Source organism: Flavobacterium sp. UM26, from assembly GCF_057922445.1.
In genome coordinates this window covers 57,672-115,342 of record NZ_JBVHCY010000003.1, presented here as the reverse complement: position 1 = coordinate 115,342, position 57,671 = coordinate 57,672, and the positions used below count along the sequence as shown (strand labels likewise).

Genomic DNA, 57,671 nt, shown 5'->3' with positions numbered 1-57,671 from the left:
ACAAAAGCAGCCAATTCTTGCTCCAATTGCTCGTGATATTTCGTGTGCCCACTCATCATACGCGCACCCATTGGGTAAGCAGCACCAAACTGAATGGCCGCATCCGTATCTGCCTGACGCACTTCTGGATGATTGGCCAAACCTAAATAGTCGTTCAAACTCCAGTTCAATATATTTTTTCCTTGAAATTGCATTCTTGGTCCCAATTCTCCTTCTAGTTTTGGAAAAACAAAATAACCTTCTGCCTGAGAAGCCCATTTTCCTAAAGGACCTTTATTGTTTTGGATTCTTTCGAATAAATCTTTTACCATAATATAATGACTAAATACTACATTTTTATTAAGGCGCAAAATTAAATATTTAAAATTTATAATTACTCCCAAAATCCTTTTATTTTACTTAAAAAAATAGCCTTCTCAAGACCATTATTTTTAGTAGCAAAATCCTGCTCTTCATTACAAGCTCTTATGGCTCAACCGTATTTTACTAAAGCACTAGCAGGAGCTTCTTTTAGTCGCTCTGCTAGTACAAGTAAAACATTCGGTTGAGCCACAAGAGGCTTTTCATTTCGATCAGGGCTAGGTAAAGTGCTAACCATAAAGTTTGTATCTTTGAACACCAAAGCATCAAAAATGTCAAACAACACCAAAGAATTAAAACTAGCCGTCCTTATTGACGCCGACAACGTGCCGTATAGCAACATCAAAGGTATGATGGAAGAAATCACCAAATACGGCACACCTACCACCAAACGCATCTATGCCGATTGGACAAAACCCAATGCTAATGGTTGGAAATCAGTTTTATTAGAACACGCCATTACACCTATTCAACAATACAGTTACACTACGGGAAAAAATTCTTCCGATTCCGCTTTGATTATTGACGCAATGGATTTGTTATACTCAGACAAAGTCGATGGTTTTTGTATCGTTTCTAGCGATAGCGATTTCACCCGACTCGCCATTCGGTTACGAGAATCAGGAATGAAAGTCATTGGCATTGGCGAAAAGAAAACCCCAAACGCCTTTATTGTGGCCTGTGACCGTTTCGTGTTCATAGAAGTCTTAGAAGGTGCTACCAAAAAGAAAAAACCAAAAGCCACTGCCACTCCATCTGACAACAAAAAAGTAGTAGAAAAAGAAACGGCAATCAAGATAGACAACCCAACTATTGACCTTATTGAAGATGCTATTGATGCCATAAGCGACGATGATGGCTGGGCATTTTTGGGCGATGTTGGAAATCTAATCGTTAAAAACAAACCCGAATTCGATCCTAGAAGTTATGGCTTTAGCAAGCTCACCCCTATGCTCAAATCCCTGACCGACATTCTTGAAATCGACGAAAGAGATTCGGATAAAAAAGGCATCAAGCACGTCTATGTAAGACTTCGATATTAAAAGCAAAAAACTGCATCTCTATTGAAATGCAGTTTTTTTATTCAAAACAAATTGTTTAAAAATTAACTCTTCAAGGTACTTAAATAATTTTCAGGAAGAAATTCAACTTTACCCGTTTTTAAATCATATACAGCACCAACAACCATAGTAGTATTATCCTTAGTAGACTTGGTCAAAACGGGTTCTAAATTTTTTAATTGCTCTACTTGCATCGCAACGTTAATCTTTACCGCGTTTTCAATCTCGTCACCATGCTGATGTTTGGCCATTTTTGCTGCTGGTTTTATAGCATTGATTAAGGTTACAATATGTCCTGGAACTTCAGGCAACTTGCAAGCCGCTGCTACGGCACCACATTGAGTGTGTCCCAAAACCACAATTAATTTAGCTCCCAAAACAGCATTAGCAAACTCAATACTACCAAATGAAGCATAAGAGGAAACTTGACCAGCGGTTCTTACAATAAACAAATCTCCCAATCCTTGGTCAAAAATAATTTCGCTAGGCACCCTAGAATCGGAACACCCAACAATAACCGCAAAAGGTTTTTGTCCAGTAGCCAATTCTTTAATTCTATTGACATCTTGGTGAGGCTTTATACTCTTTCCTGCAACAAACCTACTATTCCCTTCCTTCAAGGCAATCAATGCAGTTTCGGGAGAAACTTGTGCACGAATAGAAGAAAAAGAAAGCAAAAAAAATAATCCTAAATAAACATTAAATTGTTTCATCTCTTTTGGTTTTAAAATTTGATGTAAAACTAGAAGATATAAAAACATAAACATAGTTAATGTTTTTGATTTAAATCATAAAAATATTTAATGTAAAAGATTTCAGCAATGAAGAAGTTCATTAATTACCTCAAGAAAATAATATCTTTGAAACTAAAAAAATAAAGAGATGAAAATAGTATTCGCTACCAATAACGAAAACAAGATAAAAGAAATCCAAAGTATGCTTCCCAATAACATTACCATTGTAAGTCTAAAAAGCATAGGTTGTTTTGAGGAAATTCCAGAAACTGCAGCTACTATCGAAGGAAATGCCATTATGAAAGCGAATTACATAACCGAAAAATATGGATATGATTGCTTTGCCGACGACACTGGACTTGAAATTGAAGCCTTAAACAACGAACCTGGCGTTTATTCTGCCCGTTATGCTGGAGAACAACGTTCAGCAGAAGACAATATGAACAAAGTATTACACCTTTTAAGTGATAAGAATAACAGAAACGCTCAATTCAAAACGGTGATTTGTTTGAATCTTAAAGGCGAACAATACTTATTCACTGGCATAGCCAAAGGAACTATTACATCAGAAAAAAAAGGCGAGGGTGGTTTTGGATACGACCCTATTTTTCAACCTGAAAATTACAAAGAGACTTTTGCAGAACTTTCACTTGAAACCAAAAACAAAATCAGTCACCGTGGTATCGCCACAAAATCATTACTTGCATTTTTGAATACAACTCATTAACAATCAAAATTGTATCATTTTTTATAACATTTTTTACAATTTTCCGACATAATTTCACATCTAAAAAGACTATTAAAACACAAAAACCGAAAAACAAAAAGCTAACTTTCTGACAATCAAATCACAATAATTCAATAAAACTTAAAATAGCATTAGTTAATCTGAGAAATTAACAGTAATTTTGCACCCTATTTTAAAAATACATAATGAACAAATTTGAACAATTAGGATTGAATGAATCGTTACTGAAGGCGATTTTAGATCTAGGATTTGAAAATCCGTCAGAGGTACAGGAAAAGGCGATTCCCCTATTATTGGAAAAAGACACAGATATGGTTGCGTTGGCTCAAACAGGGACAGGGAAAACAGCAGCTTTCGGTTTTCCGCTAATCCAAAAAATTGATGCCGACAACAGAAATACACAAGCATTAGTTTTATCGCCAACACGCGAACTTTGCCTACAAATCACCAACGAATTAAAAAACTACGCAAAATACGAAAAAGGTATTCACGTAGTAGCTATTTATGGTGGAGCTAGTATTACAGAGCAAGCTAGAGAAATTAAAAGAGGAGCACAAATTATAGTAGCTACTCCAGGAAGAATGCAAGACATGATCAATAGAGGTCTTGTAAACATCAAAAACATTGATTATTGTGTACTTGATGAAGCAGACGAAATGTTAAACATGGGATTCTATGACGACATTTGCTCTATCTTATCAGACACTCCAGACGAAAAAAGCACTTGGTTGTTCTCTGCAACTATGCCAGCAGAGGTAGCAAGAATTGCAAAACAATTCATGAGCAGCCCCGTTGAAATCACAGTGGGAACTAAAAACTCAGGATCTGCAACAGTATCGCACGAATTTTATTTGGTAAACGCTAGAGATCGTTACGAAGCTTTGAAACGTTTAGCTGATGCTAATCCAGACATTTTCTCGGTAGTATTTTGTCGCACCAAAAGAGATACACAACAAGTAGCAGAAAAATTAATCGAAGACGGATACAGCGCTGCTGCCTTACACGGAGATTTATCGCAAGCACAACGTGATGGGGTAATGAAATCGTTTAGAGGAAGACAAATACAAATGCTAGTTGCTACGGACGTAGCCGCTCGTGGAATTGACGTAGACAACGTAACTCACGTTGTAAACTACCAACTTCCTGACGAAATCGAAACTTACAACCACCGTTCTGGCCGTACTGGTCGTGCTGGTAAATTAGGTACATCGATTGTAATCGTTACCAAAAGTGAATTGCGTAAAATTTCTTCTATCGAAAGAATCATCAAGCAAAAATTTGAAGAAAAAACAATCCCATCTGGAATTGAAATCTGCGAAATTCAATTATTGCACTTAGCCAACAAAATCAAAGAAACAGAAGTAGATCACGAAATTGACAACTATCTTCCAGCAATCAACGATGTATTAGAAGGCTTGAGCAAAGAAGAGTTAATCAAGAAAATGGTATCGGTAGAATTCAACCGTTTCATCAACTACTACAAGAAAAACAGAGACCTATCTCCGCAATCAGCTAGTAGTGACAGACGTGAACGAGGTGATAGAGAAACAGGACGTGGTAATGCTGGAGGAGGTGCAACTCGTTACTTTGTAAACATCGGTTCAAGAGATAATTTTGATTGGATGACGTTAAAGGATTTCTTAAAAGAAACCCTAGACTTAGGTCGTGATGACGTATTCAAAGTAGATGTAAAAGAAGGATTCTCTTTCTTTAATACAGATGCTGAACATACTGATAAAGTAATGGACATCTTAAACAACGTACAATTAGAAGGACGTCGTATCAATGTTGAGATTTCTAAAAATGATGGTGGCGGAAGACGCGATCATAACGGAAGAAACTCAGGAGGTTTTGGTGGTAGAAGCTCTGCTCCAAGAAGAGAAGGCAACTTTGCACCAAGAAGAGAAGGCGGATTCCGCAGTGATAGAAACTCAACTTCAAGAGAAGGAGGATTCAGAAGCGAAAGAGGAAGTGCTCCAAGAAGAGAAGGTGGCTCTACAGAAAGAGCTCCAAGACGTTCTGAAAGTTTTGGCGACAGCCCAAGACCAAGAAGACCAAGAAGAGACTAACATTCCTTTGTTAATTTTCTTATAATTATACCAAGAAACTACAAAATATTTAATTGCGATTTACTACTTTTAAAGCTTTAAATTCGTATATGAGATATTTTGTAGTTTTCTTTTTTATGCTACTTTCAGTTAGCAATTATGCACAAGAAACCAACCCAACTTTAAAAGTTTCTGGAACCATCGTTAATGACAGTAATGACCAACCATTATCTTACGCTAACATCATTAACGTCAACAAAGTAAAAGGAACCACTACAGACACTAAAGGAAATTTTGAAATTGAAGTTTCACAAAGTGATACTTTACACGTCTCATTATTAGGTTTTCAATCCATCAAAGTTAGAGTTACAAACGACTGGTTGAAAAATAAAACTACTGTAATTAAACTTACAGAAAAAGCAATCGCCCTCGAAGAAGTTATTATTCGACCATTTCACCTCACAGGATATTTAGAAGTAGATTCAAAATTAATTCCTGTAAAAGAAAACTTCAGATATAGTATTTCAGGATTAACTGCTGGTTATGAAGGCGGACAATATTCTCCTGATGCTTTTGGAAAAGTGTTGGGTTCTATTTTCAATCCTGCCGATATGCTGTACAACTTTTTTGGAAAAAAACCCAAAGAGTTAAGACGTTTAAAGGATTTAAAGAAAGACGATACCGTTCGCAAAGCCTTAGAATCTAAATATGACAGAGAAATGATTGCTACCTTATTAGGAATCGATAAAAATGAGATCCCAGACATCCTAAAACGATGCAATTATTCTGATGCGTTTATACAAACAGCCAACGATTTACAGATTATGGACGCGATAAGTGGTTGCTATGAAGAATATAAAATCTTGAAGAAAAAATAACTATTCTTCTTTACTTTTTCGAAGCTTCTTAATGCGTTTGGTTGCCTTTTTAACGGCGTCTTTTACGGCAATTTCACTAAATGGTTTAATTACAAAATCAGTTGGATTATAATCTGTAGCTTTAAAGAAATAGCCCGGAAAAGCAGTAGCAAAAATAATTTGAAAATCAATAGTCTCAAATTGATCCAAAACTTCAAAAATTTGTTTTTCACGCATATTAATATCCAAAAAAACAATATCAGGTTTCTTAGCAATTATTTCTGAATAGGCCGTTTCCATAGTTCTAGCAACACCTACAATCTCAAGTTTTAAGCAATGCGTGGAAATAATTTTCTTTAAAATCTCAATGTTGATTGTTTCATCATCAACAAGTACAACAGAATATACGTTCATAAAATAGTTAGGAATAAATGGTGGTATTTTTATTCTAAATAGTTTTTAAATATAAATAAAAACTGCATCGAAAAAACAAGACCGTATTACATTTATCAAGAACTTATTGTTAATAGTACACAATGACAATAAAAACCAAGAATTTGAATTTTATGAAAGGATAATTTTGTAATCTAAAATCTTGTGCTACTTTTGCTCCTCGAAAAACAATACAATTGTTGTGAAAAAAATTGGCGTATATCTTTTAACTCTTACCTTGCTCTTCCCTATTTTTGGGAATCTAGTGATATACACCCAATTTAAAGCTAACCAAGAGCAAATCATCAAAACCATTTGTGTACAACGAAAATTAGTTAATAATACTTGTAACGGACGTTGTGAACTACAAAAAAGCCTAAAACAATTTGATGAGAATGAGAAAAAAATGGAAAATATCCTGAAAGAAAAAGCAGATTTTGTTTACCTCATTCATTCAACACCTACAGCATTCGAAAGTAACACTCCGATAACTTCAACAACCAAGTTGAACGTTTTTCATACGTCTGGAAAAACCATTTCCAAAACAAATTCAACGTTCAGACCTCCCTCCTTTTTAGTATAAATTACTTTTATTTTCAACCTTTTTGAATGTAAATTCAATGACTACCTCATTGAAAAACACTTGTTGTTTAATTTATACTAACAAAAAGTCAATGCTATCTTATGTCTATTCAAAATTCTTAAACAAATAAGAATTGGAAGATGCTATTTGCTTTGACTTTTAGCTAAAAACCAAATGAAAAAATACATTACAGCCTTATTACTAATAGGGCAAATCGCTATTGCGCAAAATAAAACCGAAAAAGACAGCACCAAAACCCAAGATTTAGAAACCGTTTTTGTTACCGCCAACCGTACCGCTACCCAACGTAAACAAACCCCAACGGCCATAAGCAAACTAACCGCCAAAACGATAGACGAGGCTAAAGCCGTTGCTGTATTTGAAGTAATCAACAAAATACCTGGTGTATTGATGGTCAATTTAGGGAACGAGCAACATTCTATGGCGATTCGTCAACCTATGACCACAAATGCCTATTACTTATACCTAGAAGACGGATTACCTATTCGCCCCATGGGAATTTTTAATCACAATGCATTACTAGAAATCAACCAATTCAACCTTCAAAATATTGAGGTAGTCAAAGGACCTGTTTCTTCATTATATGGACCTGAAGCTGTGGGCGGTGCCATCAATTTAATTTCAAAAAAACCAACAGTAGACCCAGAGTTCAAATTCGGAATCCAAGCCGACCAATGGGGCTACCACCGTATTCAGGCTATGGCGAGTGCAACGGTTGGCAAAGTTGGTTTTCAAATAGCTGGAATTTCAAGTTTACAAAAAAATGGCTGGATGGCTTTCTCTGATTACAACAAAGACAACCTGAATGCCCGTATCGACTTCAACATCAGTCCAAAGACTCGATTAATCGGTACAATGATGTGGGGTAAATATTATTCGGATATGAGTGGTAGTGTAAACGAAGATGCATTTTACAACAGAACCTACAAAAGCACCACCGATTTCACTTACAGAAAATCCGATGCCTTACGAACTAAATTGGCGCTTGAACACGATTGGAATGCCAACTCAAGTAGTGCCTTGACGGTTTACTTTAGAGACAACAAATTAGGACAAAATCCTTCCTACTCTATTCGTTGGACCGCTGGAAAAACTACAGCAACAGGTGAAATCAACTCTAACAATTTCAAAAGTTATGGCGCCATTGCACAACACACCCAAAAACTATCCTTTTGGGATACCAAAATTGTAGCGGGTGTACTTTATGACTACTCTCCAGTAACCTATTGGGCGTATAGAACCGACTTAAAAGCCAACTTAAACCCTGGTGGATTAACAGTAAACAATTACGAACAAATCGCAGAAAGACCAGACATCAAATTAGTGGACTACACAGCAGATATTTACAATTCTGCCGAATATGCGCAAATTTCAGTAAGTCCTATTGAACAATTGGTGCTTACCGGAGGCTTACGATATGACAATATGAAAGTTGATTATGACAATGCTCTCGATAAATCCATCGGAACCAAAATATACGACAAAGTAACCTTCAAAGCTGGAGCCAACTTCAATCCATCTACCTACTTTGGATTTTATGCTAATTATGCACAAGGATTTGCACCTCCAGGAATCACATCTATTTTTAGAGCAAAACCCGGAACAGGTGGAACCACTGGTAAACCCGCTGAGTTTTACTATAATCTTGAGCCAGCTACTTTCGATAACTACGAAGCTGGTGGTTGGATAAACGTTCTAAAAAACAAATTGTATTTTGATTATGCTATCTACTATATGGATGGCAAAAATGAATTGTTAAGCATCCGTCAACCAGACAATTCAACCGATTTTCAATCTGCGGGTGAAACAAGACACAAAGGAGTTGAATTTGGTTTTAGCTACAAACCTTCGGAGCAATGGCACATTCGATTTGGAGGAACTGTTGCTGAGCACACCTTTATCAACTTCAAAGTATCGGATAGACCAACCGATCCAGTAAAAAACTTAGATGGCAAAGAAATGCCTCAAGCTCCAAGATGGTCAGGAAACGCCGAAATCAGTTATTATCCAAATTGGTTACCTAATTTTAGAACAGCTCTAGAATGGCAATCAGTAGGAAGCTACTACCAAGACCAAATCAACACGGTAAAATATGCAGGTTACGATATTTTCAATTTTAGATTGGGCTATCACTATAAATCCCTTGAATTCTATGGAAACATAATGAATTTGACCGATAAATTATACGCCTTCAATGTGTCGCGCGCCAATTTAAGCACCTCACAACCGTCGTATACTGCCGCCGCACCTAGAACCTTCTTAATAGGATTACAATATAATTTTTCATTAAAAAAATAATTAGGAGCTAATCCCGTCATCCGCTGTATCTTTTGGGGCGAACCCCGCCCCAAAAGGATGCCGCTACTACCGGGGCTAAAAAAAACAAACAATGAGCACAACCTTCAACAACGAGAAAACAGCCAAGAAAAAGGATTCGAAATTCATCAAAAAAGTAAAGCAAAAAATATACGCTTGGCACAAAACCATTGGGATTATTACGATTGTGCCCGTTATTTTTTGGACACTGTCAGGGATAATGCATCCTTTTATGGCGCATTTTTTCAAACCCACAATTGCTAATGAGCAAATCGAAAAAGCAACCATCGACTCCTCAAAAATCAACTATTCCCTTCAAGAAGTATTGCTAAAAAACCAAATCAGCACCTTCAAAAATTTCAGAATAGTATCTTTTGACAAGGCTACTTATTATCAAGTAAAAACCGAAAAAGATTCACTGTTATACTTTGATACTTCAACCGCCAAAAAACTAGAAAACGGAGACCAACGCTACGCACACTGGCTTTCGCGTTATTTTTTAGAAGACCAAGAAAGTACTATCGCCAAAACAGAAGTAGTAACCGAGTTCAATTCGCAGTACAAATACATCAATCGCTATTTACCGGTTTACAAAATCACGTACAATCGTCCAGATGCTATGGAGATTTATGTAGAAACCGCTTCGAGCAAACTGGCCACCTATAACCCAAAATCCAGACAAGCCTTCATTTGGTTTTTTGACACGTTTCACAACTGGGCTTTTATGGATTGGATTAGCAACAACAGCATCCGAATAGTCGTGATGTTCATCTTCCTTGGCATTATCTTCTTCTCGGCCATAAGCGGGATTGTAATTTATGGCTTATTTTGGAAACAATTCAAAAAAACAGACAGTCTAGCGCCCAAAAAAGGAATCAGAGCGTATCACCGTCAAATCGGGATTTGGTTTTCGTTTTTTACCTTAACTTTTGCTTTTAGTGGCGCTTATCACGCTACAACCAAATGGGAACCTTATGTTTTAGACAAAATGGTGTACGAACCCCTTTTTAAAACCAATGAGTTACTAACCGCTAATACAGCCTTAGCTTTAGATTGGAAAAAATTGGAAAACACCAGTTTGATTCGTTATAATGACAGCATTTATTACCGTTGCGAATTACAATCCAATAACAAAACCGCTACCGAAAAACCAAAATGGGGCAACAAAAAAGCACAACCCGTTAGCGAAATTGTGTACATCAACAGTGTCACCAACAAAGTACGCCCCAATTTAGATGTAGATTACGCTACTTTTTTGGCTAATTATTTTGATGACAACACTCAGAAAGCCACTTGCTGTGAAATGGACAACAGCACAACAGAACCTAACTGCGCCATTAAAGAAGCTAAGCTTTTAGAAACCAAACAGCTTACAGCATTCAACAGTAGAGAATACGGTTTTGTCAACAAACGTTTGCCAGTAATCAAATTAGCGTATGACACGCCAAATAAAAAAACCTATTTCATAGAAACCTCCACCTCAAGAGTAGCAGCTTTAGTTGAAACATCGGACAAAATAGAAGGCTATTCGTTTGCTATTTTTCATAAATTCTTATTTATGGATTGGGCAGGAAAAAGTATTAGGGACTTGTCTACCGTTCTAGTTGCCTTAATTATATTAGTTGTTAGCATTTTAGGTTTAATCCTATTTTTGAAGAAAAACTAAAAAAAAACCGCTTTTGAATTCAAAAGCGGTTTTTTTGTTATTTCACAGGAATACTTGCTAAAATTTCTAAGAAGAATTTCCAGAATTTTTGAGAAGAACTGATGCTTGCTCTTTCGTCTGGAGAATGGGCTCCGTGAATCGTTGGTCCAAAAGAAATCATATCCATATCTGGATAATTGGTTCCTAAAATTCCACACTCTAATCCTGCGTGGCAAGCCACTACATTAGGTTTAGCATTATTTTGTTTTTCATAAATACCAACCAACACATCCAAAATTTCAGATTTTGGATTAGGCGTCCATCCTGGATATGCTCCAGAAAACTCCACTTCGCACCCCATCAATTCAAAGGCAGAACGCAACGCATTGGCCAAATCCATTTTGGAAGACTCTACCGAAGAACGGGTCAAGCATTGTACGGTCAACTGTCCCTCGCCTACCATTACTTTGGCAATATTGTTAGACGTTTCTACCAGATTGTCAAAATCGGCACTCATACGATACACGCCGTTGTGAGCGGTATACATTGAACGCACAAAATAAAACTGTGCTATAGAAGGCATTACTTTTTTAGGAGTAGTTTTTAATTTTTCAAAAACAATTTCAAGGTTTGGCTCAGTCGTTTTAAACTCCGCTTTAATCTCGTTTACGATTTGTTGCATATCAAATACAAAAGCTTCATCGTAAACTGCAGCAATAATCACTTTGGCCACACTCTCTCTTGGAATCGCATTACGCAAACTTCCTCCAGCAATCGAAGCAATTTGTAAACCGAAGTTATCAAAACCATCAAACAGCAAACGGTTCATTATTTTGTTGGCATTCCCCAACCCTTTGTGAATATCCATACCCGAATGTCCGCCTTGCAACCCTTTTACCGTAATACTGTAACCCACAGAACCTTCTGGTGTATCTTCTTCATCGTACTCGGCTGTTGCGGTTACATCGATACCACCTGCGCATCCAATGTCGATTTCATCATCTTCCTCGGTATCTAGATTCAATAATATTTGACCTTGCAAAATACCGCCTTGAAGGTTTAGTGCCCCTGTCATTCCTGTTTCTTCATCAATAGTAAACAAGGCTTCAATGGCAGGATGTGGAATATCAGTACTTTCTAAAACAGCCATAATTGCCGCTACACCCAAGCCGTTGTCAGCTCCTAATGTCGTTCCCTTAGCACGTACCCAGTCACCATCGACATACATTTCAATACCTTGAGTTTCGAAATCAAAAACGGTATCGTTGTTTTTTTGGTGAACCATATCCAAGTGGCCTTGCAACACGATGGGTTTGCGGTTTTCCATTCCTGGAGTAGCCGGTTTGCGTATGATTACATTTCGGATATCGTCTTCAAAGGTTACTAAACCCAAACGATTCCCGAAATCTTTCATAAATTGGATTACTTGCTCTTCTTTTTTAGAAGGACGTGGTACGGCATTCAAATCAGCAAATTGATTCCAAAGTGCTTTAGGCTCTAAATTTCTTATTTCTTGACTCATTGTTTTGTCTTATTTTTAAAAATAACAGTGTAAAATAATAATTCTTCAAAGTTACAAAGTTTACCAACTACTTATTTAGGTAATGCAATAGTATTTATATTTACACTAAAAAAAAATTGAAAAGAAAATACCTTTTACCGCTATTCCTCGTATTTCAAATTGTAGCATTGAAAATCATTCGATTTTTTCCAGCATTCATCGAAAGTTGGTACAGTAATGGCCTCTATGTCTTTATCTCGAATAGTTTGAGAATCAGTTTAGGGAAAGTTCCTTTTTCGTTGGGCGATGTGTTGTATGCTTTGCTAATTATTTGGGTGATTCGTTGGTTTTGGATTTTCAAAAAAAATAAAAGCTCGCAAAACTTATCATCAAAGCAAAAATTGAAAGCCATATCGCTTTCTATATTAAGTTTTTTATCTGTAGTTTATTTTCTTTTTCATTTGCTTTGGGGACTCAATTACTACCGAGAACCGCTGTATGAAAAAATGAAAATTGAAAGAGAGTATTCAGATGCAGATTTAGCAATTTTTACTCAAAAACTAATTGCCAAAACCAATGCGATTCAGTTGGAACTAATGAAAGACAAAAATCGTAAAGTAGTTGTTCCTTATTCCAAATCGCAATTGTTTGAGATGAATAGGAATGGATACCAAAACTTGGCTCTTGAACATTCGATGTTTCGATACACTCACTTAAGCATCAAGAAATCTCTTTTTAGTATTCCGCTGACGTATATGGGATTTGGTGGCTATTTGAATCCGTTTACCAACGAAGCGCAAGTGAATAGTTTGGTACCTTTGTACAGTTTTCCGATGACTGCTAATCACGAAATGGCGCATCAGATAGGTTTTGCTAGTGAAAGTGAGTGCAATTTCATTGGTTTTTTGGCTTCGATAAAAAATAAAGATGCATACATTCAATATTCAGGATACAGTTTGGCCTTGCGCTATTGTTTGCGAAATTGGCAAGCACGAGATGAAAAAAAAGTGGCACTCTTTTTAAAAACAATTCATCCTGGAGTACTAGCTAACTTCAAGGAAAGTGAAACCTTTTGGGAACAATACGACACTTTTATCGACAAAGGATTTCATGTTTTTTACGACAACTTCCTAAAAATGAACCAACAAAAAGATGGAATGGAAGGCTATAGTAAATACGTAGATTTGATGGTGAATTATTTTAAGCAGCATACGTTGTAACTCGTATTTCTTATGAAAACAGAACGTGTAAAATAGCCCCGATAGTAGTGAAAATCCTTTGTGAGCTGGGGTTCAGCTCACAAAGATTGTAACGGATAGCGGGACGACTCGTTATTGTATCCCCAAAAGTTGTGCTCCTTAAAAAAAACAATTTTATTTGTAACAAAAATCAGTTTTGAACCACTAATGACTATATGTCCGATACTTTAGAACAATCCTTTGTCTCGCAATTGCAAGCGAACCAGAATATCATCCACAAGATTTGTAGGCTGTATACTTCTGGTGAGGACGCGCATAAGGATTTGTTTCAAGAAATCACCATTCAGTTATGGAAAGCTTTTCCCAAGTTTAGAGGCGACAGTAAGTTCTCTACGTGGGCCTATCGAGTCGCGCTAAATACGGCTATAACCTTGTATCGCAAAGACAAACGCTCAGTGGCCACAACTGAATTTGAAGGCAGACAACATTATACTCCTGAGGTCGAATATGATTATGAAGAGGAAGAACAATTAAAATTAATGTACCAAGCAGTTTACCAATTGAACGATATCGAAAAGGCTTTAATCTTTATGTATCTAGAAGACAAAGATTACACTGAAATATCCGAAACATTGGGAATTAGCGAGGTCAACGCAAGAGTTAAAATGAACAGAATTAAGGGGAAATTAAAAAAAATACTAAATCCACTAGCCTAATGAAAGAACTGGATTTGTTAAAAAAAGATTGGCAAAAGAATGAAGCTTCTTTTGAACAAGTGACTGAAAATGAGATTTACAAGATGATTCATAAAAGATCCTCTTCTATAGTGAAGTGGATTTTGATATTGAGTGTTTTGGAATTGATTTTGTGGTCTGTTTTATCTATTGGTGTTAATATAGATGATTATTTCAAAAAAATGAAACATGAAGAATTTTCAATATATTTTGACACCTATAATTATGCTAGTTACCTTATAATATTTACATTCATTTATCTTTTTTACAAAAATTATAAGATAATTTCTACCACGGCCTCGACCAAACAACTGATGCGTGACATTCTAAAGACGAGAAAAACAGTCAACTATTATGTATATTACAACCTTGGACAATTGGTACTATCGCTATTTATTGGTTTTTATATTGCCTTCAAATACAATCCAGAAACAGTTGTACTTACAGATAAAATAGGTAGCAATTTTACAGTAATGTTTATTACTTTCTCGATTCTAATTGTTTTTATCGTATTGATATTGGGGCTTTTTTGGTTATTCTATCGTTTGATTTATGGTAGATTACTCAAACGTTTATTAGATAATTACAAAGAATTAAAGAAAATAGATTTATAAAAAAAGCGGTCAAAATTTTGACCGCTTTTTTATATTAATATTCCCATTTTCGCATTTTATTCAATTCTTTTTGAACTTCCAATTCTTCGGCAGGAATTACTTTTAAAAAGGAAGGATGTTGCTCGATGGCGTATTCTACTTTTTCTACAATCTCTTCAATTGTTTCGTTTTCATAGTCAATCTCTAAAGGTTCTTTAATGATAAACGATTGCAAGATTCCTTTCTTTTTTAACCGTAAGCCTTTTTTATCAAAAGAACGTCTAAAGCCATCAATTACAATCGGTACCACAATAGGTTTGTGTTCTTTGATGATATGCGCGGTTCCTTTACGAACGGGTTTAAATGATTTTGTAGTTCCTTGAGGAAAGGTAATCACCCAACCATCTGCCAAAGCAATTTTAATATTCTCAGTATCATTAGGATTGACTTCTCTTTTTTCGATAACATCTTTTCCTTTAGATCGCCAAGTTCTTTCTACTGTTATCGCACCTACATAGGCCAAGATTCTTGGAAGTAATCCCGCATGCATGGTTTCTTTGGCGGCGACATAATAAATATTCATTTTGGGTTGCCACAAATAACCTACATTTTTAATACTGTCATCTCTACCACTTAAACTCGCATTAAACACATGAAACATGGCAACAACATCGGCAAAATAGGTTTGATGATTAGAAATAAACAACACATTTGTATCTGGTAAATTTCGAATAATTTCTGAACCTTCTATTTGTAATTCATTAAAACCACGATACCTTCTGTGGGTAATAACACCAAAAATTCGGATTAACCATTTCTTTATAAAAAGGATATGACCAAAAGGATTCCTTTTAAATAATCCCATAATAATTCTTTTTTGAAATTGGAGTGCAAAGATACGACATATTTTCTTAACGTTTAGAAAACGCTAAACTTGCAATAATTTTACAATAAATCAAGGAAAAAATCACTTATTTATGATTTTTTAAATACAAAACACAAAACCTCTTTTAACTCACTCAACATCATAGCTGTAGCACCCCAAACGATATGCTGGTTGATTTTGAATGCTGGAATTGCAATATTAGTAGCATAAGAAGTCGTCAGTTTAGTCTCATGTAAAAGCGCATCGCTCAAAAAATCAGACAATGGTAATTCGATGATACTCGCCACCTCTTTCGGATCTAAAACAAAATGAAGCGTCTCTTTTGCAACCCCTAAAAAAGGATGTACCAAAAAATTACTAGGCGGAATGTACAAAGGAGAAAAAGGTCGAATAACTTCAATTTGCTTCCGCGAAATTCCAATCTCCTCCTCGGATTCTCTCAAAGCTGTAGTTTCATATTCCACATCTTCTTTTTCAAACTTACCACCAGGAAAAGCAATTTGAGCCGAATGCACGCCTTCATAAGAATTTCTTTCAATCAATACCAAATGAGTTTCCTCTTGTTTTGGGTACAACAACATCAAAACCGCAGCTTTTCGAGGATTTTTATCGGCATAACTAAACGCTTTCAAGGATTCGATTCGTTCTTTTGGTGCCATTTTTACATGTGAAGCAAAAGCAGGAAGCGGAGCCTCAAGTATTTGAGGGATATATTGCTGAAAATCTTGAAAATTCATAGGTAAAACTTATTTTTGCAAGCATTCCAATAAATATACTATAGTTTTGTTTGGAATACAAACCAAACTTTCTAAATTCAATTCAAATGTACAGCAAAGCAGAAAATCAAAGGTTAAAACACGATTTTTGGGTGGCCTTCGCCGAGAAATACCCAAGAAAATGGGTATTGTATGATACAAAAATTAAAGATTTCTCTTTTAAATTTTTTGCAGATAATAAAAAAGCCCAAGTACTTATTGATATCGAGCACCGAAATGATGACTTACGTTTTCAATATTTTGAAAAACTCGAAGCCTTGAAAGCTATTTTGGAAGACGAATTCATCAAAGATTTGGTCTTTGAAAAAAACTATACTTTAGAAAATGGCAAAACCATCAGCCGCATTTGGGTTGAAAAAAATGGGTATAGCATGAGCAATCGCAATCACTGGGAGTACATTTTTGACTTTTTCTTCGAAAAAATGAATGCTTTAGAACTTTTCTATCTCGAATATGATGAGTTTATAAAAGATATTGAGAAAGGGTAAAGGTTTTTGGTTTATAGTTTTTGGTTTATAGTTTTTGGTTTGTGGTTTCTAAGCTAATTACTTTTCACTAAGGACTAATCACTGAAAACTAATCACTAAATATTATACAAATAAATTCTATTCTCGTAACTGATATACAACTGCTTGCGATTCCCTTGTTGTTTTCGAGTAATAATCATCAAAGTACAAGCATCGCCATTTTCATCTTTGCATTCAAAAGAGTAAATAATATCGGTTTTGTTTTCTTCAATTTCTGCATACGAAAGAATATTGTACAACTGAAGCATTGGAGTGTAAACTACGATTCGATGTTTAGAAGTGTCTAACGTAATTGGGATATTGATTAAATCCAATTCGGACCAATCTCCCCATTTTCCTTTTTCGTTTTTCTCTAACACACTGTAACCCGAAGTTTGAAACTTATAAGTTTGAGCATTGGATAGTTGAAAACAAAAAAACAGTACAAAGGACAAGCATAAAATAGTAGGTTTTGACATGGGGCGGTGTTTAGGTTTGAGGTTAAAATTGGAGTTGTCCTAGTTCAGTTTGGGCTTGCTGAAACTCGGCTATCATAGTATCTATAATTTCTTTTACAGGTTGAATCTCATTGATTAATCCAGCTATCTGACCAATTTCTAATTCGCCCTCGACCAAATCACCTTCAAACATCCCGCGTTTGGCTCTAGCTCTACCAAGCAAAGCCACTAATTCTTCTTTGGTAGGACATTTTGCATACAATTCTTGGATATCATTGTAAAACTTATTTTTCACCAAGCGAACAGGAGCTAATTCTTTTAATGTTAATTGCGTATCCCCTTCTCTTACATTGACGATTACTTCTTTAAAATTAGCGTGAGCTGAAGATTCTACTGAAGCAGCAAAACGACTTCCCACCTGAACACCATCAGCTCCCAAAGCCATTGCCGCAAGCATTCCTCTTCCTGTGGCAATTCCGCCCGCAGCAATCAAAGGAATGTTTATCTTTTGCTTCACCATTGGAATCAAAGTTAGTGTAGTCGTTTCCTCTCGCCCATTGTGCCCTCCAGCTTCAAAACCTTCGGCAACAACAGCATCTACTCCTGCTTCTTGTGCTTTCAAAGCAAAGACCGAACTACTGACCACATGCACCACTGTAATTCCTTTTTCTTTCAAAAATGCGGTCCAAGTTTTGGGATTTCCAGCTGAAGTAAAAACAATTTTAACGCCTTCTTCCACTATGATATTCATTATTTCTTCCACATTCGGATACAACATCGGAACATTGACACCAAAAGGCTTATCGGTCGCCTTCTTGCATTTTTGTATGTGTTCTCTAAGCACATCAGGATACATAGAACCAGCACCAATGATACCTAATCCTCCAGCATTGCTCACAGCACTTGCCAATTTATAACCACTGTTCCATATCATTCCTCCTTGAATAATTGGATATTGAATACCAAAAAGCTTTATTATTGAATTCATTTAATAGTAAATTAATATTTGATGATTTTTCCTTGAGCAGAAAAATTATTCCCTTGAATAGTGTATAAATATACGCCATTCCATAAGGTTTCTACAGAAAAAGAAGGAGTTGATTTTGTAAAAGGAACCTCCATTATTTTTTGTCCCAGTAACGAATAAATTGTAAGCTGCACCTCGTCTACTGCTGAAGGTAAAGTCATATAAACCGTTCCCTTGCTAGGATTGGGATACAACGAAAATGAAGCATGCTGATTGTCTATAGTCGCTAAAAGGCCTTTATTTACAGCCGCACTAAAATCAGGAATTCCATAGCCTAGTTGTGGCGTTGGAGACAAATATTTATCGGCAGATTGAACAATCAAATCTCTAATTTCTTTATTGGTTTTATCTGGTAAAGCTTGCCATAAACACGCCACCATTCCTGCTAGAATCGGGCTAGAAAAAGAGGTTCCGTTGGCCGTTCCAATGTTACCCAATTCATCCGAAACTACAGATGCTTGACCTTGCGCCATCACATCAGGTTTTACTCTACCGTCAGAAGAGGGACCAATTGAGCTAAAGGAAGCTTTTGTCTTGCTAGCTGTTACCGCACCAACCGTAAGCACAGAAACGGCATCTGCTGGAGCAGCAATATTGGGATTAGTTGTGTTTCCTGAATTTCCGGCAGAAGCCACCACAAGCATCCCTCTACTAAAAGCAATTTCAGCACCACGACTGATAAAGGTAGTTGTCCCATTCATATCAGCATAAGTATAATTATAATTTGGATTGTCAAAATCAAAGTAACCCAAGGAGCTATTGATGATATCTACACCCAAACTATCTGCTTTCTCTGCGGCTTCTACCCAAAATGTTTCCTCCACAGGATTTTCTGACGCATCATTTTCGGTAACAAAAAGATAATATGACGCATCGGGAGCCGTTCCTACCAAGGCTTGGTCTTGATTCCCGCCCATAGTCGAAAGCACCAAAGTGCCATGATTATCTCCAGTGTAGTAATTTGCACTTCTGTTCACATAATTATAACCACCTAAAATCTGATTATTATCTCTCAATTTTTTAAATGGCGATTGGGTGTCTACACCAGGAAATCCAGCATCCAAAACTGCTATAATTTTACCACTCCCTGTATAATTTTGCTGATGCAATAAATGACCATTCAACATCTGAATTTGATTAGCTGAAGTGCCATAATTATAGTTGATTGCGGTGTTGTATTTTTTTTGTACTTGCTGATTTTTAGCAGAAATAGTTGTTTTGCCTGTCGTGTTTAAAGACTTGTCTGCGAAACTAATTTTAGTAACAAAAGCTAAATTTTTAAGAGAAGTAATATCAGCTTGAGTCCCGCGAACATGCAACGCATTCAACCATTTTGATTGCCCCATGACTGTGATTCCAGTGGACTCTTTTACAGCTTTTATATACGAAGCCGGAATCGGAACATCCTTGCTGTCCAAGGCAATTTTTTGTCGCGTTCTTCTATCAATAGCGCGCTGCGAGAGCATCAATTGAGGATTGTCTAAATAGTTTTGAACATTGGTTTTGTCACCAAAATACACCCAAGCATCTTGTTGAGAAAAAACCAAAAAAGATTGGAATAAGAAAAATAAAAAAACTATTTTTTTCATGCCGAAATGTACTCAAAAAATCATTATAAATTAAAATTTTAAGTGTTTTTAAAAGTACAAAATTTGGGATTTCATCAGGTTTGGTCCCGCTGTCCTTCTTATCTTTATGTATACCTCACCGCCTATAAAGTCGGACGAGTACACAAAAAGAATATTCCATCCTAGGGTTATAAACATTAAGTGAAAAAGTTTCAAATCTAAAATTATTATTATCAGCTTGACTACTTCCGAAAAAGGGTTAGGGTGTGCTTTTTTCTAAATCCTGAATTATGATTAAAAACATAAAAAATAGTTTGCTTAAAAATTAAACTTTTTAAAATAAAAAAGTGGGCCAAAAAGCCCACTTATCTTTATAGAACAAGATGATTTTACGCTAAGTCAAAACGGTCAGCGTTCATCAGTTTGGTCCAAACGTTAATAAAATCTGTAACAAATTTTTCTTTGTTATCGTCTTGTGCGTATACCTCAGCATAAGCTCTTAAAACCGAATTAGAACCAAATACCAAATCAACTCTAGTAGCTGTCCATTTAGTTATACCAGACTTTTTGTCTACAATGTGATACAAATTATCACCTTCGGGTTTCCAACTGTAGTTCATATCAGTTAGGTTAACAAAGAAATCATTAGTTAGCACTCCTTCATTATCCGTAAAAACACCATGTTTGGTTCCTTTATAATTTGTACCTAAAACACGCATACCACCCAATAAAACCGTCATTTCAGCCGCTGTTAATCCTAAAAGTTGGGCTTTATCAAGCATCAGTTCTTCAGGTTGTACTGCGTATTTTGCCTTCATGAAATTTCTAAAAGCATCGTTTGTAGGCTCTAGAACTTCAAACGATTCTACATCAGTCATTTCTTGTGTAGCATCTCCTCTACCTGCATGGAAAGGTACTTTTACATTGAAACCACCTTCTTGCGCTGCTTTTTCTATAGCTGCACTTCCTCCCAAAACAATCAAGTCGGCAATACTAACTTTTTTAGGCAAACTAGCCTGGATTTCGGTAAGTTTAGCAATTACTTTTTGTAATCGTTCTGGTTCATTGGCTTGCCAATCTTTTTGTGGCGCTAATCGGATTCGTGCTCCATTAGCTCCACCTCTAAAGTCAGAACCTCTAAATGTTCTTGCACTATCCCAAGCCGTATTGATTAATTCTGTCCTTGTCAATCCGCTGTTTAAAAGTATACCTTTTAGTTCATCAATTTCTGCTTCCGACAAAGTGTAGTCTACATTTGGAATAGGATCTTGCCAAATCAAATCTTCCTGTGGTACATTGGCACCCAAATAACGTGACTTAGGTCCCAAATCACGATGTGTTAACTTGAACCAAGCTCTAGCAAATACTTCTGAAAAATACGCTGGATCTTTATAAAAACGCTCAGAAATTGCTCGGTAAGCGGGATCCATCTTCATAGCCATATCAGCATCTGTCATGATTGGATTTCTTCGAATTGATGGATTGTGTGCGTCAAAAGGCTTGTCTTCTTCTTTGATGTTCGTAGGTTCCCATTGCCAAGCTCCCGCTGGACTTTTGGTTAACGCCCAATCATGATTCAATAACAAGTCAAAATATTCGTTATCCCAACGAGTAGGGTGAGTCGTCCAAGATCCTTCTAAACCACTAGTTACGGTATCTCCCGCATTTCCGTTACCTTTGGGATTTAACCATCCTAAACCTTGATTTTCAATAGCACCTCCCTCTGGTTCTGGTCCTAATTTGGAAGCATCGCCATTCCCATGAGCTTTTCCTACTGTGTGACCACCAGCAGTTAATGCTACCGTTTCTTCATCATTCATTGCCATTCGTTGGAAAGTAACACGAACATCATGAGCTGTTTTTAAAGGATCAGGTTGTCCGTCTACACCCTCTGGGTTTACATAAATCAAACCCATCATAACAGCAGCTAGCGGATTTTCTAAATCTCTTTCACCTGAGTATCTGCTACCTTCACTACCGCTTTTGGCTAACCATTCTTTTTCTGCTCCCCAATATACATCTTTCTCAGGATGCCAAATATCTTCACGACCTCCTGAAAAACCGAATGTTTTGAGTCCCATTGATTCATAGGCCATATTACCGGCTAAAATCATCAAATCGGCCCATGAAATTTTATTACCATATTTCTTTTTGATTGGCCATAATAACCTTCTGGCTTTGTCCAAATTGCCATTATCAGGCCAACTGTTTAAGGGAGCAAAGCGTATATTTCCTGTTCCTGCACCTCCACGTCCATCAGCAATTCTATACGTTCCAGCAGAATGCCACGCCATTCTAATCATCAAACCACCATAATGTCCCCAATCAGCAGGCCACCACTCTTGGCTTTCGGTCATGAAAGTTTTTAAATCATTTTTTAATGCTTCTAAATCTAATTTTTTAAATTCTTCGGCATAATTAAAAGATGCTCCTAAAGGATTGGTTTTGTTATCGTGCTGATGAAGAATATCCAAATTGAGGGATTTAGGCCACCAATCTTGATTACTTGTACCTTTGCTTGCGCTTTGGGTTAGCGCACCGCTAGAAAACGGACATTTTCCACTTCCACTAGAAGAATTACTGTTACTTTCCATAGTATGATTATTTAAATTGATATCTTAATGATTGCTAATTTACCATAGTTTTATCTGTTGATATTTTATTTTTAATAGATAAAAACTATTTTATAAATGTAAAACATTATGTATAAAGATATTAAATAAAATACAAACAATAGAAAACCAATAAAGTAGATCAAGTATAGTAACAAAAAAACCTCTTAGTTTGCACTAAGAGGTTAGTTGTTGATGTTAAGTTTTTATATTGCTTCTGAATTTAGTTTACTATTTTTTCGGCTAAAGCTAAAATAAATGACTAAACCGATTAACAACCATACGCCAAAATAAATCCAATTCCATACACTTAATTCTGCCATCATGTACAAGCAACAAATTAAACCAAGGAGCGGGATCAAAGATAAATTTTGTTTGTAAGCCCACACACTCAATCCAATTAATGAGAATAAGAAAATCCACATGGGTATTTTATGTTTAAACAATTTGAAACCACTCTCATATTTAATCGCATCTGAAATAGGTAGTCCAGCTACAACTTCTGCATATTTAGCATCGTCTTCGGCATGTTTACTCAAAACACTCTCTAAATCTGAAGAAGCCTCTGAAGCAGCTACTCCTTCTAGTGCCACCAAATATTCAGAAACCTTCTGAGTTTCTTCTTTATTCAATGAAGTTACAATGGAAGAAGGATCATTCACTTGAGTTTTGTTGGTAATAAAATCCATAGTTGCTTTTTCATTGAAACCAAAAGCTATGACTAATCCAGCAACTAATAATAAAGGCATGATATATTTCGAATTGATATAAGGTGTTTTGAATCTACCTCTTGGAATATCAGTTTTGTTTTGTAAGGATAAAACACCAGCACATACCAAAACAAAAGCAAATAAAGTTCCAATACTACATAAATCTGTAACCATAGTTAAATTTAAGAACAAAGCGGGTACGGCAACTACAAAACCAGTAACAATTGTAGCAAAAGAAGGAGTTTTGAATCTAGGATGCACTCTAGAAAATTTCTTTGGCAACAAACCATCGCGACTCATACTCATCCAAATACGAGGTTGTCCCATTTGAAAAACCAACAATACACTAGCCATGGCAATTACAGCAGAAACAGCAATGATACCTGACATCCATTTCAAATCTAATTTATCAAAAACAAAAGCTAATGGATCACCAACGTTCAATTCGTTGTAACTCACCATACCTGTTAATACCAAGGCAATAGCTATATACAAAAGTGTGCATAGGACAATAGCCCACATCATTCCCTTTGGCAAATCGCGTTGTGGATCTTTACATTCTTCGGCAGTTGTAGAGATAGCATCAAAACCAATATAAGCAAAAAACACAGCTGACACACCTTTTAAAACCCCAGTAATTCCATTCGGTGCGAAAGGAGACCAATTCTCTGTATCGACATAAAAGATACCAACTGCTATAACTAGCAATACAATGCATATTTTTATAGCAACCATCAAATTACTAGCATTACGAGACTCTTTCATCCCTCGATAAACCAAAGCAGTAATCAATACGATAATCAATAAAGCAGGCAAATCAGCCACCAAATGAAATGAACCAATAGTAGGAGAAGTTGTCCAAGCTGTATATGCTGCTTGGGTAGCTGCTGATAAGTTTTCGAAAGATTTACCTCCTTGCATTAAGGCTGTTGCATCTTTGAATCCATTAGATGCTGTTAAATAATCCATTTGTACCCATTGCGGCAAAGTAATACCACCACTCTGTAGTAAACCCGTAAAATAATCACTCCATGATATTGCCACAGTAATATTTCCTACAGCATATTCCATAATTAAAGCCCAACCGATAATCCAAGCGATAATCTCTCCAAAAGCCACATAAGAATAGGTATAAGCACTTCCTGATACCGGAACCATAGAGGCAAATTCTGCATAAGCAAATGCTGCAAAACTACAAGCAACGGCGGTAAACAGAAACAAGAAAATAACTGCAGGACCTCCATCAGCACTAGCTTTTCCTATGGTACTAAAAATTCCTGCTCCAACAATGGCGGCTATACCAAAAGCGGTTAAATCACGTGCGGTCAAATGCTTACCTAAAGCTTCATGCCCGTCTGAATTATTTTTCTCAACTTGCTTTAAAATGTCTTGAACAGTCTTTTTTCTAAATAAACCTTTTAATGCCATTTTTTAAATTTTATCGGTAATGGTTAATTAATGTATGCTTTGCAAATAAATGCTTTTAAAACTAAAAATTAAATTATTGTATCATAAAAATTAAAAAGAACTCACTTCGAAATTAGTTTTATCTTTAAAAATCACTATTAAAATAAATAATTCTTTTTTATCGTATTAAAAAAGTCAAATATATACATAAAATGGACATGCAAGAAAAAATTAATAATTTTATGATTATAATTTACTAACATTTAATTCACATGGGGCATAAAATTAGTAATATCCTTAGTATCAAGCTTACAATTCAATATTTTTTTAGGAAAAAGAATAAGGATAACATAATTTTTGTGGAATGCTTCCAAAAACGAAGCTTTTCTTATTCAAAAAAAACGTATTAAAATCAAAAACAGCCATAAACAGAACGCTAAGCAAAGCATAATTTTCATTAAAAAAGCTATATTGTTCATTCGAAAACTGCTACTACTTTGGCAAGATTCAATTTTATAGTACATTTGAGACTGAACAATTAGTCAATACAATATCATGAATCCAAATCTTCAATCACTATTTACAATCGCACAAAAAAGGGAAAGAAATATTATTGGATTAATGTCTGGAACCTCACTCGACGGATTGGATGTAGCTTATTGCAAAATTGCAGATTCAGGAATAAATACTAAAGTAACTTTAGTACATTTTGTAACTATCCCCTATGATGATGATACCAAAGAAGCTATAAGAAAAGTATTTGCTCAAAAAAATATTGACTTTCAACATTTAGCCATACTTAATGAATGGATTGGGCTATTACACGGAAAAATAGTCTTGGATTGTTTGCACCAATGGCAACTGACTTCTGCAGATGTAGATTTGATTGCTTCCCATGGACAAACGGTTATGCACGCACCGAAAAGTTTACATCAACAAAAAAACTTACCTAATGCAACGCTACAAATTGGAGACGGAGATCATTTGGCCGTAACCACACAATGCATCACGGTTTCTGATTTTCGACAAAAACATTTGGCAGCAGGTGGAGAAGGCGCTCCATTAGCCGTATATGGCGATTATTTTTTATTTCATTCTACCACTGAGAATAGAATCTTGCTCAACATTGGAGGTATTGCAAATTTTACGGTAATACCCAAATCTAGTTCATTTGATTCTATTTTTGTTACTGACACTGGCACTGGTAATACTTTAATGGATGCCTACACCCGACAACATTTTCCAAACTTAGGATACGATATTGATGCAGCCATTGCAAAAAAAGGATCGATAAACCACAACTTACTTAAAGCATTAAAAAATAATCCTTTTTTTACCACCTCTTTTCCAAAAAGTACAGGCCCCGAATTGTTTAGTAAAACATATTTGGAAAATGCTCTCAAAGAATCCAATAACTTAGATCTTGAAGTTGAAGATGTCCTAGCAACACTAACCCGATTTAGTGCCGAAACAATAGCAGAAGCCATAATTGAAGTTAGCCAATCTACTATAAATACAAACGAAGCCACTACCATTTATATCTCTGGCGGTGGTATTCACAATCCATTATTGCTTCAATATTTAAAAGAGTTACTTCCATTTCCCATTACATCAACAGCATCATTAGGAATTGATGGAGACGCTAAAGAAGCTATATTATTCGCAATTCTTGCAAATGAAACTATTTCAGGAAGTTTAAACAATTCAAAAAAAAATAATAACATTCCAGAAATAAGTATGGGAAAAATCTCATTTCCTCGATAAAAAGCACTATTCAACCGATAAAATACAATACTATTACTATTAAACACATTTTTATTCACAAAAAAAAATACTGTTTAATCCCACAAAGTACTAGTACGCAAGAATTTAACTATAAATAATTTATAAAAAAAAGACCTTAAAATTATATTTTAAACAATTTTTACTACAAAAAAAGGTTAAATTTTAACATTCGAGGCAAATCTTAATTATGTCTTACAAGAGAAACCACAAGAATTTCGTAAATTTAATATAGCAAAATACCACAATAAAATAGGATTATATATTGAGTTAAAAGCTCAAACATCTCGAACCAAGAAAATAGTGACGACTATTTTTTTACAACTAACTTCTTAATTTTTAAGCTATAAAATATTAAAAAAAGTTAGTTTGTTATTCTTTCCATCTTGTCCAGAAATTATTTGTTTTAATTAATTAAAAATCTGCGAAATGAATAATCCAAAAGAAAGCAATAGTTTCAAGTGTTACCTCTCAAATCCAAAAAACAGTACTCAATATCCAGAAGTACTTGAAAACGACTACAACTCTATAAACACTAAGAAAAAACTTATATCTGAAATCAATGAATTAAGAAAATCGCTGGTAGACTTGCAAATTGAAAAAGAAGATTTGAGTTTACAGTTATTGCAACAATTCAAAGAATTGAAAAGATCCGAGAGAACATTAAAAAAAGACATCCACAAAGGACTGGAAGAAATCATGTTTATCATTTCGCACAAAGTTCGATTGCCTCTTACCAATATATTGGGATTAGCCAATTTGTTGACCAACATAACCAATACAAACGAAGAAAATTTAGAATTTATTGAACTTATCAAAGAATCTGCAAAAGATTTAGATAAAATCACAAAGGAATTGGGCGCATTTATTTATGAACTCGATCAAAATAAAAACAATCATTCTCATAAGTGATAATCAAAACAAAAAAAACAGTAACGATGACCTAAAACTCCAACTTAAAACCACAGACCATGAAAACTTTATTCCTTTTACTCGTTAGCGCTATCGCATTTGCTCAAAGCGACAAAGAAAACTATCTTTCTTTCTCTGGTGCCTTAGATGCAAGAAATTTAGTCTCTGGAAGCGAACCTACAGACAACAAAAGTGGTCTGAATTATCTTTTACAATTCGCAATGGTTTCAAGAAATTTCGAAATTAATGTAGGATACGAACGTTTTTCTATGATTCAATTTAGTAAAAACACCATTGGTTTTGGGTATCACATTCCGCTTCATGCGAGAATTGGTAGCATGAACATAAAAACAACTATTATTCCCTCTATCGAACCAACTTTAATCAATAGATGGGGAAATTGGGGCGGTGGCATCTCATCGGAACAAAAAAGTTCACATTTAAGTGTTGGCGCTAATCTTGCTTATCGTATTCATATCTCTGATTCAATTGCGGTAGAATACATGTTCAATGCTTTACCAAGAGTAGACATTAATGCCATGTACGGAAATGCAAATTGGAAAGAAAGAAAAAGCTTGAACGGCATACCAGTTGTAGGAAGCAATTATATAAAATTAGTTTATAAAATCGGTAGATAAATAATCATTGTAAATAATAAATAACCAAATTATTTACTGCCTTTTTTGCCCAAAATAAAACCACATTCTAACAGTTTGGAATGTGGTTTTATTTTTAAGTAAAAACCATCTATTGCATTACTAAAAAACAAAAAAACTCGAAAAGCGCATGAATATTCTACAAGCATGAGGTTGATGGGAATTTATTGAATTATAATTCGTTTTTCATAAGTAAAAAAAAACTATTTTTGGATGCATTATAAACGATTACATAATGACCAAAATTAAAGCAGCACTTCTCCTATTCATCTTATTCATTGCTATCATAACCGAAGCGAAAGCACAAAGAAAAGAACATTTTCCTAAAAATGAATTCAGAGGCGTATGGATTGCTACTGTCGTAAATATTGACTGGCCTAAAAAAAGTAATGACTCAGTTGCTAAACAAAAAGCAGACTATCTTGAGATTCTTGACACCTATCAAAAACTTAACTACAATGCTGTAATCGTTCAAATCAGAAGCGTTGGAGATGCTTTTTACCCTAGTGAATTAGCACCTTGGTCTAGATTTTTAACAAATAAAGAAGGAAAAGCTCCTACTCCATATTACGATACTTTGGAATGGATGATACAAGAAGCCCACAAAAGAGGATTCGAATTCCACGCTTGGCTTAATCCATATCGAGCAACTTTTGATTTGAATAAGGCACAACTCAGCCTCAATCATGATATTTTCAAACATCCAGAATGGATGATTACATATGGAGGAAAAATGTATTACAACCCTGCACTTCCCGAAGTTCAAAATCATTTAGCCAAAGTAGTTGAAGAAGTGGTGGTAAAATATGATATTGATGCCATTCATTTTGATGACTATTTTTATCCTTATAAAATTAAAGGAGAAGAGTTTAACGATACTGAATCCTTCAAAAAGTATGGTAATGGGATGAATCTCGCAGATTGGCGAAGAAACAATGTAACTACATTTGTAAAAAGCATACATTCAGTTATCAAAAATCACAAACCTTGGGTTCAATTTGGCATTAGCCCTTTTGGTGTTTGGAGAAACAAATCAATGGACCCTAAAGGTTCTGATACCCAATCTGGACAAACCAATTATGATGATTTATATGCCGATCCTATTCTTTGGATGCAGAACAAATGGATAGATTATCTTTTACCCCAACTGTATTGGAGCATAGACCACAAAACGGCTTCTTATGCCAAACTACTAAAATGGTGGTCGGAAAACACTAATGGCGTTAATCTCTATATGGGTAACAGCACCTACAAAATCAAAGGTGACTCAGACAAAAAATGGAATAACATTCACGAAATTCCAAATCAAATTGATTTGACCAGGAGCTATGCTAATGTACAAGGAAATGCTTTTTATAGTGCCAAATGGTTTGTCAATACTCATCAAGATGTGACACAATTGATACAAAACCATCAGTATAAATATCCTGCAATTCCGTTGCCTGTTCCCAATTCAAAACACATTGTAATAGATACACCTGTGGTAAATAAAATTGAAATTGATTCAACCAATTGCACTTTTACATTACCAATGCCTTTGAATACAAAAATTCGTTATGTAGTGGTGTATGGTGCCAAACGAGACTCCAAAATCGACCTTCAAGAAGCTAGTCAAATTATGACGAAATATTTTGTTGACCCAAAAGCAACGATAATCAATTTTAGTATTCCGCTAAGCGACATAGACAAAAACAAAGCTTTTGCCCTTACTTTTATTGACTTTTATGGCAATGAAAGCAAAGAAACTATCATTGATTTACCCCAAAAAGACTAACCCAAACTTTTCTACCATTCTATGAAATCAGAAAAAAATCCTTGGTATTGGATACCACTTTTAAATTTTGCATCAGGTTTTCCGTATGCCATTATCATATCTGTGTCTGTTTTGATGTACAAAAATTTAGGTATCAGTAATGAAGATATTGGAATGTATACTAGTTTACTTTACTTGCCTTGGGTAATTAAACCACTTTGGAGCCCTTTTATCGATTTACACGCGACCAAAAGAAAATGGTTTTTGGCGATGCAGTTAGTCATTTCGATAGCTTTTTTAATCGTTGGATTAACCATTCCTATGCAACATTTTTTTATGGTAAGCTTGGCTCTATTTTGGGTGGGAGCTTTTGCTTCTGCTTCTAATGATGTAGCTATTGATGGGTTTTATTTGTTGGCGCTAACCAAAGACAAACAATCCTTTTTCCTTGGTATTCGCAGTACTTTTTACCGATTATCAATGCTTACTGCCAATGGTGTAATTGTACTTTTGGCTGGATTTTTAGAAGAAAAATACGGAGACAAAAGCAAAGCTTGGTCATACACCATGCTTGTTGTAGCTTTGATTATGATTTTCATCACGGTTTACAACTTTTTTACGACACCAAACCCAGAAATTGAACAGGAATACATAAAAAGTAATGCCAATCATAAAGGAAGTTTTACCGAAGTATTCGCTACTTTTTTCCAAAAGAAACAAATTGGATTAATTCTTACGTTTATATTAGTATATCGATTGGGAGAATCTCAATTGATGAAGATGCTTTCCCCTTTTTTGGTTGATGATGTAGCCAAAGGCGGAATGGGGTTAAGTACCGAAGATGTTGGAATTATTTACGGAACCTTTGGGGTCGCCGCTCTAGTTATTGGCGGAATCATTGGTGGAATCGTCATCTCGAGAGATGGTCTAGGCAAATGGATGCTCCCAATGATTTTAACGATGCATTTGCCAATTATTGGATTTGTTCTCCTATCTCATTTTCATCCAAGCTCTGTACTTTTCATTTACATCACTGTAGTTTTGGAGCAGTTTGGTTATGGCTTTGGTTTTGCGGCTTTCTTAATGTATTTAATTTACGTAGCCGAAGGAGAATCCAAAACCTCCCACTACTCTATTGCCACAGGATTTATGGCCTTGGGAATGATGCTTCCTGGAATGGCAAGTGGTTATATTCAAGAATATTTAGGCTATGGTAACTTCTTTATTTGGGTGTTTTTAGCAACAATTCCAGGGATTATTTTATCTAGATTTTTGATTTTTCCTTATGATTTTGGAAAAAAAGAAACAGAAAAACAGTAACAAAACGAATGACAACCGAACAAAAAATAGGACAATTCTTTTTTCCTGCCGTATTTATCAACGATAGCGAAGAAAACATTCAAGCAACAGAACACTTGATTCGTGAATACAATATTGGTGGCTTGACCTTTTTTCATAGTCGAGCTAGTGCGGCTACCAACTATGAAAGCAATAAAAAAATTGAATTCAATGATGAGAGTTACGAACGATTAAAAGCCTTAATTGTTCGTTACCAAAAAGCAGCTAAAACTCCGCTTTTAATGAGTATAGATGCCGAATGGGGACTAGCAATGCGTGTTGAAAAAACACCTCAATATCCTTATGCTATCACACTTGGAGCTATTCCTGTAGCAGAAAAAGAATTAGTCTATGAAATTGGAAAACAAATTGGTAAGGACTTAAAATCGGCTGGTATTCATTACAACTTAGCGCCTTTGGCAGACATAAATACTGACCCAAACAATCCTGTAATTGGGTATCGTTCTTTTGGAGAAGACAAAAACAAAGTCGCCACCTTTGCTTTAGAATATTTGAAAGGAATGACAGCCGAGGGAATTTTGGGTTGTTTAAAACATTTTCCAGGTCACGGTAATACCAATGTTGATTCGCATTTGGGATTACCTGTTCTAAATGAGACTTTAGACGAATTACTGTCGAATGAATTAGTTCCTTTCATTAAAGGAATTGAAAACAAGGTCGACTCCATAATGATTGGTCATTTGGCCGTTCCAGCTCTAAACAATGGAGCAAACACCTCAGCTACACTTTCAAAAGCTGTGATTGAAGGTTTGCTTAGAGAACGATTAGGATACGACGGTTTGGTGATTTCGGATGCGTTGAATATGCATAGTGTTTCCAAACTGTACCCAACTAAAGGCATATTAGAGTGGGAAGCTTTTAATGCTGGAAACGATGTATTGTGTTTTGCAGAAAATGTGCCAGAGGGGATTCAGGAAATTTTAAATAGAGCAGATATTTCTAGAATTGAAGCCAGTTTTGAACGTATTTGGAAATGCAAAGTACAAGCTGGATTGATTACCGATAGCAAAATTGAAGCCACTGATTTAGACTGGAAATCTACAGCTGTAATCAACAAGAGATGTGCTGAAAAAGCGATTACTTTGGTCAAAAAAGACAGCACCTCTTCTATATCTAATTTTGTCAGCAATGGTGGAAGTGTGGCAAAAGTGAGCGTGTATAGAGAAAGTGACAATCCTTTTTTTGAAGGATTAGAAAATACGATTCAGGGAGATTCTTTTTCGATTGCATTGGGAGACAAGAATCTAGATAAAAAACTAGAAGCATTAAACAAATATGATACTTTGTTCATTGCATTATTTGTACCGAAAGCCAAACCATTGGCTAATTTTGAAATTGAAGATACAATCATTACTTGGTTAAGTGAAGTGGTATTGACTAAGAAAGTAGTGTTCCATTTGTTTGGAAATCCGTATGCGCTGCAAGTGCTTCCCAATATTTTGGCAGCCAAAATTGTTGTCGTAGCCTATCAAGACCTTAGAGAATTTCAAGAAGTTGCCGCTCAAAAAATAACATTGAACCAAGAATACGAAGGAACTTTGCCTGTGACTTTACTTTTGAAATAACTTAATGTAAAAATAATATAGAAACGATAGTGGTAAGCTATCGTTTTTTTTTACTAATGCTCACAAGAATGCCCATTGCTGCTTTTTAGCCCCGATAGGAGCGGCATCCTTGCTTGCCGGGGTTCGGCAAGCAAGATATAGCGGAGAGCGGGACTTTGTTTCCATAAAAGCCAATCGTGAGCCGCTCCTAAAAATTAGCCAAAATTGACCTACAAACCACTAATTATCAATATTTTAAATTATCTACAACGTTTTCGTTAAAAACTGTTATTTTTTTACAAAATAAGCAACTCCTATCCGATTATAGTTAATTATAATTAAAACTTTTAGTAACTCGAATACTTACTAATTACCTTTGCCAAACAGAAATAAACAAAATTTTAAATCATAATCATTATGTCATTAGTAGGTAAAAAATTTCCAAGTATTGCGGTTGATGCTATCTCTGAAATGGGAGATAATTTGAAAATCAACATTTTTGAAGAAGCAGTAAACAATAACAAAAAAGTATTGTTGTTCTGGTATCCAAAAGATTTCACTTTTGTATGTCCAACAGAATTACACGCTTTTCAAGCCGCTTTACCAGAATTTGAAAAAAGAAATACAATTGTAATTGGTGCTTCTTGCGATACTAACGAAGTACACTTTGCTTGGTTGAACACACCAAAAAACAATGGTGGTATCGAGGGAGTAACGTATCCAATCTTGGCTGATACTAACAGAAACTTGGCTAATATTCTAGGCATTTTGGATATCGAATCTACTAGCTACAGCGAAGAAACTGATTCAGTAATCATCGAAGGATCAAATGTACCTTACAGAGCTACTTATTTGATTGACGAAACAGGTAAAATTTTCCACGAAAGTGTAAACGATATGCCATTAGGTCGTAACGTAAACGAATATTTACGTTTGGTAGATGCTTACACGCACATTCAAGTAAAAGGTGAAGTTTGTCCTGCTAACTGGGAAGCTGGTAAAGAAGCAATGACTGCTGACAGAAAAAGTACTGCTGAATACTTAAGCTTAAACTAATAACAAGTTCCAGATTTTAAATTCCAAATTCCAATGTAGTTCGTTTTAGCACTATCAAAAATTGGAATTTGGGATTTTAAAATTGAATTTTAAAATTTAAATTATGTTAATCGAATTAAACGAAGATACGTTAGGTGCATTGGTAGCACAAAACGAAAAAGTAGTGGTTCAATTCTCGGCTTCTTGGTGTGGTAATTGCAGAATTATGAAGCCAAAATTCAAAAAAATGGCCACTGAAAACGAAAACATTACGTTTGTTTTGGTAGATGCCGAAAATTCACCCGAATCTAGAAAACTAGCTAATGTGAGTAACCTACCTACTTTTGCTACGTTTGTTGGAGGAAAATTAGTTAACGAAACACAGACGAACAAAGCAGAAGTTTTAGCCGATTTGGTAAAAGAAATCGCTTAAGAAAACGCGTTACTCCTACTTCCAATTATTTCCAATCTTTATACATTTATTACAATGAAATTACCTGTTATCAAACACCTGACTCAATTTATAGAAGAAAACGATCAAGATTACATCATTGAAACTATAGAAGTTCTAGAAGCACTTACGGAAGTTCCTTCTTTGAAAGACGAAGAGCTGGATGTGATAGGCGAATTGATTTCGAATATGTATGGTGCTTTGGAAGTACATAAAATGGTAAAAACAGGCACTGATAAGAAAGAAGCTTTGAATACGTTTATGAAACGTGTCTTGGGATCAATCGATAAATAGGTTCTGTTTTATACAATATCAAAAAGCCTGCAAAAACGTTGTCTTTGCAGGCTTTTTGATTATATAAAATTAGGAAAAAATTATTCCATTTCTTCAAGTAGTTCCGCTTTTAAGGCTTCGGCTTCGTAGGTATCTGTATCGTACTTTGGTGCTGTAGATGCTTTAAGAGTATTAAAACGTTCTAGCGCCTCTACTTCATCTTCTTCCCCACTAAAATAAGGAAAAACATCCATTATAGGAGATTCAGAAATAGCTGGAATAGTGTACTCGCCCATGGTGTTTTTCATCGCGATTGTAGTATTATCATACGCCTCTTTTACATCATTGGCTTGAACTAAAAGATACATATTGGTTTTGCGCTCTTTGCCACTTTCTTCATCAAAAGCCAACAAAGACACTTTACTTTTAAACCAACGATCGGCATTTTCAAAAGGATGAATTTCGGCATAGTTCCCAACTTTTATGTTGGTTATTTTGAACTCTTCACTGATATACGCTGCCATTTCTTCGTTGATTCTTTTTTCAGCCTCGGTGTAGGATAAGGCATCTACCAAATAAGGTTCGGTGATAATCTTTTGCCCACCCGTTTCATCGGTTTTTCTGTACTTTACTTTACATTCGTACCAAATTGTGCTCATCTTTATTTTTTTTTAGGGTGCCAAAGATACTTTTAAAAGCAGAACAAACTAGGTAATTCTAAAATAGATATTCACAAAATGACACCTGTCTTTTTTCATATTTATACCCCTCTTAATTTCATATTCAGAATTTCTCTTACCTCAAACAATAGCATAATTTTACTAGGTATTTAAATTTTCATCAAAAAGATAATCGAAGTTTATTTGTACTTTTGTAATCCAATTTAAAATCCAATTAAAATGCCAACATTTACTAAAACCCTCTCCTTTCGCTGGTCAGATTTGGATCCCAATTTCCATATGCGTCACAGCGTGTATTACGATTTTGGGGCGCAACATCGTGTTGAAATTTTAGAAGACTTAGGATTAACCCTCAAGGTTTTGAAAAAAGCCCACATTGGACCGGTATTGTTTCGAGAGGAATGTGTTTTCAAAAGAGAAATTCACTTTTCAGACACGATAGTTATGCACACAAAAATAGCCAAAATGAAACCCGATGCTTCTCGTTACTCCATTGTACATGAGTTCTATAGAGAGGATATTTTATGCGCTGTAATTACTGTCGAAGGAGCATGGATGGATACTCAACTTAGAAAATTAGCAGAACCTATGCCCGAAATTGTGGTTAATGCTCTTAACTCTTTCCCAAAGACAACTGACTTTAGTTCACTTTAACTCAACATTATGTTCACTATCCAACAAATTAAAGATGCGCATGCTAAAGTAAAAACAGGTGCTGACTTCCCGAAATACATTCAAGAATTAATTGAATTAGGAGTAATAGGTTATGATACTTTTGTATCGGACGGGCATGTAGAATATTTTGGATCCAATGATTATAGAACTACGGCAACAGAAACTTATGCACCATTAAAAATATCTTCTTCTGTTAACAAGGAGCGATTTATCGAGTTTTTAGTAATGCACCAAGAAGGACAAACTGATTATCTAACCTTTTGTAATCATGCTGCACAATGCGGAATCGCACTATGGACCGTAAGCATCATCGACAAAACCTGTACCTATTTTGATGATAGCCAAAATAGCATTCTAATTGAGAAGATTCCGATTTAGTTAAAACTTTTATTAAAAAAAAAGGACTTGTCATGTACTATGCAAGTCCTTTTAATCTATTCTTCATTGGTTTCGTGCGATTTACAGTAATTTCGCCATCTATCAATACATTCCTGAAAATCTGCTGGTATTTCTGTATCGAAACGCATCATTTCTCCTGTCGTAGGATGAACAAAACCTAATGTTTTGGCATGCAAAGCTTGTCTCGGCAGGGCTTTAAAGCAATTTTCTATAAACTGCTTGTATTTTGTAAACGTTGTCCCTTTTAGAATCAAATGCCCTCCATAACGTTCATCATTAAACAAGGGATGCCCAATGTGTTTCATATGCGCTCTAATCTGGTGTGTACGACCTGTTTCTAACTGACAAGAAATCAAAGTAACGTAACCAAATCGTTCCAACACTTTATAATGAGTAATAGCTGGTTTCCCAATTTCAGGATCATCAAAAACAGCCATTTGCATTCTATCTTTTAAGTGACGTGCTAGGTTTCCTTCAATGGTTCCGCTATCAGCCACAACATTGCCCCAAACCAAAGCAATATATTCACGTTCTGTAGTTTTAGCCTCAAATTGTTTTGCCAAATGTGTCATCGCTGCTTCTGTTTTTGCAACTACTAACAATCCTGAAGTATCTTTATCAATACGATGCACCAATCCAGGGCGCTCGCTACTATTCATCGGCAAATTATCAAAATGATGTGCTAAAGCATTCACTAAAGTACCCGTGTAATTTCCGTGCCCAGGATGCACAACCATCCCTGGATCTTTATTGATCAATAATAAAGCATCGTCTTCATAAACAATATTCAACGGAATCGCTTCTGGAAGAATATGATTTTCATAAGGCGGATGCGATAACATCACCGTTATTACATCAAAAGGTTTGACTTTGTAATTGGATTTAACTGGAATATCATTTACAAAAATATTCCCATCCGTGGCTGCATTCTGAATTTTATTTCGGGTAGCATTCTGAATCAAATTCATCAAATACTTATCGATTCTCAAAATAGCTTGCCCTTTGGGAACCTCAAATCGATAATGCTCGAATAACTCGTCTTCTAAATCTAAGGTTTCTATATTATTGTTCATTCACAGGAGTTTCTGATTCTACTGCAGGAGTTTGTAAACTGTCTTTGGCCGCTTCATCTTCATAAGTGGCTTTACCATCTCCTAATACCAAATCAATTTTTGAAGCTTTCAAAACACGATCGCCAGCTTTTAGATTTCTACCTTTGAAGCGCATCTCAAGAACCATATCTTTCGCTAAATTTGGTATGTATGTAACCGTTCCTGCTTCTAATCCAAGTGCTTTAAGAGTAGGTACTGCCTCGCGATACGTCTTCTCAATTAAATTTGGAATGCGAACAGAAGAAAAACCAGAAGAATTTATTTTGATATATACTTTTCGGCCTACTTTTACTTTAGTTCCTGGCAAAGGGTCCTGCTCAACCACACTAAACTTAGGGTAATCATCTCTATAATCCACACTATCTAAAAGGACGTAATCTAGGTCTAAATCATCTAACTTCTCCTCTACTTGCTCCTCCGTTAATTTAGCTAAATTAGGAACAGCTATCTCATGCCCGTGATCCGTTGTAAATGTCAACCAATGCATAAACAAATACGCCAAAACTGCAATAATAGCAATGGCTATAAATAATTGCCCGAAAAAAACGCGACTAGTAAGATACTTACGTAAACTCATATATTTATTTTTAAGAAGCAACAAAGATAAAGGTATTTCGTTTCAAAAAAAATGATAATTTTGTTTTGAATACGTTTAATCTTTTGATCGATTAAACGGTTAACCGATTAAACATTTAAAATGAAAAATATTGCTATCATCATGGGAGGCTATTCTAGCGAATACAAAATCTCTCTAATCAGCGGAAATGTAGTTTACCAAACTCTAGACAAAACCAAATATAACGGATATAGAATACACATTTTTAAAGAAAAATGGGTGTATGTTGATGCAAATGATGCCGAATTTCCAATCGATCGCAATGATTTTTCGGTAACAGTAAATGGAACTAAAATTACCTTCGACTGTGTATTTAATGCCATTCACGGAACGCCTGGTGAAGACGGTTTACTCCAAGCATATTTTGAACTTTTAGGTATCCCACAAACGGCTTGTGATTATTATCAAGCAGCACTAACCTTCAACAAAAGAGATTTATTATCGGTTTTAAAACCCTATGGCATCAAAACCGCAACTTCTTACTACCTAAATAAAGGTGACCTAATAAATACAGCTGAAATCGTAAAAAAAGTAGGATTGCCTTGTTTTGTAAAACCTAACAAAGCAGGTTCAAGTTTTGGAATTTCGAAAGTCAAAACCGAAGCTGAACTCCCTATCGCAATCGAAGTGGCTTATAAAGAAGATAACGAAATCATTATTGAAAGTTTCTTAGATGGAACTGAAGTATCTGTTGGCGTAATCAATTACCAAGGAAAAATCACGGTATTACCTATTACTGAAATTGTTTCTGAAAATGATTTCTTTGATTATGAGGCCAAATATGAGGGAAAATCACAAGAAATTACTCCAGCTCGTATTTCTGATGAAATGACTCAAAAAGTAGGCGACATTGCAAAACGTGCCTATGAAGTTTTGAAAATGAAAGGCTTTTCACGAAGCGAATTCATTATTGTCGATGGCGAACCGCACATGCTAGAAATGAACACCATTCCTGGTCTAACTACCGAAAGTTTGATTCCACAACAAGCTAGAGCTGCCGGAATTTCGCTCGAAGATTTGTTTACTAATGCTATTGAGTTAGCACTAAATTAAGTATCTGAGTGGCTAAAAATTATAAGCCCCTAGGTTCTTAGCAACACACAACCTTAAAAAATGAAAAAAGCCATATTCCCAGGATCATTTGACCCTATAACCTTAGGTCACGAAGACATCATCAAAAGAGGAATTTCCCTTTTTGATGAAATCGTAATTGCAATTGGTGTCAATGCCGAAAAAAAATACATGTTTTCTTTAGACGAACGAAAACGCTTTATTGAAGAAACGTTCAAAAATGAACCTAAAGTAACTGTGATTACTTATGAAGGATTGACCATCGATTTATGCCATAAGCTTAAAGCAAATTTTATCTTGAGAGGACTGCGCAATCCCGCCGACTTTGAATTTGAAAAAGCAATCGCTCATACTAATCGCCGATTATCCAAAATCGAAACTGTCTTTTTATTAACAGCAGCAAGAACTTCTTACATTAGTTCGAGTATTGTGCGTGATGTCATTCGAAACCACGGAGAATATGAAATGCTAGTCCCAGACGCGGTAAGAGTAAAATTACACAAATAGCAACAATCCAGCTAACAAGTTGTAGAAGCTACTAATTAGCGCTATTTTTGCAAAATAATTAAGAATGTTAAAATGAGTATAGAAAGAGAATTAAACAAACGCAGTGGAGGAAAATGTGAACTTTCAGGTGTTACCGAAAATTTAAAAGTTTATCAAATTCTTCCCACTCGAAAAGGTGGACTAGATGAATGTGTGTTAATCAGCGCTACGCTTGTTGACCAAATAGAAAATCCTGAAAAAATGGATATTAACCTTTGGAGATGCCTTAATGATAGCATGTGGAGCGAACACCTTCCAGTTCAAGTTCTTTCTTGGAGAATGTTAAGCCGTTTACGCAATCAAGAATTACTAGACCAAATGTATCTAGACGAAGATGATTTGGCATGGGCTCAAGCAACAGGTGAAGGAGAAGACGACGACAATAAAATTGTTCATAGAGACAGTAATGGAGCTATTTTGTCTCACGGTGACTCCGTAGTGTTGATTAAAGATTTAAAAGTAAAAGGATCTAGTATGGTGGCCAAACAAGGCACGGCTGTTAGAAACATTCGTTTAGATCATGAAAATGCAGAATACATTGAAGGAAAGGTTGATGGTCAACAAATCGTTATCATCACGCAATATGTAAAAAAGATTTAACTTGTAGTTATAGCTAAACAAAAAAGTCTATTCCCGATAAGAATAGACTTTTTTTGTTTACTACAAATTCAGATTTAGAATTACACTTTTTGGAACAATTTATCTACTTGTTCTGGAGTTAATGGCTCAGAAATATTATTGGAAACACCCTCTTTACTCGACACCATAAACTGTACCGTAACTTTTCCTGGACCTGCGGAGTTGTAATGTAACCAAACATAGTTATTTGGCAATTCTAATTTAATATCACTCAAAGGAGAAGCTACGAATCCGTTGGAAATAATAGTATGTAAACTATTGTAGGCGTTATCCACATCTTTGAATGTAAACTTTTTCACACTAGCCGCTTCTTCATCGTTTTGCATACTAGCGTAATAAACAGTGTACTCATCACCCATTTTTTGGATATAAAAATTAGAATTGACTCTTCCTAATTTTTCTATTGGTACAGTCTGAATTACTTTAATTTGACCAAAAGTCGCTACACTAAACAACAAAACAGCAATCGTAATAATTTTTTTCATAATTAATTTGGGGTTTAATATTGAACCCTAAAAAAACGGATTAATTATCAAAAAATGAAGCCTCTTGTTTTATTTTATTAACAATAAATTATTAAAATTATTAAAAACTCAGCATTACACTGAAATACAACCGTTTAAAGGATCAATCTTCTTCTCTTTTTATCACTTTTCGAGCAACCTCAATTTTGAATTTCTTTCCTTTCATTTTTTCATTTTGTACTAAGCAAAGCAAATCTTTTACTTTATTGTATTTTACGGCAGCAAAAGAGATAAAATCTTTCACTTCAATCAAGCCTAAGTCCCCTTTTTCTAGCTTCCCTTTTTGAGAAAAGAAACCAACAATATCAATCTTATTGAGTTTATTTTTTTTCCCCCCACTTATGTAAATAGTCTGAAATTTAGGAGGTTTTGGTAAAACTACATTAGAACTTACTTCCAAAACAGGCATACTATAATCAATATAATCTAGCTTCTTTTCACTTTCATTTACAATAATATAAGCAGTTCCCGAAGCCAACATACGCGCGGTTCTACCATTTCTATGTGTAAATTCTTCCTCCTTCAAAGGCAAATGATAATGAATTACATGTTTCATTTCTGGAATATCCAATCCACGAGCAGCCAAATCGGTAGTAATTAAGTAACTCATACTTCCGTTTCTAAACTGAATCAGAGCACGTTCTCGTTCTTCTTGATCCATACCACCATGATAGTAAGTCGAATAAATCCCTTTTTCATTCAAGGTATCACTGATGCGCTCAGCAGCATCTCGATGGTTACAAAAAACAATCGCGGCTTCAGATTTCAAAGAGCATATCAACTGAAATAAGGTCATCAATTTATCCTTCTCTTTAGAAATAACCATTTGCAAGGAAAGATTGTTCTCCTCTTTGGCTTCTGGAATAAAATCCAATACCAAAGGATTGACCACTCGAGTATATTTAGGAATTTCAATGCCAGAAGTAGCTGAAACCAAAACTCGTTTGTTGAGTTTTGATAATTTCCCAATTACAAAAGACATTTGTTCATGAAACCCGAGTTGCAAGGACTTGTCAAATTCATCCAAAACGAGGGTCTGAATTTTGTCCAAACGAAAAGTTCCTCTATCGATATGATCAGCAATTCTTCCAGGCGTTCCAATTAAAACAGCTGGTGGGTTACTTAAATTTTTGATTTCGGTATCTATTGAATGTCCACCATAACACACATTAACCTTGTAACCGGTGCTCATTTTTTTCCATACTTGTTCAATTTGTAAACCCAATTCACGTGAGGGAACTAAGATTAAACATTGTACCGAAAGAATTTCAGGTTGCAACAGCTCAAAAATAGGCAATAAAAAAGCCAATGTTTTTCCTGATCCCGTAGGCGAAAGTAACAAGACATTGTTTTCATTGATTATCGCATCATGCGATACTTCTTGCATCTCATTTAAGGCTGAAATCCCTAAACTATCAAGAATTGGTTTAAAATTATGTGGTATATTCATGGTGCAAAAGTAATTAAAATAGTTGGCTATGCCTATTCTCATCAGTTGACAAAGCGATGATCGAAATAAAATAGAAATAAGTATATTTGATTTTTTCTCAAAAACACAAAACCATGAAGTTTATTACCAGCCTACTTTTACTACTTTCATTTTCTATTTTGGCCCAAAAAAACAACAAATACGATACTTTTTTCGAAAAAGGAAATGGAAACCAATCGGCTACTTACGAAGAAACCATTCGATATTACCAACTTTTAGCCGATGATTTCGCTACTATCAAAATCATAGAGATGGGTTTGACCGATAGCGGCAAACCTTTACACATTGTCATTTTCAATCCCGAAAAAGAATTCGATTTAAAAAAAATCACTACTACTAAAGCCGTAATCCTTATTAATAATGGAATTCATGCCGGAGAGCCGGATGGTATAGATGCCAGTATGCAATTATACAGAGATTTGGCACTAGGTAAAATTAAAGCACCAAAAAACACTGTTTTAGTATGTATTCCAGTGTATAACATAGGAGGTGCTTTGAATAGAAATTCAACTTCACGTGCTAATCAAAATGGTCCAGAAGAATATGGATTTAGAGGCAATGCCAGAAACTATGATTTGAATCGTGATTTTATAAAATCCGACACCAGAAACACCAAAAGTTTTGTTGAAATTTTCCGATTGACTAATCCCGATGTATTTATTGACAATCATGTGAGTAATGGCTCGGATTATCAGTATAAATTGACATACATCATGACACAACACAACAAACTAGGAACTGTTTTGGGGAATTATTTAAATGAAGAAATGATGCCTGCTATTGTAAATGATTTACAAAAAAAGAAAATAGAAAGCACTCCCTATGTCAATACTTTCTCCGACACACCCGATAAAGGTTTTGGTCAGTTTTTCGAAAGTCCACGTTTTGCAACTGGCTATACTTCTCTCTTCAATACTATCGGATTTGTTGTTGAAACACATATGCTAAAAAATTATGCCGATAGAGTTAAAGTAACTTATGAATACATGCGTTCAGCTATAGATTATACGGATGCTAATTATCAAAAAATCAAAAGGCTTCGCGTTGAGAATGAAGCGCAATACGCACCCAACAAAAAATACACTATCAAATGGGAATTGGATACCACAAAAAAAACCACAATCCCTTTCTTAGGTTTTGAAGCAAGCTACAAAAAAAGCGACGCTACTACTGGTAATCGTTTATTTTATGACCGTACAAAACCCTACAAAAAAGAAGTCCCTTTTATCAAAGAATTCAAAGCAGTAAAAGAAATTGAAATCCCAAAATATTATGTTATTCCACAAGGCTTCTGGCCAGTTATTGATGTATTAAAACACAACGGAATCAACATGAAAGCAATAGAAAGCGATACCCTAATAACCGTTGAGCGGTATCGAATTGCCGATTTTAAAACCACACCCAATGCATACGAAGGTCATTATTTACACAGAAATACCACGGTAAAAGCTACCACTGAAAAAGTTGCCTTCAGAAAAGGCGATTTTTTAATAGCTACGCAACAAAAAGGAGTAAAATACCTTTTAGAAACCTTGGAACCTGAAGGCGTCGATTCCTTTTTCAATTGGAATTTCTTTGACACATTATTACAACAAAAAGAAGGTTATTCTGATTATGTTTTTGAAGATACTGCCGTTCAACTACTAAAAGAAAACGCGACGCTTAAATCCGAATTTGAAGCTTTGAAAGCAAAAGATGCTGCTTTTAATAAAAATCCAGAAGCACAATTAGATTGGATATATAAGCATTCGCCATACTATGAAAAAGCACACCTTAATTACCCTATTTATCGGGTTTTATAACAACAAAAAAGCTCCTTCTATAGGAGCTTTTCTTCTTCAAATAAGAGTTTTATGTTTTCATAAGAGTTCGTCAAGGCTTCTTTGATTTGCTCGGGATTTAACCAAGCTACTTTTTCAATTCCTTCTTCCAACTGTCCCTCAGGCGTCCCTTCAAACTTAGATTGCATCTCAAACCAATGGGTGACTTTGAGTTTATATTTCCCATTGCGCTTAAAAACATGATAGGTTTTTTGTAATTTTCTAGTAATCGATAATTTATTAACCCCTGTTTCTTCCTCAACCTCTCGCATGGCAGTTACTTCTATTCCTTCTCCTTTTTCTATTCCACCTTTAGGCAAATCCCATTTTCCGTTTCTAAAAATAAATAAAACCTCCCCTTTTTTATTATAAACAAGCCCTCCTCCTGCTTTACAAACTGGAATTTTAGCTTTTAAAGTCTTCATTATCTCCTTTTCGTCTGGATGATACAAATAGGCTTTTTGGATTTTATTCTGAAATATTTTGACTATAACACGCTCTACATCAATACTCTCCAAAAGAAACAATTCAAAATCAGTTTCTTTAGAAATTTGATTTGTCAAAAAAAGTGGTTTGTCGTTAACAAAAACTTTATACATTTGTATTATGATTTTTAATAAAGATACTGCCGAAAAAACAGCCGAATTGCTTTTGCAAATAAATGCAATTAAATTGAATCCCGGAAATCCTTTTACATGGGCTTCGGGCTGGAAATCTCCTATCTATTGTGATAATCGTCTAATTCTTTCATTCCCAGCAATAAGAAATTATGTCAGAGACGAGTTTTCTAAGCACATAGAAAAAAAATTTGGAAAACCTGATGTAATTGCTGGTGTAGCAACTGGTGCCATTGGTATTGGTATGCTTGTAGCAGAAAGCATGGGACTTCCTTTTGTTTATGTACGACCAGAGCCTAAAAAACATGGTAGACAAAACCAAATTGAAGGTTTTTTACAAAAAGGTCAAAGTGTGGTAATTGTAGAAGACTTAATTAGTACTGGCGGAAGTAGCTTACAAGCCTTCGAAGCGCTAAAAGAAGCTGGTGCTATTGTAAAAGGAATGGCTGCAATTTTTACTTATGGATTTGATGTTTCAGAAGAGAATTTCAAAAAGGCCAATTTAGACTTGTATACCTTGAGTAATTATCAAAATCTTCTCAACTTGGCTTTAGCTAAACAATACATTACAGAAAAAGAAGAAAGTACCTTAAGAGAATGGAATGCCTCTCCTTCTACATGGGGAACTTCAAAATAATACAATTTAACATATAAAAAATGAATTTAGAAAGCCCTAAAGTTGCTGTATCAAAGTCTGCCCAAGAATTATTTGATTTATTGACAGATGTCAGAAACTTTGAAAAATTAATGCCTGAAAACATCGCTAAATTTGAAGTAATTGGCGAAGATGCTTTTATTTTTGGATTAAAAGGAATGCCTGAAATCAAACTAAAAATGAAAGAAAAAGTTGCTCCAAACAAAGTAGTTCTTGGCGCAGCAAGTGATAAATTACCTTTCACACTTACAGCTTCAATTGATGCCGTTTCTGACAACAACAGCGAAGTAAAACTAGATTTTATTGGCGAATTCAACCCAATGATGGCTATGATGATTAAAGGCCCTATCGGTAAATTTATAGAAACCTTAGCTACAAATATGACCAAATTGTAAATCATATTTAAAACACTATAAAAATGGCAAAAATTAATTTTTGCCATTTTTTTTAATACAACATCTGTATTTCTTTTATATCAAACTCTGCAATAGTATCGTCTTCCAAAAGCACTTGTAACTTTCCTATTGTAGAAACCCCCTGAATAATACCCATAAAATGCAAACCTTTTTCATCTGCAAAGGGCATTGGAATCCCCTTTTTAAATAACAGCTCTGAATAATCATTCCAAAAAAGAAGTTCATTTTCCTTCCAAATCACAATTTTTTGTTTAAAAGTATCAACAATCAATTGCAACAACAATTCTCTATCGAATTCGACTTCACATACTAAAGACAAAGAAGTTGCCTTTGGTAAATCAATAAAATTGGTTTGATTGACATTTAGTCCTAAACCAATAATCGACTCTATACTTCCATCACTTTTAATGCTGTTTTCAATCAAAATGCCACCAATTTTTTTATTGTATGACATTATGTCGTTTGGCCATTTGATACTTAATTCAGGAACCTTATAGCTATTTAAGGCATCAATAACTGCCAAAGAAAAGACAATATTCAAATGAAATAACTCATTAATATCCTTAAAAACATCTTTTAGCAAAACACTCATTATCAAATTTCTACCTGTCTCAGACTCCCATTTCTGCCCCATTTGGCCTTTCCCTTTTGTTTGCGTTTCTGCGGTAACTACAGTAAAATTAACCGTTTCAGGAAGAACAGAAATACCTTTAAGGAAATCATTTGTAGAATCTATGGCATCGAGTTTGATTAACTTCATGAGCTGTTTTTTGAAAAACATAATTTAATATTATGTTAAGGTTCAAAAATAATCACAAAAAATGGTAACTTTACAAACTTATATAAAAATAATTCATGGCGAAAAAGACTATTAATAATGATGTTTTGTTAGCAAATATCATCAAAGGAATCGAAGAGGTAAAAGGAAATGATATTGATATTCTTGATTTAAGAGAAATTGACACTGCCGTATGTGATTATTTCATAATTTGCAACGGTACATCTAACACACAGGTAAATGCAATTGTCAATTCTATTCAAAAAACGGTATCTAAAGAACTTAAAGATAAACCTTGGCATGTTGAAGGAACTGACAATGCAGAATGGGTATTGATGGATTATGTGAATATTGTGGTTCATGTATTTCAAAAACATATTCGTGAATACTACAACATTGAAAGTCTTTGGGGAGATGCCAAAATAACAACTATCGAAAATAAATACTAAAGAAACTTAACGTCTAATGGCTAAAGAGAATAATCCAAATTCCAATAAATTTAAAATAAGTCCTTGGTTAATTTACGCGGCGATACTTATCATTTTTCTATTAATAAACTTTGCAACCGGAGGTTCTAGCTTACAAGAAGCCTCACAATTGACATCTTCTAAATTCAATGATTATTTAGAAAAAGGACAAATAGAAAAAGTTATCGTTTACAATAAATCTGAAGCAGAAGTATTCTTGAATGCAGCTGCTTTAAAAGAAGCTACCCATCAAAAAGTAGCTAAAGATGTATTTGACAGACCCAACAAAGGACCTCATTATACTTTAGAAATTGGTAATGATCAAATTTTTCAAACCAAATTAGAAAAAGCGGTTAAAGAAGGAAAACTAAAAGATTTCAACTTTTTACAAAAAAACAATTGGTCTGACATTCTAATTAGCTTACTTCCAATTATCATTATTATTGGAGTATGGATTTTCATTATGCGAAAAATGTCTGGTGGAGGAGCTGGAGGTGGCGGACAGATTTTCAATATTGGAAAATCTAAAGCCAAATTATTCGACGAAAAAACAGATATTAAAACTACTTTTAAAGATGTTGCTGGATTAGAAGGAGCCAAAGAAGAAATTCAAGAAATCGTTGAATTCTTAAAAAACCCAGAAAAATACACCAACCTTGGTGGTAAAATTCCAAAAGGAGCTTTATTGGTAGGACCTCCAGGAACTGGAAAAACTCTTTTAGCTAAAGCTGTCGCAGGCGAAGCACAAGTACCTTTCTTCTCCTTATCAGGTTCTGATTTTGTGGAAATGTTTGTAGGTGTAGGTGCTTCACGTGTACGTGATTTATTCAAACAAGCCAAAGAAAAATCACCAGCAATTATTTTTATTGACGAGATTGACGCAGTTGGTAGAGCTAGAGGAAAAAGCAATATGTCTGGCGGAAATGACGAACGCGAAAACACATTGAATCAACTTTTAACAGAAATGGATGGTTTTGGCACCAACTCCAACGTAATTGTTTTGGCAGCTACTAACAGAGCCGATGTGTTAGACAAAGCCTTAATGCGTGCAGGACGTTTTGACAGACAAATTTTTGTTGATTTACCAGATATACGTGAGAGAGCAGAAATCTTTGCGGTTCACTTAGCTCCAATTAAAAAAGTTGAAGGATTAGACTTAGATTTCCTTGCAAAACAAACTCCTGGTTTCTCTGGTGCTGATATCGCAAATGTTTGTAACGAAGCAGCACTTATCGCGGCACGTAACAACAAAACTGCTGTAGATCGTCAAGACTTTTTAGATGCCGTAGATAGAATCATTGGTGGTTTAGAGAAGAAAAACAAAATCATCACGCCTGATGAAAAAAGAGCTATAGCCATACACGAAGCGGGTCACGCCACAGTTAGTTGGATGCTAGAACATGCTGCACCACTAATCAAAGTAACTATTGTGCCTCGTGGTCAAAGTTTAGGAGCTGCTTGGTATTTACCAGAAGAAAGACAAATCGTTAGAACAGACCAAATGTTAGACGAAATGTGTGCAACCATGGGGGGTAGGGCTGCTGAGAAAGTAACCTTTGATAGAATTTCTACTGGTGCCTTGAGTGATTTAGAAAAAGTAACTCGACAAGCTAGAGCAATGGTAACTATATATGGATTAAACGATAAAATAGGGAATGTAACGTATTATGATTCTACAGGTCAAAATGAGTATGGCTTTTCAAAACCATATTCTGAAGACACTGCTAAAATTATTGATGCTGAAATTTCAGAATTAATAGAAGGTCAATATCAAAGAGCAATCAAAATATTAGAAGAAAATAAAGATAAGCTCAACCAATTGGCAGATATTTTGATTGAAAAAGAAGTGATTTTCAAAGATGACTTGGAAGCAATTTTTGGAAAACGTACTTTCGATCAAAATCTTGAGGAAACCGTTTCATAGAAAACAAAAACTTATATAAGCTTTTTTTTAAAATCTTAATTCAAAATCAACTTTTGAATTAAGATTTTTTTATCTTTGACCGATTTCCAATAGATTATTAAGAATAGTAACCCAATATGAGTCTTTTCAGAAAATTTTTTAGTTCTGGTCAAACAAATTCAGATGAAGAAAAAGAGGTGAATAAAATCTCTTTTGAGCAAAACATCCCTATTGATGAACAGTTTATCTTTAATTTTAAAAGGAACGGTGGAAAATTTCTGTATTGTGACTCAATAGCCGAGGTAAAAGAACAATTCGAAAATATTTTAGAAGAAAACGATTGGTTTGAAAGCGAGGCCTTATGCTTCGAACCAACATTATTCCCAATGCTTAAAGAAAATAATATATTTTTCGAAAAACCTCAAAACCCAAAATTTTTATTGGCGACTTGCGAAAATTTAGTTTCTGACGAAGGTTCTATTTCGTTTTCCTCTAACCAAATCAAGCAAAAAAAACCAAATGAATTACCAGTAAACATGGTAATAATTGCTTATACTAGTCAAATCATTCCTGGCAAAAGCGAAATTCTTAGTGCAATCAAAAACAAGTACAAAAAAGAATATCCTAGTAATATTACAACCATAAAATATTTCGAAAAAGCTCAGGAAGAAGATTTTACTCAGTATGGAAGTGCTGCCAAAAATTTATACCTTATACTACTAGAGGATCTATAATAATGAATGAAACGCTTAAACGATCCCTATCTGGAGCAGTATACATTTTCTTATTACTAGCTTCGATACTGTATTCTACTGAAAGTTTTTTTATACTATTTGGTATTTTTTTGACAATTGCTTTATTTGAATTCTGTTCATTAGTACAATTAAAAGCTATACTACCTACCTTGTTCGGCTTATTAATTTACACTACCGTAACTTTGATAAGTCATTACAATACCGAAACTACTGGATTTATTAATAGAGCATTTCAGTCACAAATAGATTTAACTATAAATATTCAGCAGCTAGATTTAATCTTATTAGCCGTAACACTTGTAGTTTCTATAAAATGCATTCTTTTTTTGTTTTATGATTCTGTTCAAAAAGTTAGCACTTCCTCAAAATACCTCTACTTGCTAGGTTATATTACTTTACCTTTTATTTTTATTACAAAAATTTCTTTTGGAATAAATGATTACAATCCAAAAATCATTATCGGATTATTCATTTTGATTTGGACCAATGATACGTTTGCATACATCGTAGGGAAATCAATGGGTAAACACAAATTATTTGAAAAAATTTCACCTAAGAAAACAATTGAGGGATTCCTTGGCGGTATTGCGTTTGCAGTATTTGCTGGTTATTTAATTTCTAAATTATATATAGAACCTAAACCTGAATTTAGTCAAAAATCGATAGTGATCTGGACATCAATTGCTTTAATTGTTGGTGTTATGGGAACAATTGGAGACTTGATCGAATCCAAATTCAAACGAATTGCAGAAGTAAAAGACAGCGGAAGTATTATGCCTGGACACGGAGGCATTCTAGATCGACTAGATAGTGTTATATTTGTAGCGCCAATTATATTTTTATTTTACCAAATTTTAAATTATGTTTCATAAAGAAGGAACCCCGAGCATTTTATTAGGAACTACTTTCACAGCAGTAGTATTGTTATTGTCTGATTATTTTATTGAAACAAATTGGATTAAAATGGCGATTCAAATTGCTACTTTGGTGTTTTTGATTATCATATTGCAGTTTTTCAGAAATCCAAAACGCACTATGATTTTGAATGAAAATCATATTTTATCGCCGGTAGACGGAAAAGTTGTAGTAATTGAAGAGGTTTACGAGGGAGAATATTTTAAAGACAAACGCTTACAGGTTTCTATTTTCATGTCTCCAATCAACGTACACGTAACAAGATACGCCATTAGTGGTATTGTTAAATTCAGCAAGTATCACCCTGGTAAATTTCTTGTAGCATGGCATCCAAAAGCCAGTGAAGAAAACGAAAGAACGACAATAGTTGTTGAAAATGAAACTTTTGGAGCTATTTTATACCGCCAAATTGCAGGAGCATTAGCAAAAAGAATTGTTAATTATGCACAAGAAGGCATGCAAGTTATTCAAGGAACGGATGCAGGTTTTATAAAATTTGGCTCAAGAGTAGATTTATTTTTACCTTTGGGAACCCCTATTAATGTTGAGTTGAATCAAAAAGCTGTAGGAGGTAAAACCATCATTGCAACCAAGGCATAATGACCAACGAAGAGTTAGACATGCAGTTTCAAGAAGCTTTTGACAAAGCTTCGAATATGACACAACCATTACCACCAGATGTAATGTTGCGTTTGTATGCCTATTACAAACAAGCTACTTTTGGCACTTCTAATTACAATAGAAATGACAATAATTTTGATTTAAGAAATGCATTCAAAACTAATGCATGGATTCAGATTAGTCATTTAACTCAAGAAGAAGCCAAAACACTTTACATAGAAACCGTAAACGAATTATTAAAAAATAGTGAATCATGAGAAATTCTTTCTTTTTAACAACTTCTTTTTTATTCGTTTTTTTGTTGACTAGTTGTAATAAAAAAGAACTAGTTGAAGTAGTTGAAGTACCTCTTCCAGCTGCAGAACAAAAAATCACCATAGGCAATCCAGAGGATGTAAAAGCAGATGACGGATCTTTTCAAATAGAAACCCTTCCATATAAATATGATGCTTTAGCTCCATCTATTTCGGCCTTAGCACTAGAACTTCATTATTCAAAGCATTACTTAACATACACCAATAATTTAAATAAAGCCATAAAAGGAACTCCTCTAGAAAACTTAACCATTGAAGAAGTTCTAAATAAACTAGATATCAATAATGCTGATATGCGAAATAACGCAGGCGGATATTATAATCACAGCCTTTTTTGGAAAATAATGGGACCAAAGGGAGGTGGTGTTCCAAAAGATACATTGGCTGGAGCCATCACTAAAGACTTTGGGTCTTTTGAAAATTTTGAAAAACAATTTAAAAACACCGCTTCAAAGCATTTTGGTTCGGGTTGGGTTTGGTTGGTTGTAGATCGCGAAGGAAAACTCCAAATCACTAGCACCCAAAATCAAGACAATCCATTAATGCCTTTAGTTCCAGTAGTTGGATATCACGGGAAACCTATTTTAGCATTAGATATTTGGGAGCATTCGTATTATATTGATTACCAATACAAACGAAAAAATTATATCGATGCCTTTTTTAATGTGATTAATTGGAATAAAGTCAACGAAAATTATCAGGCCACCTTTAAGAAAAAATAAATTACATTTAGTAAGTGAAAATCTATTCGATTAGAGCTTACAAATCAACTCCACAAAAAATGCTCCTATTACGGAGCATTTTTTTATGAAACAATACTAACTTTTATTGCAATTTTAAAATGAAAGATTCTGACGGAGCGATAGCTATTGAAGCCCTACCCTCTCCATTGGTCACTTTTAATTCTGTTTTGTATTTACCATATAATTGATCTACAAGAGTATACGTGCCGTCTTTTACATTCCATTTTTCAAGTAAATCAGCTGGAACTCTCATCTCATAACTACTAGCTGTAGTCGAAGAAAAGTTAGCTACTACAATCAATTGCTCATCCTTTGACCAACGTGCAAAAGTGTACAAATCTTTATCATATCCTTGAACTATATTTCTATTAGCACCTTGAATTTCTTGATAAGCTCCCATCAAAGCAGAACTTTTTAATGAAAAATTTAAAAGACGTTTATAAAAATCTCGCAATTCTTTTTCGCTTGAAGATAATTGACCTCCATCGAATTTACCATTATTCATCCAACGCTGATGATGGGGCACTCCAATATAATCAAAAATAGATGTTCTAGAATGCGTTCCAAATCCGGCGTCTTCTTTACCAGGTTCTCCTACTTCTTGACCGAAATAAATCATAGTAGGTGAAGAACTCAAACTAGTTGAAACCACCATTAAAGGCTTTCCTCTTTCGCCACTACCAGCAAATTCAGGACTAGCCAGACGTTGTTCATCATGATTGTCTAAGAAATGCAACATATGATGTTCGATATCCATCATGTTATATTGAATTCCCGAAATTTCATCAGGCCAAGATCTACCTTGAATTACGTCTTTTAATTTATCATAAGTTTCAACTTTGTCGTACAAATAATCCATTTTACCCAAATGAATATAATTTCTGTATTCTCTTGGATTGTATACTTCTGCCATTAAAAAAGAATCTGGATTGGCCATTTTAATTGCTGAGTTCATATAGCTCCAAAATTCGTAAGGCACCATCTCGGCCATGTCATAACGAAATCCATCAACACCTTTTGCTATCCAATACAGGGCAATATCTTTGAATTTCACCCATGAATTTGGTACATTTTTATCTGCCCAAAAAGCAAAATGTTCTTTATAATCTTTTTTATCAAAACCAGCTGGAAGTTCAGGAAAATCTTTTCCTCCATCAGGACGAATACCGTAATTAACTTTTACCGTTTCGTACCAATCATTCTTGTCGGGTTTTGCCATTCTGGAGCCGTTCCCTGTCCATTTTGCAGGAAATTCATCAAATTTTCCATCTGACAATGGATGATTTTCACCATTGAGCGGTTTCGGAGCATCTGGAACTTCAAAACGAGTATTAGGAATGTAATAAAAATTGTTATCTCTTTTGTATTCTACGCTAACATCGTCATCTGCACCAAAATCTTTAACTCCTTTTGGATTGCTTTTTCCTTCATATTTTCTTGCAATGTGGTTAGGAACAATATCAATAATTACCTTCATTCCTGCCTTGTGCGTTCTTGCAATCAATGCTTCAAATTCGGCTAATCTATTGGCAGGATTGACTGCCAAATCTGGATTTACATTATAATAATCCTTAACTGCATAAGGTGATCCCGCTCTACCCTTTACTACATCAGGATCGTCATTAGAAATACCATAAGCTGTATAATCTCGAATCAAAGCATGATGTGGTACTCCCGTGTACCAAATATGAGTTACTCCTAAATCTTTAATTTCATTCAAAGCTTTATCTGTAAAATCATTGAATTTACCTACTCCGTTTTCTTCAATTGTTCCCCAAGGTTTATTGGTTGTGTTGGTATTCCCAAATAAACGAGTAAATACCTGATATACTACCTTTTTGTGTTCTTCAGTAGTTGCTTTCTTTTCTGAATTCATTTTTACATCTTTTGTTTTGCATCCCGTTGCTAGCACCAGAGCGCCTGCAAAGAAAATTAAGGCTATTTTTTTAATCATGATAGATAAATTTTACTATTTCCTCATAATTATGAAAAATGAAGAAATAACTATTCGAATTTATAAATTTACAAAAAAAGACCTAAAAATATGCCGTTTTAATATTACCTTTAGAATTACTTCTCTTTGTTTTACACTACTACAACGTGAGAGTAAACAAAATTGTTAGTAATTTAAAAAATATAAACAATGCGTTTTTAACAGTAATTTTAACAGACACAAATGGATTATAATAAACCTATCCTACGCTGGTTTTTTATAAATTTGACAAAAATTTTTCCCATTGAAGAAACTAGTATTTATTATCCGTTTTTGTTTGATAATTAGCATTACTCCTCACCTATTTGCTCAGGCTCCAAAGAAAATTGTTGTCGAACATTCAGATTTTTTTAACGTTAATCAAATCGAGGCTCCTGATGCAGCATTGCTTACTGGAAATGTTCGTATGATTCATGATGGTGTAGTTATGACATGCAACAAAGCCTACTACTTTGAAAAAGAAAATTATATAAAAGCCTTTGGAAATGTGCAGTTAGTACAAGGAGATACCTTGTTTTTAAACAGTAAATATGCGGAATACAATGGAAACGTAAAAAAAGCGTTCGCCACAGGAAATGCTGTTATGAGTTCACCAGATGCAACTTTGGCTACCGACACTATTAATTTTGATCGCAATACTCAAGAAGTATTCTACAATACTAACGGAACCATTGTCAACAAAGAAAATACACTTAAAAGTAAATCTGGGAGGTATTACGTAACACAAAAGAAGTTTCAATTTTTGACAGCAGTTACAATTACCAATCCCACTTATGTTATCAAATCCAACCATTTGGATTATTATAGTAACTCGGGGCATTCCTATTTACTGGGTCCATCAACTATAACAAGCAAAGCCAACTATATTTACACAGAGAAAGGGTTTTATGACACTAAGAAAAATTTAGCGCATTTTTTGAATAAATCCTATATCAAATATGACGACAGATTAATCAGGGGAGACAGTTTGTATTATGACCGAAATAAAGAATTTGCATCCGCTACACGAAACGTAAAAATTACTGACTCTATCAACCGTGGTATTGTAAAAGGGCATTATGCAGAAGTTTACAAAAAGCAAGATTCTATGTTTGTGACCAAACGTGCCGTAGCGGTTAACTTTGTAGAAAACGACTCTGTCTATATTCACGGTAAAAAATTAATGGTTACCGGAAAAGAAGGCAATCGAATCATCAGAGCTTTCAACAATGTTCGTTTCTACAAAACGGATATGAGTGGCAAATGCGATTCTATTCATTCGAGTACAAAAACAGCCTTGACAAAACTCATTGGTAATCCGATTTTGTGGAATGCAGAAAATCAAATTACTGGCGACATCATGCATTTGATTGGGGATTCTAAAACCGAAAAATTAGATTCCTTAAAAGTACTCAATAATACGTTCATCCTCTCAAAAGATACTTTGGGAACAGGGTACAATCAAGTAAAGGGGCAAAATCTATTCGGCAAATTCAAAGATGGAAAACTCCACGATGTTGATATTATCAAAAACACCGAAGTCATTTACTATATGCGGAATGACGATAAAGAACTCATAGGAATCAATAAAAACAAGAGTAGTAAAATTAATATTGTTTTTGATAAAAACGCAATCGAAACTATCACATTCTTTAAAGAAGTAGATGGCGATATTTTTCCTGAGAAAGATCTTCCAGAAAATGCCCGAAAACTAAAAGGACTCGTTTGGCGAGGAGACGAAAGAATAAAATCAAAGGAAGACATTTTTCCTCCAGAAGAAAATATTGATAACGAAAAAATTGCCAAACAAACCAAAATAGCAAATGATCGAGCGGGTGTACCAATAAAACCTCGGAAAGAAACATTGAATTACGATAAAAAGAAACCTTCAGCAAAAGCAAAAAAATAGCTAAAGGGGATTTAAGTATTCAAAAAACACCCAAATAAGGAGATTTAAAACTCTTTATTTCAACAAATTAGAATTAAAAATGAATGCAGATTTTATCAAATACCAAGCACAAACTTCACCTTACCCATTAGGAATGGAAGTTTCGCATGCCATTGGTTCCTACATTTACGATACAAATAACAAGAAATATCTAGATTTTGTAGCCGGAGTATCTGCTTGTACTTTGGGACACCAAAACAAAAGAGTGAACGATGCAATCAAAAATCAATTAGATAAATATTCACACGTAATGGTTTATGGTGAATATTCTCAAAGTCCATCTGTGGCTTTTTGCAAATTATTGGCGGAGCATCTACCAGAACCGTTAAAAAAAACATATCTAGTCAATTCTGGCACAGAGGCAATCGAGGGTGCCTTAAAATTAGCAAGAAGAACCACCGGTAGAAGCCAATTAATCTCATGCCATAATGCGTATCACGGAAACACTATGGGTTCAATGAGTGTTATGGGTTTCGAAGAAAGAAAGCAAATTTTTCGTCCTTTAATTCCAGATGTAGATTTTATTACCTTCAATAACGAAGCCGATTTAGAAAAAATAACCACTAAAACTGCAGGAATCATTTTGGAAACTATTCAAGGTGGTGCAGGTTTCATTCAGCCAGAAAATGATTTTCTAAAAAAAGTAAGACAACGATGCACTGCAGTTGGTGCTATGATGATTGTTGATGAAATTCAACCCGGATTTGGAAGAACAGGTAAATTATTTGGCTTTCAAAACTATGATGTAGTTCCTGATATAGTAGTTATGGGAAAAGGAATGGGCGGCGGTATGCCGGTTGGAGCATTTACGGCAGCACCAGAAATGATGGATTTACTGAGTCATGACCCAAAATTGGGGCACATTACCACATTTGGAGGTCACCCTGTCATTGCGGCAGCTAGTTTGGCAACCTTGCAAGAAATTACCGAGACAAGTCTTATGACAGACGCTTTAGAAAAAGAAAAACTGTTTAGAAGTCTTTTGGTACATCCTTTGATAAAAGAAATCCGAGGAAAAGGATTGATGCTTGCGGCAATGACGGAACACGCCGAAATCACCAACGAAGTAATCCTAAAATGTCAAGACAGAGGATTAATTCTATTTTGGTTACTTTTTGAAGGCTGTGCCATACGAATCACTCCTCCTCTAACTATCTCAGAAGAAGAAATTAGAGAAGGTTGCGCCATCATTCTTGAGGTAATGAATGAAGTCGCTTTAAGCAAAAATTTGTAATATCGTTTGAACAAAACAACCAACCAAGATATATTTCTTAACTCAAGTAAGGGATGTTAATTAAATTGTTCACAACAATTCCAAAAAAGCCTCACAATAACAGTAAGGTTGCCTAATTTTAAGAAGGCAAACTCAAAAAACAATTTAAGTATGCAATTAAGCAACGAAGAAGAAGACTACAGCTTATCGCTATCCAAATTTGAGTCGATGTTGAA

Annotated in this window: 57 protein-coding genes (2 of these 57 cut by a window edge); 38 read left to right on the top strand and 19 right to left on the bottom strand. The window is 34.9% G+C overall.

All coding sequences use genetic code 11. The features are described from left to right. Positions 1–311, bottom strand: partial view of a cysteate-C-fatty acyltransferase gene (gene capB / locus ACZ1AQ_RS04950; RefSeq protein ID WP_489631837.1) — the 5' portion only. The gene continues 952 nt to the left of window position 1, outside the view; the window shows 311 of its 1,263 coding nt (coding positions 1–311); it begins with the start codon at positions 309–311; its stop codon lies beyond the left edge, outside the window. 321 nt (positions 312–632) lie between these two features. Here capB and ACZ1AQ_RS04945 point away from each other — a divergent pair, with 321 nt between their 5' ends. After that, the gene (locus ACZ1AQ_RS04945) at positions 633–1,403 is read left to right on the top strand and encodes an NYN domain-containing protein (RefSeq protein WP_489631836.1); all 771 of its coding nucleotides are present in this window, start codon (positions 633–635) and stop codon (positions 1,401–1,403) included. Between the two features lie 62 nt (positions 1,404–1,465). Here the strand turns inward: ACZ1AQ_RS04945 and ACZ1AQ_RS04940 are convergent, their stop codons facing one another. Next, positions 1,466–2,134, bottom strand: a complete 669-nt coding sequence (locus tag ACZ1AQ_RS04940; protein ID WP_489631835.1) for a carbonic anhydrase — start codon at positions 2,132–2,134, stop codon at positions 1,466–1,468. Between the two features lie 169 nt (positions 2,135–2,303). Between ACZ1AQ_RS04940 and ACZ1AQ_RS04935 the strand changes: the two genes are divergently transcribed. The 3 genes from ACZ1AQ_RS04935 (at position 2,304) to ACZ1AQ_RS04925 (ending at position 5,829) form a co-directional block, all read left to right on the top strand. After that, positions 2,304–2,882 carry a non-canonical purine NTP diphosphatase gene (locus ACZ1AQ_RS04935; protein WP_489631834.1) on the top strand — a complete coding sequence of 193 codons (579 nt, stop codon included), beginning with the start codon at positions 2,304–2,306 and terminating at the stop codon, positions 2,880–2,882. A gap of 206 nt (positions 2,883–3,088) precedes the next feature. After that, positions 3,089–4,972 (top strand): DEAD/DEAH box helicase, encoded by a 1,884-nt coding sequence (locus ACZ1AQ_RS04930; protein WP_489631833.1) that lies wholly within the window; start codon positions 3,089–3,091, stop codon positions 4,970–4,972. Positions 4,973–5,061: 89 nt separating this feature from the next. Continuing rightward, a complete protein-coding gene (locus tag ACZ1AQ_RS04925; RefSeq protein WP_489631832.1) occupies positions 5,062–5,829 on the top strand; it encodes a carboxypeptidase-like regulatory domain-containing protein in 768 nt (255 codons plus the stop codon). Here the strand turns inward: ACZ1AQ_RS04925 and ACZ1AQ_RS04920 are convergent, their stop codons facing one another. After that, the gene (locus ACZ1AQ_RS04920) at positions 5,830–6,222 is read right to left on the bottom strand and encodes a LytR/AlgR family response regulator transcription factor (RefSeq protein WP_489631831.1); all 393 of its coding nucleotides are present in this window, start codon (positions 6,220–6,222) and stop codon (positions 5,830–5,832) included. A gap of 220 nt (positions 6,223–6,442) precedes the next feature. Between ACZ1AQ_RS04920 and ACZ1AQ_RS04915 the strand changes: the two genes are divergently transcribed. The 3 genes from ACZ1AQ_RS04915 (at position 6,443) to ACZ1AQ_RS04905 (ending at position 10,826) form a co-directional block, all read left to right on the top strand. After that, positions 6,443–6,823, top strand: a complete 381-nt coding sequence (locus tag ACZ1AQ_RS04915) for a hypothetical protein (protein ID WP_489631830.1) — start codon at positions 6,443–6,445, stop codon at positions 6,821–6,823. A 174-nt stretch (positions 6,824–6,997) separates the two neighbouring features. Continuing rightward, complete coding sequence (locus tag ACZ1AQ_RS04910; RefSeq protein WP_489631829.1) at positions 6,998–9,142, top strand: TonB-dependent receptor; 2,145 nt, start codon at positions 6,998–7,000, stop codon at positions 9,140–9,142. 91 nt (positions 9,143–9,233) lie between these two features. Beyond that, entirely contained in the window at positions 9,234–10,826 is a 1,593-nt protein-coding gene (locus ACZ1AQ_RS04905) for a PepSY domain-containing protein (protein WP_489631828.1), read from the top strand. 37 nt (positions 10,827–10,863) lie between these two features. Here ACZ1AQ_RS04905 and ACZ1AQ_RS04900 read toward each other — a convergent pair whose 3' ends face one another. Continuing rightward, a complete protein-coding gene (locus tag ACZ1AQ_RS04900) occupies positions 10,864–12,327 on the bottom strand; it encodes an aminoacyl-histidine dipeptidase (protein ID WP_489631827.1) in 1,464 nt (487 codons plus the stop codon). A 116-nt stretch (positions 12,328–12,443) separates the two neighbouring features. Here ACZ1AQ_RS04900 and ACZ1AQ_RS04895 point away from each other — a divergent pair, with 116 nt between their 5' ends. The 3 genes from ACZ1AQ_RS04895 (at position 12,444) to ACZ1AQ_RS04885 (ending at position 14,853) form a co-directional block, all read left to right on the top strand. Next, positions 12,444–13,526, top strand: coding sequence for a DUF3810 domain-containing protein (locus tag ACZ1AQ_RS04895; RefSeq protein WP_489631826.1), 1,083 nt, complete (start codon positions 12,444–12,446; stop codon positions 13,524–13,526). A 194-nt stretch (positions 13,527–13,720) separates the two neighbouring features. Then, a complete protein-coding gene (locus ACZ1AQ_RS04890) occupies positions 13,721–14,221 on the top strand; it encodes an RNA polymerase sigma factor (protein WP_064715131.1) in 501 nt (166 codons plus the stop codon). Then, complete coding sequence (locus tag ACZ1AQ_RS04885) at positions 14,221–14,853, top strand: DUF8845 family protein (RefSeq protein ID WP_489631825.1); 633 nt, start codon at positions 14,221–14,223, stop codon at positions 14,851–14,853. Before ACZ1AQ_RS04890 ends, ACZ1AQ_RS04885 begins: the two co-directional genes overlap by 1 nt. A gap of 34 nt (positions 14,854–14,887) precedes the next feature. Here the strand turns inward: ACZ1AQ_RS04885 and ACZ1AQ_RS04880 are convergent, their stop codons facing one another. After that, complete coding sequence (locus tag ACZ1AQ_RS04880; protein ID WP_489631824.1) at positions 14,888–15,697, bottom strand: lysophospholipid acyltransferase family protein; 810 nt, start codon at positions 15,695–15,697, stop codon at positions 14,888–14,890. A gap of 110 nt (positions 15,698–15,807) precedes the next feature. Further along, positions 15,808–16,455 (bottom strand): NUDIX hydrolase, encoded by a 648-nt coding sequence (locus ACZ1AQ_RS04875; RefSeq protein WP_489631823.1) that lies wholly within the window; start codon positions 16,453–16,455, stop codon positions 15,808–15,810. 86 nt (positions 16,456–16,541) lie between these two features. On the opposite strand from ACZ1AQ_RS04875, the gene ACZ1AQ_RS04870 reads away from it, so the two are divergent. Then, positions 16,542–16,982, top strand: a complete 441-nt coding sequence (locus tag ACZ1AQ_RS04870; protein ID WP_489631822.1) for a DUF4268 domain-containing protein — start codon at positions 16,542–16,544, stop codon at positions 16,980–16,982. 95 nt (positions 16,983–17,077) lie between these two features. Here ACZ1AQ_RS04870 and ACZ1AQ_RS04865 read toward each other — a convergent pair whose 3' ends face one another. The 5 genes from ACZ1AQ_RS04865 to ACZ1AQ_RS04845 all read right to left on the bottom strand — a co-directional run bounded on the left by ACZ1AQ_RS04865 (position 17,078) and on the right by ACZ1AQ_RS04845 (position 24,803). Further along, a complete protein-coding gene (locus ACZ1AQ_RS04865) occupies positions 17,078–17,479 on the bottom strand; it encodes a hypothetical protein (RefSeq protein WP_489631821.1) in 402 nt (133 codons plus the stop codon). A gap of 22 nt (positions 17,480–17,501) precedes the next feature. Beyond that, entirely contained in the window at positions 17,502–18,446 is a 945-nt protein-coding gene (locus ACZ1AQ_RS04860; protein ID WP_489631820.1) for an NAD(P)H-dependent flavin oxidoreductase, read from the bottom strand. A gap of 11 nt (positions 18,447–18,457) precedes the next feature. After that, on the bottom strand, positions 18,458–20,074 hold the full coding sequence (locus ACZ1AQ_RS04855) for a S8 family serine peptidase (protein ID WP_489631819.1): 1,617 nt from the start codon (positions 20,072–20,074) through the stop codon (positions 18,458–18,460). A gap of 368 nt (positions 20,075–20,442) precedes the next feature. Beyond that, a complete protein-coding gene (gene katG, locus ACZ1AQ_RS04850) occupies positions 20,443–22,647 on the bottom strand; it encodes a catalase/peroxidase HPI (RefSeq protein WP_489631818.1) in 2,205 nt (734 codons plus the stop codon). Between the two features lie 224 nt (positions 22,648–22,871). Further along, positions 22,872–24,803 (bottom strand): amino acid permease, encoded by a 1,932-nt coding sequence (locus tag ACZ1AQ_RS04845; RefSeq protein WP_489631817.1) that lies wholly within the window; start codon positions 24,801–24,803, stop codon positions 22,872–22,874. A gap of 534 nt (positions 24,804–25,337) precedes the next feature. Here ACZ1AQ_RS04845 and ACZ1AQ_RS04840 point away from each other — a divergent pair. From ACZ1AQ_RS04840 to ACZ1AQ_RS04800, 9 genes are all read left to right on the top strand, one after another. Continuing rightward, entirely contained in the window at positions 25,338–26,546 is a 1,209-nt protein-coding gene (locus tag ACZ1AQ_RS04840) for an anhydro-N-acetylmuramic acid kinase (protein ID WP_489631816.1), read from the top strand. 447 nt (positions 26,547–26,993) lie between these two features. Continuing rightward, on the top strand, positions 26,994–27,476 hold the full coding sequence (locus ACZ1AQ_RS04835) for a histidine kinase dimerization/phospho-acceptor domain-containing protein (RefSeq protein ID WP_489631815.1): 483 nt from the start codon (positions 26,994–26,996) through the stop codon (positions 27,474–27,476). Between the two features lie 59 nt (positions 27,477–27,535). Continuing rightward, positions 27,536–28,114, top strand: coding sequence for a hypothetical protein (locus ACZ1AQ_RS04830; RefSeq protein WP_489631814.1), 579 nt, complete (start codon positions 27,536–27,538; stop codon positions 28,112–28,114). Between the two features lie 253 nt (positions 28,115–28,367). After that, a complete protein-coding gene (locus ACZ1AQ_RS04825) occupies positions 28,368–29,906 on the top strand; it encodes a glycoside hydrolase family 10-like protein (RefSeq protein WP_489631813.1) in 1,539 nt (512 codons plus the stop codon). 21 nt (positions 29,907–29,927) lie between these two features. Further along, complete coding sequence (locus ACZ1AQ_RS04820) at positions 29,928–31,205, top strand: MFS transporter (protein ID WP_489631812.1); 1,278 nt, start codon at positions 29,928–29,930, stop codon at positions 31,203–31,205. Positions 31,206–31,213: 8 nt separating this feature from the next. Next, positions 31,214–32,809: a glycoside hydrolase family 3 protein gene (locus tag ACZ1AQ_RS04815; protein ID WP_489631811.1), complete on the top strand. Its 1,596-nt coding sequence runs from the start codon at positions 31,214–31,216 to the stop codon at positions 32,807–32,809. A 396-nt stretch (positions 32,810–33,205) separates the two neighbouring features. Then, the gene (locus ACZ1AQ_RS04810) at positions 33,206–33,844 is read left to right on the top strand and encodes a peroxiredoxin (RefSeq protein WP_463338600.1); all 639 of its coding nucleotides are present in this window, start codon (positions 33,206–33,208) and stop codon (positions 33,842–33,844) included. A 103-nt stretch (positions 33,845–33,947) separates the two neighbouring features. Continuing rightward, positions 33,948–34,256, top strand: a complete 309-nt coding sequence (locus ACZ1AQ_RS04805; RefSeq protein WP_489631810.1) for a thioredoxin family protein — start codon at positions 33,948–33,950, stop codon at positions 34,254–34,256. Positions 34,257–34,310: 54 nt separating this feature from the next. Further along, positions 34,311–34,568, top strand: a complete 258-nt coding sequence (locus ACZ1AQ_RS04800) for a DUF6952 family protein (RefSeq protein ID WP_159683555.1) — start codon at positions 34,311–34,313, stop codon at positions 34,566–34,568. An 80-nt stretch (positions 34,569–34,648) separates the two neighbouring features. Here the strand turns inward: ACZ1AQ_RS04800 and ACZ1AQ_RS04795 are convergent, their stop codons facing one another. Then, a complete protein-coding gene (locus ACZ1AQ_RS04795) occupies positions 34,649–35,206 on the bottom strand; it encodes a DUF4494 domain-containing protein (RefSeq protein WP_489631809.1) in 558 nt (185 codons plus the stop codon). Between the two features lie 240 nt (positions 35,207–35,446). Between ACZ1AQ_RS04795 and ACZ1AQ_RS04790 the strand changes: the two genes are divergently transcribed. Then, the gene (locus ACZ1AQ_RS04790; protein ID WP_489631808.1) at positions 35,447–35,881 is read left to right on the top strand and encodes an acyl-CoA thioesterase; all 435 of its coding nucleotides are present in this window, start codon (positions 35,447–35,449) and stop codon (positions 35,879–35,881) included. A gap of 9 nt (positions 35,882–35,890) precedes the next feature. Then, on the top strand, positions 35,891–36,280 hold the full coding sequence (locus tag ACZ1AQ_RS04785; protein ID WP_489631807.1) for a DUF1398 domain-containing protein: 390 nt from the start codon (positions 35,891–35,893) through the stop codon (positions 36,278–36,280). 56 nt (positions 36,281–36,336) lie between these two features. Here the strand turns inward: ACZ1AQ_RS04785 and ACZ1AQ_RS04780 are convergent, their stop codons facing one another. Next, positions 36,337–37,374 (bottom strand): RluA family pseudouridine synthase, encoded by a 1,038-nt coding sequence (locus tag ACZ1AQ_RS04780; protein ID WP_489631806.1) that lies wholly within the window; start codon positions 37,372–37,374, stop codon positions 36,337–36,339. Then, positions 37,364–37,990 (bottom strand): PASTA domain-containing protein, encoded by a 627-nt coding sequence (locus ACZ1AQ_RS04775; protein WP_489631805.1) that lies wholly within the window; start codon positions 37,988–37,990, stop codon positions 37,364–37,366. The genes ACZ1AQ_RS04780 and ACZ1AQ_RS04775 overlap by 11 nt, the downstream gene beginning before the upstream one ends. A gap of 120 nt (positions 37,991–38,110) precedes the next feature. Here ACZ1AQ_RS04775 and ACZ1AQ_RS04770 point away from each other — a divergent pair, with 120 nt between their 5' ends. The 3 genes from ACZ1AQ_RS04770 (at position 38,111) to ACZ1AQ_RS04760 (ending at position 40,246) form a co-directional block, all read left to right on the top strand. After that, complete coding sequence (locus ACZ1AQ_RS04770) at positions 38,111–39,082, top strand: D-alanine--D-alanine ligase (RefSeq protein WP_489631804.1); 972 nt, start codon at positions 38,111–38,113, stop codon at positions 39,080–39,082. 60 nt (positions 39,083–39,142) lie between these two features. Beyond that, positions 39,143–39,607 carry a pantetheine-phosphate adenylyltransferase gene (gene coaD / locus ACZ1AQ_RS04765; RefSeq protein ID WP_342690766.1) on the top strand — a complete coding sequence of 155 codons (465 nt, stop codon included), beginning with the start codon at positions 39,143–39,145 and terminating at the stop codon, positions 39,605–39,607. A gap of 72 nt (positions 39,608–39,679) precedes the next feature. Further along, complete coding sequence (locus ACZ1AQ_RS04760) at positions 39,680–40,246, top strand: PhnA domain-containing protein (RefSeq protein ID WP_489631803.1); 567 nt, start codon at positions 39,680–39,682, stop codon at positions 40,244–40,246. An 80-nt stretch (positions 40,247–40,326) separates the two neighbouring features. On the opposite strand, the gene ACZ1AQ_RS04755 is transcribed toward ACZ1AQ_RS04760, so the two are convergent. Next, positions 40,327–40,770, bottom strand: coding sequence for a hypothetical protein (locus tag ACZ1AQ_RS04755; protein ID WP_489631802.1), 444 nt, complete (start codon positions 40,768–40,770; stop codon positions 40,327–40,329). Positions 40,771–40,912: 142 nt separating this feature from the next. Beyond that, positions 40,913–42,259, bottom strand: coding sequence for a DEAD/DEAH box helicase (locus tag ACZ1AQ_RS04750; protein ID WP_489631801.1), 1,347 nt, complete (start codon positions 42,257–42,259; stop codon positions 40,913–40,915). A gap of 113 nt (positions 42,260–42,372) precedes the next feature. Between ACZ1AQ_RS04750 and ACZ1AQ_RS04745 the strand changes: the two genes are divergently transcribed. After that, positions 42,373–44,100 carry a M14 family metallopeptidase gene (locus ACZ1AQ_RS04745; protein ID WP_489631800.1) on the top strand — a complete coding sequence of 576 codons (1,728 nt, stop codon included), beginning with the start codon at positions 42,373–42,375 and terminating at the stop codon, positions 44,098–44,100. Positions 44,101–44,117: 17 nt separating this feature from the next. On the opposite strand, the gene ACZ1AQ_RS04740 is transcribed toward ACZ1AQ_RS04745, so the two are convergent. Continuing rightward, positions 44,118–44,717: an NUDIX hydrolase gene (locus ACZ1AQ_RS04740; protein WP_489631799.1), complete on the bottom strand. Its 600-nt coding sequence runs from the start codon at positions 44,715–44,717 to the stop codon at positions 44,118–44,120. Between the two features lie 7 nt (positions 44,718–44,724). Here ACZ1AQ_RS04740 and pyrE point away from each other — a divergent pair, with 7 nt between their 5' ends. After that, entirely contained in the window at positions 44,725–45,372 is a 648-nt protein-coding gene (gene pyrE, locus ACZ1AQ_RS04735) for an orotate phosphoribosyltransferase (RefSeq protein WP_489631798.1), read from the top strand. A gap of 20 nt (positions 45,373–45,392) precedes the next feature. Continuing rightward, the gene (locus ACZ1AQ_RS04730; protein WP_489631797.1) at positions 45,393–45,785 is read left to right on the top strand and encodes an SRPBCC family protein; all 393 of its coding nucleotides are present in this window, start codon (positions 45,393–45,395) and stop codon (positions 45,783–45,785) included. Positions 45,786–45,837: 52 nt separating this feature from the next. Here the strand turns inward: ACZ1AQ_RS04730 and ACZ1AQ_RS04725 are convergent, their stop codons facing one another. Continuing rightward, positions 45,838–46,587 carry a biotin--[acetyl-CoA-carboxylase] ligase gene (locus tag ACZ1AQ_RS04725; RefSeq protein WP_489631796.1) on the bottom strand — a complete coding sequence of 250 codons (750 nt, stop codon included), beginning with the start codon at positions 46,585–46,587 and terminating at the stop codon, positions 45,838–45,840. Between the two features lie 74 nt (positions 46,588–46,661). On the opposite strand from ACZ1AQ_RS04725, the gene rsfS reads away from it, so the two are divergent. The 7 genes from rsfS to ACZ1AQ_RS04690 all read left to right on the top strand — a co-directional run bounded on the left by rsfS (position 46,662) and on the right by ACZ1AQ_RS04690 (position 52,281). After that, positions 46,662–47,033: a ribosome silencing factor gene (rsfS, locus tag ACZ1AQ_RS04720; protein WP_064714671.1), complete on the top strand. Its 372-nt coding sequence runs from the start codon at positions 46,662–46,664 to the stop codon at positions 47,031–47,033. A gap of 16 nt (positions 47,034–47,049) precedes the next feature. After that, a complete protein-coding gene (gene ftsH, locus ACZ1AQ_RS04715; protein WP_489631795.1) occupies positions 47,050–48,975 on the top strand; it encodes an ATP-dependent zinc metalloprotease FtsH in 1,926 nt (641 codons plus the stop codon). 116 nt (positions 48,976–49,091) lie between these two features. Beyond that, positions 49,092–49,688 (top strand): lactate utilization protein B/C, encoded by a 597-nt coding sequence (locus ACZ1AQ_RS04710; RefSeq protein WP_489631794.1) that lies wholly within the window; start codon positions 49,092–49,094, stop codon positions 49,686–49,688. A 2-nt stretch (positions 49,689–49,690) separates the two neighbouring features. Next, positions 49,691–50,581: a phosphatidate cytidylyltransferase gene (locus tag ACZ1AQ_RS04705; protein ID WP_489631793.1), complete on the top strand. Its 891-nt coding sequence runs from the start codon at positions 49,691–49,693 to the stop codon at positions 50,579–50,581. Then, positions 50,571–51,224: a phosphatidylserine decarboxylase family protein gene (locus tag ACZ1AQ_RS04700; protein ID WP_489631792.1), complete on the top strand. Its 654-nt coding sequence runs from the start codon at positions 50,571–50,573 to the stop codon at positions 51,222–51,224. Before ACZ1AQ_RS04705 ends, ACZ1AQ_RS04700 begins: the two co-directional genes overlap by 11 nt. Beyond that, positions 51,224–51,502 carry an acyl-CoA-binding protein gene (locus tag ACZ1AQ_RS04695; protein WP_489631791.1) on the top strand — a complete coding sequence of 93 codons (279 nt, stop codon included), beginning with the start codon at positions 51,224–51,226 and terminating at the stop codon, positions 51,500–51,502. Before ACZ1AQ_RS04700 ends, ACZ1AQ_RS04695 begins: the two co-directional genes overlap by 1 nt. Beyond that, positions 51,499–52,281, top strand: coding sequence for a superoxide dismutase (locus ACZ1AQ_RS04690; RefSeq protein ID WP_489631790.1), 783 nt, complete (start codon positions 51,499–51,501; stop codon positions 52,279–52,281). The genes ACZ1AQ_RS04695 and ACZ1AQ_RS04690 overlap by 4 nt, the downstream gene beginning before the upstream one ends. A gap of 103 nt (positions 52,282–52,384) precedes the next feature. Here the strand turns inward: ACZ1AQ_RS04690 and ACZ1AQ_RS04685 are convergent, their stop codons facing one another. Then, a complete protein-coding gene (locus ACZ1AQ_RS04685; RefSeq protein ID WP_489631789.1) occupies positions 52,385–54,256 on the bottom strand; it encodes an alpha-amylase family protein in 1,872 nt (623 codons plus the stop codon). A gap of 283 nt (positions 54,257–54,539) precedes the next feature. Between ACZ1AQ_RS04685 and ACZ1AQ_RS04680 the strand changes: the two genes are divergently transcribed. From ACZ1AQ_RS04680 to ACZ1AQ_RS04670, 3 genes are all read left to right on the top strand, one after another. Continuing rightward, positions 54,540–56,183, top strand: a complete 1,644-nt coding sequence (locus ACZ1AQ_RS04680; RefSeq protein ID WP_489631788.1) for an OstA-like protein — start codon at positions 54,540–54,542, stop codon at positions 56,181–56,183. A 79-nt stretch (positions 56,184–56,262) separates the two neighbouring features. Further along, entirely contained in the window at positions 56,263–57,456 is a 1,194-nt protein-coding gene (locus tag ACZ1AQ_RS04675) for an aspartate aminotransferase family protein (RefSeq protein ID WP_489631787.1), read from the top strand. A gap of 150 nt (positions 57,457–57,606) precedes the next feature. Next, positions 57,607–57,671: the beginning of a tetratricopeptide repeat protein gene (locus tag ACZ1AQ_RS04670; protein WP_489631786.1), read on the top strand. 1,330 nt of this gene lie beyond the right edge of the window; only the first 65 of its 1,395 coding nucleotides appear in the window; it begins with the start codon at positions 57,607–57,609; the stop codon falls past the right edge of the window.

What these genes read in the sequence shown, in the direction of transcription:
- ACZ1AQ_RS04925 (WP_489631832.1), top strand. Translation starts at nt 5,062, where the DNA reads ATGAGATATTTTGTAGTTTTCTTTTTTATGCTACTTTCAGTTAGCAAT.
- ACZ1AQ_RS04700 (WP_489631792.1), top strand. Translation starts at nt 50,571, where the DNA reads ATGTTTCATAAAGAAGGAACCCCGAGCATTTTATTAGGAACTACTTTC.
- ACZ1AQ_RS04790 (WP_489631808.1), top strand. Translation starts at nt 35,447, where the DNA reads ATGCCAACATTTACTAAAACCCTCTCCTTTCGCTGGTCAGATTTGGAT.
- ACZ1AQ_RS04940 (WP_489631835.1), bottom strand. Translation starts at nt 2,134, where the DNA reads ATGAAACAATTTAATGTTTATTTAGGATTATTTTTTTTGCTTTCTTTT.
- ACZ1AQ_RS04835 (WP_489631815.1), top strand. Translation starts at nt 26,994, where the DNA reads ATGAATAATCCAAAAGAAAGCAATAGTTTCAAGTGTTACCTCTCAAAT.
- ACZ1AQ_RS04785 (WP_489631807.1), top strand. Translation starts at nt 35,891, where the DNA reads ATGTTCACTATCCAACAAATTAAAGATGCGCATGCTAAAGTAAAAACA.
- ACZ1AQ_RS04710 (WP_489631794.1), top strand. Translation starts at nt 49,092, where the DNA reads ATGAGTCTTTTCAGAAAATTTTTTAGTTCTGGTCAAACAAATTCAGAT.
- ACZ1AQ_RS04875 (WP_489631823.1), bottom strand. Translation starts at nt 16,455, where the DNA reads ATGAATTTTCAAGATTTTCAGCAATATATCCCTCAAATACTTGAGGCT.
- ACZ1AQ_RS04805 (WP_489631810.1), top strand. Translation starts at nt 33,948, where the DNA reads ATGTTAATCGAATTAAACGAAGATACGTTAGGTGCATTGGTAGCACAA.
- ftsH (WP_489631795.1), top strand. Translation starts at nt 47,050, where the DNA reads ATGGCTAAAGAGAATAATCCAAATTCCAATAAATTTAAAATAAGTCCT.
- ACZ1AQ_RS04705 (WP_489631793.1), top strand. Translation starts at nt 49,691, where the DNA reads ATGAATGAAACGCTTAAACGATCCCTATCTGGAGCAGTATACATTTTC.
- ACZ1AQ_RS04795 (WP_489631809.1), bottom strand. Translation starts at nt 35,206, where the DNA reads ATGAGCACAATTTGGTACGAATGTAAAGTAAAGTACAGAAAAACCGAT.
- ACZ1AQ_RS04730 (WP_489631797.1), top strand. Translation starts at nt 45,393, where the DNA reads ATGAATTTAGAAAGCCCTAAAGTTGCTGTATCAAAGTCTGCCCAAGAA.
- ACZ1AQ_RS04725 (WP_489631796.1), bottom strand. Translation starts at nt 46,587, where the DNA reads ATGTTTTTCAAAAAACAGCTCATGAAGTTAATCAAACTCGATGCCATA.
- ACZ1AQ_RS04755 (WP_489631802.1), bottom strand. Translation starts at nt 40,770, where the DNA reads ATGAAAAAAATTATTACGATTGCTGTTTTGTTGTTTAGTGTAGCGACT.
- ACZ1AQ_RS04880 (WP_489631824.1), bottom strand. Translation starts at nt 15,697, where the DNA reads ATGGGATTATTTAAAAGGAATCCTTTTGGTCATATCCTTTTTATAAAG.
- ACZ1AQ_RS04905 (WP_489631828.1), top strand. Translation starts at nt 9,234, where the DNA reads ATGAGCACAACCTTCAACAACGAGAAAACAGCCAAGAAAAAGGATTCG.
- ACZ1AQ_RS04930 (WP_489631833.1), top strand. Translation starts at nt 3,089, where the DNA reads ATGAACAAATTTGAACAATTAGGATTGAATGAATCGTTACTGAAGGCG.
- pyrE (WP_489631798.1), top strand. Translation starts at nt 44,725, where the DNA reads ATGATTTTTAATAAAGATACTGCCGAAAAAACAGCCGAATTGCTTTTG.
- ACZ1AQ_RS04810 (WP_463338600.1), top strand. Translation starts at nt 33,206, where the DNA reads ATGTCATTAGTAGGTAAAAAATTTCCAAGTATTGCGGTTGATGCTATC.
- ACZ1AQ_RS04825 (WP_489631813.1), top strand. Translation starts at nt 28,368, where the DNA reads ATGACCAAAATTAAAGCAGCACTTCTCCTATTCATCTTATTCATTGCT.
- ACZ1AQ_RS04935 (WP_489631834.1), top strand. Translation starts at nt 2,304, where the DNA reads ATGAAAATAGTATTCGCTACCAATAACGAAAACAAGATAAAAGAAATC.
- ACZ1AQ_RS04855 (WP_489631819.1), bottom strand. Translation starts at nt 20,074, where the DNA reads ATGAAAAAAATAGTTTTTTTATTTTTCTTATTCCAATCTTTTTTGGTT.
- ACZ1AQ_RS04780 (WP_489631806.1), bottom strand. Translation starts at nt 37,374, where the DNA reads ATGAACAATAATATAGAAACCTTAGATTTAGAAGACGAGTTATTCGAG.
- ACZ1AQ_RS04840 (WP_489631816.1), top strand. Translation starts at nt 25,338, where the DNA reads ATGAATCCAAATCTTCAATCACTATTTACAATCGCACAAAAAAGGGAA.
- ACZ1AQ_RS04920 (WP_489631831.1), bottom strand. Translation starts at nt 6,222, where the DNA reads ATGAACGTATATTCTGTTGTACTTGTTGATGATGAAACAATCAACATT.
- coaD (WP_342690766.1), top strand. Translation starts at nt 39,143, where the DNA reads ATGAAAAAAGCCATATTCCCAGGATCATTTGACCCTATAACCTTAGGT.
- ACZ1AQ_RS04885 (WP_489631825.1), top strand. Translation starts at nt 14,221, where the DNA reads ATGAAAGAACTGGATTTGTTAAAAAAAGATTGGCAAAAGAATGAAGCT.
- ACZ1AQ_RS04690 (WP_489631790.1), top strand. Translation starts at nt 51,499, where the DNA reads ATGAGAAATTCTTTCTTTTTAACAACTTCTTTTTTATTCGTTTTTTTG.
- ACZ1AQ_RS04820 (WP_489631812.1), top strand. Translation starts at nt 29,928, where the DNA reads ATGAAATCAGAAAAAAATCCTTGGTATTGGATACCACTTTTAAATTTT.
- ACZ1AQ_RS04775 (WP_489631805.1), bottom strand. Translation starts at nt 37,990, where the DNA reads ATGAGTTTACGTAAGTATCTTACTAGTCGCGTTTTTTTCGGGCAATTA.
- katG (WP_489631818.1), bottom strand. Translation starts at nt 22,647, where the DNA reads ATGGAAAGTAACAGTAATTCTTCTAGTGGAAGTGGAAAATGTCCGTTT.
- ACZ1AQ_RS04945 (WP_489631836.1), top strand. Translation starts at nt 633, where the DNA reads ATGTCAAACAACACCAAAGAATTAAAACTAGCCGTCCTTATTGACGCC.
- ACZ1AQ_RS04860 (WP_489631820.1), bottom strand. Translation starts at nt 18,446, where the DNA reads ATGAATTCAATAATAAAGCTTTTTGGTATTCAATATCCAATTATTCAA.
- ACZ1AQ_RS04800 (WP_159683555.1), top strand. Translation starts at nt 34,311, where the DNA reads ATGAAATTACCTGTTATCAAACACCTGACTCAATTTATAGAAGAAAAC.
- ACZ1AQ_RS04845 (WP_489631817.1), bottom strand. Translation starts at nt 24,803, where the DNA reads ATGGCATTAAAAGGTTTATTTAGAAAAAAGACTGTTCAAGACATTTTA.
- ACZ1AQ_RS04890 (WP_064715131.1), top strand. Translation starts at nt 13,721, where the DNA reads ATGTCCGATACTTTAGAACAATCCTTTGTCTCGCAATTGCAAGCGAAC.
- ACZ1AQ_RS04750 (WP_489631801.1), bottom strand. Translation starts at nt 42,259, where the DNA reads ATGAATATACCACATAATTTTAAACCAATTCTTGATAGTTTAGGGATT.
- ACZ1AQ_RS04740 (WP_489631799.1), bottom strand. Translation starts at nt 44,717, where the DNA reads ATGTATAAAGTTTTTGTTAACGACAAACCACTTTTTTTGACAAATCAA.
- ACZ1AQ_RS04815 (WP_489631811.1), top strand. Translation starts at nt 31,214, where the DNA reads ATGACAACCGAACAAAAAATAGGACAATTCTTTTTTCCTGCCGTATTT.
- ACZ1AQ_RS04865 (WP_489631821.1), bottom strand. Translation starts at nt 17,479, where the DNA reads ATGTCAAAACCTACTATTTTATGCTTGTCCTTTGTACTGTTTTTTTGT.
- ACZ1AQ_RS04870 (WP_489631822.1), top strand. Translation starts at nt 16,542, where the DNA reads ATGTACAGCAAAGCAGAAAATCAAAGGTTAAAACACGATTTTTGGGTG.
- ACZ1AQ_RS04830 (WP_489631814.1), top strand. Translation starts at nt 27,536, where the DNA reads ATGAAAACTTTATTCCTTTTACTCGTTAGCGCTATCGCATTTGCTCAA.
- ACZ1AQ_RS04770 (WP_489631804.1), top strand. Translation starts at nt 38,111, where the DNA reads ATGAAAAATATTGCTATCATCATGGGAGGCTATTCTAGCGAATACAAA.
- ACZ1AQ_RS04745 (WP_489631800.1), top strand. Translation starts at nt 42,373, where the DNA reads ATGAAGTTTATTACCAGCCTACTTTTACTACTTTCATTTTCTATTTTG.
- ACZ1AQ_RS04675 (WP_489631787.1), top strand. Translation starts at nt 56,263, where the DNA reads ATGAATGCAGATTTTATCAAATACCAAGCACAAACTTCACCTTACCCA.
- ACZ1AQ_RS04760 (WP_489631803.1), top strand. Translation starts at nt 39,680, where the DNA reads ATGAGTATAGAAAGAGAATTAAACAAACGCAGTGGAGGAAAATGTGAA.
- ACZ1AQ_RS04900 (WP_489631827.1), bottom strand. Translation starts at nt 12,327, where the DNA reads ATGAGTCAAGAAATAAGAAATTTAGAGCCTAAAGCACTTTGGAATCAA.
- ACZ1AQ_RS04910 (WP_489631829.1), top strand. Translation starts at nt 6,998, where the DNA reads ATGAAAAAATACATTACAGCCTTATTACTAATAGGGCAAATCGCTATT.
- ACZ1AQ_RS04695 (WP_489631791.1), top strand. Translation starts at nt 51,224, where the DNA reads ATGACCAACGAAGAGTTAGACATGCAGTTTCAAGAAGCTTTTGACAAA.
- rsfS (WP_064714671.1), top strand. Translation starts at nt 46,662, where the DNA reads ATGGCGAAAAAGACTATTAATAATGATGTTTTGTTAGCAAATATCATC.
- ACZ1AQ_RS04685 (WP_489631789.1), bottom strand. Translation starts at nt 54,256, where the DNA reads ATGATTAAAAAAATAGCCTTAATTTTCTTTGCAGGCGCTCTGGTGCTA.